We start from the raw sequence: 57,671 nt of genomic DNA, 5'->3' as shown, positions 1-57,671 counted from the left end.
AAATCTTTACCCGCTTCTTCACGACCAAGAGTGCCACTGGCGGTACTGGTCTAGGACTCTTTACTGTCTCTTCGATCGTGGAAAAAAACGACTGGTTGATCGATGTTACAAGTACACCTAAAGGAACCACCTTTTATATTGGTATTCCTCTAACTGATCCCGAAAAAGCCACTGAACCCAACTGATCCGACGGGCTAGTTTCAGTGGTCTTTTTCTTGGGCATGCTGGAAGGCATTGATTTTTTGCAGGACTAGCAAGACCAGTACCAAGACAAAAATCGCTAGAGCAAAAAATAGGGCATCGTTCGCCATGCCTTGCGTCAACAATAGCTCGCGCAAAATCGCAGTAATACTGATCAAAATCAAGTAACGGACGGGAATATGGTGTCCGTCCTTCATATACCGCAGCAACATCAAAATGATTTCTAACAAAATGAATAACGTGGCAATTTCTTCAATCAAAAAGGACAGGTGGGGCGCTTCACTTAAAGGAAAGAGCGTCGTGCTGATCATAAAAATCGCTTTTCCCATAAAAATCAAGACGACAACGACTAAGATCGCTAACATGCTATCAATACAGATACTGATCACTCGCTCGAACATCCGGGTCAATTTTTCCATTTGCCACTCCATTTCTGCTTTTTCTTTTATTATACAAAAGAAGGCGCAGGACAAAGGGAAAAGAACAGTGAAAGAACAATCGCGACAATATCTTTTTGACCGCGAACTTAACGGTCATTCTATGAGCGGGACCTTTGTGGCAGCTTTGAATAGCAGAAAGTAGTGAGGAAAATATAATATCTTTTTTCGAAAAAATTAGGAAATAATGAGAATCAATAGTTAAAATATACACAAATTATTACGAGACACTTAGTTTCTTTTTTTGTTACAATGGTTAAATAAAATAGAACGCTGTTGAAATGTTGCTTAAACAATGTTTTTATAGCTATCGAATAGAAAAATAGTCCGATCGCAAGATGTTTACTATTGTTAATAAAGTAACAAGTTAAGCAGGGTTCGCAAGAAAAATGCTTCTTTTCTCATCATATATGACGGGGATCAGTGAGGAGAAAAGAGCAAGAAAAACGGAGGGAAACAAATGAAAAAAAGTGGATGGTCAAAATGGGTGATTGGGGCAGCCTCATTATTGTTGCTTAGTGCATGTGGTGCCGATGGCGGAACAAAAGCCAGCAGTAGTGCGGCAAGCTCTTCTTCAGAAAGTGAAGTCACTTCAGGTGCTTCCCAACAAGAGTATACCGATCCAGCAGAGTTAAAAGATCAATATGATATCGTCATCGTTGGTGCTGGCGGTGCAGGGATGGCAGCAGCCTTGTCGGCTAAAGATGCTGGAATGAATCCAGTCATTTTAGAAAAAATGCCGATCGCAGGCGGAAATACCTTGAAATCTTCTGGCGGAATGAACGCATCAGAAACCAAATTCCAAGAAGCACAAGGCATTGAAGATTCGAATGAACAATTTTTTGAAGATACCCTTAAAGGTGGTAAAGGAACCAACGATCAAGAATTGCTACATTATTTAGTAGACAACTCTGCTTCAGCGATTGATTGGTTGGATTCAATGGGGATCACTTTAGACAATATCAGCTATAGCGGTGGTGCCAGTGTAAAACGGATCCATCGTCCTCACGACGGTTCAGCAGTCGGTACGTATTTGGTGGATGGCCTGTTGAGAAACATTCATGAGCAAGAAATTCCTTTGTTTGTAAATGCTGATGTGACAAAAATCAATGAAACAGACGGCAAAGTCACTGGCGTCAACGTGAAAATCAATGGCGAAGAAAAAGAAATCGCTGGTGATGCAGTGGTTGTTACTACTGGTGGTTTTGGCTCCAACAAAGAACTGATCGAAAAATATCGTCCAGATCTGAAAGGCTATGTCAGCACGACTTCTGAAGGAAGTACAGGCGATGGCATCAAGATGATCGAAGAATTAGGCGGCGCAACGGTTGATATGGATCAAATCCAAGTCCATCCAACAGTGGTTCAAGATACAGGTATGTTGATCAGTGAAACCGTTCGTGGAGAAGGCGCCATTTTGGTGAACCAACAAGGGGAACGTTTCTACAATGAATTAGAAACCCGCGACAATGTTTCAGCTGCTATCACGGATCTGCCAGAAAGCTATGCCTACTTGATTTTTGACAATGCGTTAGCAGGTAGAGCCAAACAAGTCGATTACTACAAAGAACAAGGTGTAGTGGTAGAAGCTGACACCATCGAAGCGTTAGCTGAAAAAATTGATGTCGATCCAGCAACCTTGAAGAAAACTTTAGATACATGGAACCAAGCAGTGGCAGACAAAGCCGACAAAGATTTCGGTCGTGAAACTGCGATGGACTATGATTTGACGGAAGGACCATTCTATGCGATTCAAATCGCACCTGGGATCCACCACACAATGGGCGGTGTCAAGATCAATACGAAGACCCAAGTGTTGAAAGAAGATGGCACACCAATCACTGGCTTGTATGCAGCAGGTGAAGTGACCGGCGGTATCCACGGACAAAATCGAATCGGCGGCAATGCTGTAGCCGACATTATGGTCTTTGGTCGCCAAGCAGGCGCGCAATCCTCTGATTATGTGAAAGAAAACGGGAAATAAGCGGCTGTTTTTTCCTAAAAAAGATCGTCTATAAAGAAAGAAACTTGGAACGAATCCTCTTAAGTGATTAGGAGGAGAATAGTTTCAAGTTTTTTTGTATTTCTAACTGAAAGGACGGAAAACTAGTCATTATAATCTTATAATGATTAAGTCGTTTATCATATATATATAAATAAACTATTTATAAATGTAGGGTTTGCTTTTCAATGAATCGGAATCAAGGAATAAACGGATAGGATTGGTTTATTCGATGATAAAAAATTTTAGGAGGCAGAGTATGAAAAACGCATTGGTAAAATGGTCGGTCGGGGTGGCAATCTTACTTGGAGGGACCTTGTTCTTCACGGGGAAACAAGTATTTGCTCATGGTTATGTGGAATCACCGGTCAGTCGGGGCTATCAAGGGTCTTTGGATCGCAATACGTTAGGGTGGAGCGCTGCGTTTGAGAAATATGGCAATGTCATTTCAAACCCACAATCATTGGAAACTAAAAAAGGCTTTCCAGAAGCAGGACCAGTAGATGGTCGCATCGCTTCGGCAGATGGTGGACTCGGACAAATCGGGGACTTTGTTCTTGATGAACAAGGAACCAATCGTTGGACCAAACAAGACATCAATCAAGGACCATTGCGGGTCAATTGGCATTATACAGCGCCTCACAAGACCACAAAATGGCATTACTATATCACGAAACCAGGTTGGGATCAAAATGCGCCACTTTCAAGAGATAGCTTGGAATTGATCGCTACTGTGAATCACGATGGTTCGGCTGCCAGCAATAGCCCAAGCCATACCATTACCATTCCAGAAAATCGTCTCGGTTACCATGTCATTTTAGCGGTCTGGGATGTTGCAGATACGCCAAATGCCTTTTATAACGTGATCGACGTCAACGTTTCCGGCTCAACGGTCATTCCCGAAAAACCAGCAGCACCAGCAAATGTCCGCTCAGAACGAGTGACTAGCAGCACGGTGGCTTTAGCATGGAACGGTCAAACCGATGCGAAAGAATACAACGTGTATCGCGATGGTGCCTTAGTGGCAACGACTACTGAGCCAACTTTTACCGACACACAATTAAAAGCCAATACAACCTATAGCTATCAAGTAGAAGCAGTCGGCTTTACTGCGTTAGTTTCAGAAAAAAGTGCTGCAGTGAAAGTGACTACCTCAGCAGACAATCAAGTCGAAACACCTTCGACACCAGGCAACCTGCATCAAATGAGCGTGACAGACAGCAGCGTTTCCTTAATGTGGCAAGCATCGACTCATACAAATGGGATCGCTGGATATGATGTTTACCGCAATGGCGTCAAAATTGCTACGGCCACAGGAACAACCTATGAAGACACGAATCTAGCAGCGGATACAACCTACAATTACCAAATCAAAGCAATCAGCAAAACGGGCGAACAATCCGCTTTCAGTAACCAGCTGAGCGTGAAAACCAATGCCAAAGAAGAAACTGAAACACCTGGAGGCGGGGAGTCAGAATACCGTGTGTGGAAACTAGGTACTTTCTCTGCACCAGAAGTGTATACAAGTGGTGAAATCGTGAGCCATAAAGGCAGCAATTATGTCGTGATTAACACCCACTCAAATTACGGGGACACCACTTGGTCTCCAGATCAAGCACCAACCTTGTTTAAGAAGCTGTAACCCTTGAATGAATCAGTAAAGCAAGAGCAGTGCGGTGGCACTGCTCTTTTTGGCTCTTTTATGAGTGAATGGCTGAATCTTTGTTCGATTCGTGCAACCAATTGGACGAATTCGTTTGAGGAATGCAAAAACAGGTGCTGCTATGCATCATGCGTAGCAGCACCTGTTTTTTGTTTTAGATCAAGAATAGAAGAAACGGATCAAGATTCCACCTAGAATCAGCACGATCGCACCGCATAAACGGTTGGCCATTTGGGCAAAAGCAATCATTTCCATTCTATCAGAGGCAGACAACACAGCGATATTGCCTGTTCCCCCCATGGAGTTGTTGATCATACCGGCGCCAATTGCGGTTTCAACGGGGTACATCCCCAATACCATCCCGAAGAACCAGCTGGCAGCCCCCATAGATACGACACTGGTTAGGCAAAGCACGACAAATTGCCAAGTAAAGGCAGAAGCCAATGTTGACAGATCGATCAATGCTAAACCAATCCCCGCCAAGACTGCGTGGGTCAAATTCGTCATCACAACATTGTTGAACATCACCACAGAATCTTCGAGTTTCTTAGGGACAATGTTCAAGGCTTTTAGAATAAAGACAATCACGATCATAAAGGCATACTCGTGAATTTTAGGGAAAAAGTCGCTTAAAATCGCACCAACGACCAACAGTGAGAAGGAAAACAGCATCCCGACCCCGATTTGTTGGGCATCAAGCGTTATTTTTGGTTTTTCTAATTCTTCTTTTGTGGCATTGATCAGTGTACCATGGCCATTGTATTTGGTTTTAGCAAAGGCCTTTGCGATAAATAAAGCACCAATAATGGCAAGAATATTCCCGAAAGTAACTGCTGGCGCTAATTGAGAAAAGATGGCGGCTTGATTGCCGTTTGCCAAGCCATCAGCATAAATTTGTGAAAGTGGGGTGATTCCCGCCCCCATCCCGCCAGACATCATTGGTAGAGACACATACATCACCGAATCAGCAAAGCCATTGCCTAGCAGCATACCGACAAGGCCGACGGAGAAAAAGCCTACTACCATGGTGATCAAAGCAACAGGAATGAATTTCGTAGAAGCCTTCACCAACAAATTGCGGTTCATACCTAAAATCGAGCCGCAAATCAAAGCAGCAATATAGAAATCAAGAAAACCAAAACCGCCCCCCATGAAGTCACTGACCGCGTCAATGACTTTCGTGGGAACGAGATGGAAGGAGGCCAAAAGGGTGGCACCAAGCAGGGTAAAAACTGACCCACCGCCAAGATAAGAATTCATGATCGGGAGTTTTTCCCCAATGAAATACAGCAGGTGTCCTAAGGCAACCAGTAAAATGGTGATCCCGACCATATTTAATGGCAACTTGTCTAAGGCAATCGCACTGAATATGACAACCATGAAAAAGAGATACAAGGGAAGACTAATTCCCGAAATCGTCATCGTTTTTAATTTATTCATTTTTCAGACCTTCCTAGTATGTTGGATACCATTTAAGATTTTGGACAGCTTTTGCCATATCGGTTTCTTGCGCTTGGGCTAGTCCTTGTTCTTTGGCTTTATTGGCAACTGCTTCAGCCACTTTGATAGAAACGTCCGCAACGTATTCAAATGGTGGAAGAACAGGTGCACCAGGTTGGCTCAAATCAACCAAACCACTTAATGAGTGAGCAGCGGCACCAATCATTTCGTCGGTCAAGAGAGAGGCTTCTGAAGCCAACATACCTAACCCTAGACCAGGATAGATCAAGGCGTTGTTTGCTTGACCGATTTGGTAGTCGACCCCTTTGTATTGGATCGTTCCTGAAGGGACACCGGTTGCCACAAAGGCTTTTCCATCAGACCATTCGATTACTTGTTCAGCCGTTGCTTCTAATTTTTTGGTTGGATTCGAGATAGGGAAAATCACTGGACGAGCAGTGTTTTCACACATCGCTTCCACAACTTCTTTGGTAAAGGCACCCGCATTGGTTGAAGTACCGACCAAAATCGTTGGTTTTGCGACTTTAATGACATTGATCAATTGCGTCATATCGCCAGCATTGGCAAAGTCAGCCCGTTTTTTGGCAAATGGTTTTTGTGCAGGAGTCAAATCGGACATATCATCGAACAAAAGCCCTTGTTTGTCAACCATAAAGAAATGATTGTAGGCTTCTTCTTCTGAAAGACCTTCGCTGACCATTTCCGAATGGACTCGACTGGCAATCCCGGCACCAGCGGAACCACCGCCATAACATAAGTAGACTTGATCCGTTAATTTTTCACCTGTAATATCCAGTGCACCGAAGATACCGCCCAGCACAACGATTCCCGTTCCTTGGATGTCATCGTTAAAAGTTGGAATTGTTTGTTTGTATTTGTCCAGAATCGTTGCAGCATTTGAACGGCCAAAGTCTTCCCAATGCAAGTAAAGTTTAGGGAACAATGATTCTGCCGTTTGAACAAATTGATCGATGAATTGGTAGTAGGCATCACCGTAGACACGTTCTTGACGATTGCCTAGATACAAATGATCCTCTAACAATTCTTTACGGTTGGTACCGGCATCGATCACGATTGGTAAAACAGAAGCAGGGTCGATCCCAGCAGCTGCTGTATAAATCATCAATTTACCGACAGAAATATCGACACCTTGGACACCCCAGTCACCAATCCCAAGAATCCCTTCAGCATCTGTGGCTACGATCAAGCGAATGTCTCGATCGCCAGCGGCATTTTTCAACGTTTCTTCGATATTCTCTGGATGATTGATATCTAAGTACGCTGCATATTGAGGATCCACAAATAGGCGGCTGTAATTTTCAATGGTATCGGCAATCGTTGGATCGTAGACGATCGGATTGAATTCAACGATATGTTGGTTGAACAAATAGTAGAACAATGTCCGATTGGTATTAAAGATCTCCATTAAAAAGTGACGTTTTTCAATGTCTGATTCTTTGGTGACATATTGCAAATAGGCTTGTTCTGCTTGTTCTTCGATCGTTTGCACGTGTGGGGGCAATAAACCGATCAACCCTAGTTCTTTTCGTTCTTCTTGTGTAAACGCAGTTCCTTTGTTTAAAAATGGGTTATTTAAAATGTCATGTGCTTTCATTATGTTCCTCCAATGGATATATTTTGAGTACTCGTTCATTTCCATTAGCTACTTTAATCCTCGGACAGAATTATAGTCAACTATCGGTGGTATAATAAAAATTATTTATAACAAAACCGCTGCTAGTTTAAACCGGTTAAGGGAGGAATTAGACGATGAACATACGAGATTTAGAATACTTTAACGCTTTGGCAGAGATGCTTTCTTTTACCCAAGTGGCGCATAAATTTACGGTCAGTCAACCAACCGTCAGCTACGCTGTCAAACGCTTGGAAGAGCATTATGGCTGTGATTTGATCGTGCGAGAAGCCTCGCATCGCTCCATCTCATTGACCACGGAGGGGGAAATTTTGAAGGCTCATGCGCAATATATCTTAGATGAATTTGTGACCTTGGACCGAGCCATCGATCATGCCAAAAACAACCGCACCCATATCGGTCTGCCACCGATCATTCGTTCCAAAGTTTTTTCAAAACTCTTAGATGAAAAAGAGATCATCCGCTTTATTTCGAAATTTCACTTGGTATCTGGGGGATCCAATGAATTGCTTTCAAAACTATTGTCAGGAAAAATCGATTTTAGCTTGCTGGGCAGTGTCAATCCCCTCGTCCACCCGAATCTGCAGGTGAAGTTGCTGCACCAGCAAGAGTTTTTTATCTTTGTGTCAAAAGAAAACCCATTGGCAGGAAAAAAGGAAATCTCATTTGAAGAAGCTGCCGAATATCCCTTTATCCTGCTGGAAAAAGGCTATACCCACATGCGCGCCTTTCAGAATTTAAGTGAGAAATCAAAGAAGAAGCCGGAAGTCCCCTTTTATTTTTCAGACGTCCAGACGATTGGTCAGCTGGTCAGTTCCAATATCGGCATTACCTTGATGACGGAATTTCCCGTGTTTCAAGAAATGGAAGGCTTAGTGAAAATACCACTAGTCCCTGAAGATAAGGAAATTTTTTATATTCAATATGCCTATTTAAAGAGTGCGATGTTGAATCAAGAAGTTCAGAAGTTGATTAGGATCTTGGATGAGCTGTCTTGGGAGGATGAAGGGTGAGGAATGGGGATTTCTTGAGGTAAGGTCAGAGAAAAATGGTGTAGGTATGTGTGCTTGATCTACTGAAATAAAAGGGATCTTTCAACGTGGAAAAAACAAAGGGATGGTTCCTTTAAACGATGAAACGAGAAAAAAACCCCTTTACTTAGACCGTTCTTACCGCATGGAAAAACGCTAAAAACCTTGATAAATATCAGTTTTTAGCGTGTGTTTTTGGTATAATAGTAGTACAGTAAAGTTTGTGACGGTGGCTATCTTTTGAAAGGTGGTGGTGCTTATGAAAGTAAGTGCTAACTCTTTAGAAAGGAGAAGCCTTTTGTCTGTAGCTGAAGCATTAGGGCTAATGATTAGTTTCGGTTCTTTAATCGCAACGATTATCTTTGGCATCCTAACTGCAGCAAAAAACGACAAAAAAAAGTAACCAGTCACTAAACTTTGGCGAGTTGACTGATTACTAAAATAATATAAAACTTGCCACCGTCTTAAACGGTGCTGTAGGGGAGTTGTTGACGCAACTCCTCTTTACACAGTAATTATAGCAAGATTTCAGTAAGATATCAATCATTGACGCTACAGACGTGCTTTGCACGTCTATTTTTTGTCCTCCTAAGTGGTGGGGAGCAGCTGGAAGGTGGAGGGCAAAAAAGATCGCTTTTCTTTCTTTAAAAAGGTCTAAGTACCACCATTTTTCCGCAATTTAACCATCCATTTTCTCGGTATTCTTAATCCATCAGGTACTTGAAATACCTTTCATGCGCATGAAGAAACTGAGTGAACAATGGAAAATGGTACAACAGAAAATAAAGGCACCTTTTTAGATCTTTTTCAGGAATCGAAGGATTTCGTTTAGGGATGGAACAAGCTGGCTACCGATGTGTTGGGTATTGTGAGATCGATGGCCATGCCAGAAAAAGTTATCAATCAATTCCTGACACAAAACAGGAGGTAGAAATGTATGATATCACAAAATTTTCAGATGAATTTATTCGAGGAATCGGACGTGTGAACATTATCGCGGGAGGATTTCCGTGCCAAGCTTTCAGCCTTGCTGGAAAAAGAAAGGGTTTTTCAGATACTAGAGCAACTCTCTTTTTTGATAATGCACGCTTAGCATCTACCTTGCGACCTAAGCTTTTATACCTTGAAAACGTCAAAGGACTTCTCAACCATGAACGAGGGGCTACGTTTGAGACAATCCTCCGAACCTTGGATGAATTGGGGTATGACGTGGAATGGCAACTGTTTAAAAGCAAAGAGTTTGTCGCCCAAAACAGAGAGCGTTTATTTATTATCGGACATCTTAGAGGAGCAGGTACCAAAAAGATTTTCCTATCACAAGAGAAGAAGGATCAGTTGATCAAAAATCAGGAAGGATCCATTTAGCTGGCGTCACATGCAGCGAATGATTTAAGTCGATTTACACGAGAAAGAACGTAATATACAGATGGTCTGATGGGGACTTTGACCGCAACGGACTACAAAACACCGAAACAAATCGTTGTTGGCAACGTCAATCCAAGCGGTGGAGGAATGAATGGCCAAGTATATGATGCTTCAGGACTTAGTCCTACGATCACCACAAACAAAGGGGAAGGAAATAAAATTGCGATTCCGATCCTAATGCCAGATAAAGCCACTATTCGCCAAAACGGCCGTAGAATGAAGGAAAATGAAACACCGATGTTTATCTTAACCACACAAGATCGTCACGGAATTATCGTGGCAGGGTCGATCGATGGTTCCTATCGATCAGCTGCAGCGATCCATTCCGTAGATGGCTATGCCCTACACTTACCACCATGAGTGGTGGCGGCCACAAACCCAAAATACTGGTGAAAGCAGCCACGAAAAAAAGGCTATACTGCAGTACTACCAGCCGATAGTATCAATTTCGTTTATCCTAAATCTACAAAACGTTGGGGACGTGTGGGAAATCAGCAAGCAAATATACCCACGTTACAAGTGATCAGCAAGCCGTAGTAACCGATGTTTTTCAGATCCGGAAACTAACACCACTTGAATGTTGGCGACTGCAGTTGTTTCCTGATTGGACCTTTTTGTCAGCGAAATTCGGTAGTAGGCAGATTGCTGAAGAAATAATCAGTAACGGGCTTGATCACTATAACTGCAGATACGATCAAGAAACTTCGAACAGTCAGCTGTACAAACAAGCTGGAAATTCGGTTACTGTATCAGTCATTTATTTCATAGTAAAACACTTTCAAATTGACTAAAATCACCTTTTTTGACAATAAAGACTGATAATGGCCCAACAAATCAATCAGTAGAATAAACGTATCAAGACTTGAATAAAAGATTTAGGCCTGAATCGTTAGGATGAACCAAATGATTCAAAAAGATACGATTTATTTTGAAGATTTTTAGAACATTTATCTCCCGGAAATAGTATTTTTGTATAGTTGGTCATACCGTACCTAATAAGGCTTCTTGATCTGACCAACCTTGAGTGTAATTTGTACTGGTTAGTAGAAAGAGAGTAGGCGCTGATGGACGAAAAAGTCAACCTAAAAACCGTTAATATAATTGCCATAACGAACAATGCAAGTATTGAAAAACATTTTTTAGAGATCATACAGTCTAATCCTAAAAAAATGCTCGATATTCTATACCAAATTAATTTGTAGCAAAATTATAGTTTGAACTGACAAAAAGAACCTATTGGTTTAAAAATAATTCTAAGTCATCATTGTTGTACTTGGAGTACTCACTTGACACAAAATGTAATAAGCTAGGAACAGTGACGATTTCCAAATTGTCACGTAAATTTTTAATCTCACTATCGGTTTGAGTATTTTCAGTATCCAGATAATAAATAGTCATTCCGTTGTCTATTGCTAACGGTCCAAGTTCACTGACGAACTCTCTACAATATGGACATGTACTTCTACCAAAATACACAAAAAAGTTTTGTTTACTATCACTTATTTTTGCTTCAAGCTCCTTAGGGGTAATGACAATAAAATCAGCGACATCTTCATCATATTCTTTTTGCTGGGCTACTGTTACTTCAGGATTATTAGAAACTGCTTTGCTGGATATATTAGTATAAACAAATCCACCTACCACTGTTAATAAAACCAAAGTTAATACAACTAATTTATTTCTTTTAAACAAAAAAATACCTCCAATATAAATTTATTATTAAATAGTTATAGATATAACATTAAGTTTATTATATACTATAAACATATTTATATGAAGGAGTGTTTTTATGAAAAATTTTATTAAGTCAAAAGGGTTAAAAAAAGCAATGCTAGGTTTGTTAGTTGCTTCCTCTATAGCAGTAAGTGTCCCCCCACAAAATGCTTATGCACAGTCTGACGGATTCATTAATATTGGATTAACACCAGCGCAAGAAAAGAAAATATATGATAATTTAAAACCAGCAGAGAGAAAGAAATTAGATCAAGCCAAAAAGAAAAATGCAAAATGTGTAAGAACAATTATGCTATCTTTAGGAATTGCTGCTTTAGTGGGAACAAACCCTAAGGCTGCAGCTGGTTCATTAGTAATGGCTATCAATGGTTGCATTTAAAAATTTAAAATGAGTATTTGAAGCTGAAGTAACTTCTTCAGCTTTTTTATTTCAAACACAATAAATAGTTAGGTTTATTCTTTGTTTTCTAGTAAAATAATGTGTGAATACAATATATCTAAATAAATAAGGTGGTTAAAATATGGGAAAATGGTTATCAAATTTTTCATCTAAATTGACAAAAAACTGGGTTTTGCAACAGCTTATTGAGTGCATTGTTTTAATTCCTATATTCTTTTTAGGATTTATTATCATAAATATTGGTGAAGAAAATTCAATTATGAACTCATTTTTACTTTCTCTATTGGCAAGTATTTTTGCTTTCGTTGCTACACTAATCTATACTTTCTTTAAAAAAAAAAGAATAAAAATATAGATAGAGGTAATAATTTCCTTTTATTAATTCTAATTGTTTGTATCTTTTTATTGTCAATATTTTTATACAATACTTTTGCGTTTGGAAAATCCTCTGGAGGACTTACGGTTTTAAAATCGTACACTTATGACAGTAGTCTACATACCCAAGGACTAGAAATGGACAAAGAAAACAATCGAGTTGTTGTCAGCTCTGGGGAATATGGTGAATCAAAAATAGGTTTTCTTGACTTACAAACCGGAAAATTAAATTTCGAAGTTCCTCTAGAAGATGAATTTTTCGCTGAAGGGATAACAATTAGCGATGATGTAATATGGCAATTAACATGGGTAGAAAACACAGTATTTGTGAGAGATAGAAGCAATCTCGAAATTATAAACACTTATTCTTATGAAGATCAAGGATGGGGACTATGTTATACAGGGGACTATTTAATTATGTCTAACGGAACAGATGAACTAACTGTTCGTAATCCCAATAATTTTGAATTTATCAAAACAATAGAAATTACTGAAGACTCAGAATATTTGTATGGTATTAATGAACTGGAGTATGTCGATGGGTACATTTTTGCAAATGTAATGGACTCTGACCATATATATAAAATTGACTTACAAAGCGGCCATGTTATTAAAACGTACGATGCTTCTAATCTACTTACTGGTAGCGGTTCTTCAGAAAAGGAAATCAGTACCGTAGGAGATCTAAATGGAATAGCTCACGTAAAAGATAATATATTTCTAGTTACTGGGAAAAATTGGCCCAAAATATTTGAAGTAGAACTAAATTAAGATAAACCCAAAGAAGAGGAACCCTACATGATTAACTTTACTGACGATCAGAAAATAAAATATTTTGATGAAATTTGCGAGAAATTTTATAAAAGAAATTTTGGACTCGCTTCAAAATCTGAAATTGATTTACTTTTATTTAAGTTCTATTATGATACAATTTCAGATCAAAAAGAATCCTCAAAGCAGAAGATTTCTGACTATACAATTAGTAAAGAACTCGGTATAACACAATCTAGAGTTAGGAACATGAGAATAAAAAAGGAATTGGTTTATCCTCATGATGAGGTAAATTGGAAGGAAAAATTTTTAGAAATAGTCCCAACTGCACATTTTGACCGAAACACATACAAAGTTACGATTAATATAGGTGATCCAAATATATTTCTAGAATTAGAAAATTATATTGATGTCCATAATATGTATTTTGAAAAGCAATTGAATCAAAAGAATTTTACACTTAGGGTTGAGTATTTTATAGAACTGCTAATATCAATTGACGATAACGTTAATAAAGAGGACGTAACAAAGAGACTTAAAGAACAAATATTAGAAGATGATGAGTTAACTAAACCAATATATAAAGAAAGTTTAGGGAAGATAATGATTGAAAAATCTTTAAACGCTACTAGTTTATTAGCCAATATAGCTACTATTGTTCCTGCTTTATTAAATTTTGTGCAGTTTTTAAATTAGTCCTATTATATAAGAATTTTATACTTAATAGATTACAAAATAATTCTGTAGTCTATTTTTGTATTTCTTAGAAAATTGATTAAATATATTAGGGCAGTATTATGAATGGGGTCAGAAACTTAAAAGTTTTTGATACTTTTTTGATTTCTAATTTCATAGCTCTTTCAGCAGCTTAATTAATTAGGTAAGAAAGTATTTCATTTAGAGGTCAACAGAGTATACCTTGTTGATCTATTTGCCGATTGAATTATATAAATGTTTCTTGACGGCCAGATATGTTGAGCAAATTAGATTTCAAAGAAATAGAATGTGCATGATGAAAATGTTAAAAATAGTGTTCAGAAAATGACTAATTTCTATACATAATACAATGCAGCAAACAGCACGAAACCGATGAAATGAAAAGAATTTCATACTATCAGAAACAACTGTATGACTTAAAATTTCAATAGATTCACCTAAACACAACTATTGATCCAAGACGCTCAAATCACTTATTTGAGCGTCTTTTTTTTTTTGAAGTGATAGAGAATTTCAAAATATGTAGGGATCACGACATATCTTGATTTAACTCTTCTTTCTGAACTTGTTATAGTTTGAAATGTCGAAAGACAATATTCGTTTTCTTAAAAACCGTCGTTTTTGAGAATATATAAAAATAGACACCCGAAAAAATTCGAATGTCCTATAAAATCTATTAAATTAGGTTTTATCAAAATGCTGGTGAAATAAAATACTCTTATCTAGAAAACGACGAAATTTGAGACAAACATTCAGGAGGAGGGAAATGAGGAAGCGTGTAAAATTCGGGTTCTTGTTACCATTACTGGCCACATTCTTGTGTATTCTATCCCCCATAGATGCACAAGGAAAAGAAGTCCAAGAGATAGAAACGGAAAGTTCCGTGCAATTTACTGGAATTTATGAACCAATTGGAAAACCTGAACCCACACCGCCAGACGGGATTGAAAAACCGCCTAGTGGCGATACCAATAGACCTGATGGTGGCTCTTTACCGAAAACCAATATGATGAACGACAGTCATTTATATTGGGCTGGAATCGGTACATTATTCTTTTTGATCATTCTATGGAAACAAAAAAATCAAAAAGAAAACCAAAAGCAAACAAAAAACAAACAGAAAGTAGGAATTATTACATGAAATTTATTCGTTTAGCAACAGTCGCAGCGTTATCGACAACGATCTTAGCAGGAGGTGCAATTGGCGCTTTCGCTGATGAAGAAGGAAGAAATGAAGTCCGCGAAGTCGGTTCCAAAGGTGTAGTCGAGTTCACACCTGCTACAGATGAAGATTTAGTGGTTATCCCACCTGAACAAGGACCAGGAGGTGGCGGTCCAGATGTAGATATCGATACGGAATTACCAGGAACAACAGGACCGTTATCAATCGTTAAAGTTGCCCATATGAATTTTGGTGAACAAGTTATTTCCAACCAAGATAAAGACTACAACATGGTAGCAGAAATGCAACAATTGAGCGGTACTACAGGAGATGAAAATAAAGTCCCTTATGTCAGCTTTGCTCAGGTCCAGGATGTACGTGGATCAAACGAAGGCTGGAACCTACAAGTAAGTATGAGCGACTTCACTTCTCAATCACAAAATAATGTTTTGACTGGTGCTGAAATTACATTTAATACTTCTCGCATTCAATATGAAGGGAATGACCAAACGTTATCTCCTGATAGCCATGCAGATGGTCTGACTCTTTCACCTGGTACAGGTGCTGTTACCGTTATGAACGCGCCAACAGGAAAAGGAGCCGGTGTATCTTCTGTAGTTTGGGGAAATCAAGCAGACTTGAATGCTCAATTTGCAGATGAAGAAATTGAAGTAGTAGAAAATGATGCAATCAGCTTGTTTGTCCCAGGATCAACAGCGAAAGATGCTACTACTTATACTGCGCAATTGGATTGGGAATTATCTAATACCCCAGGGCCAGATGCTGGTGAATCAATCTAATTTTTAGAAAACAATCAATCGATCACAGCCTAATTTTATTTATTGGGCTGTTTTTAGAAAGGAACAACAAGTGAAAAAATCAATTTTGAGCAGGAAATATCGTGTCGTAACTCTCTTTTTAATGCTGCTGAGTGTGATTTTTACTTTCCCACTAAGAGGCTTTGCAGAAGAGGGAACCTTGAATTTTTATGTCACTCCTGAATTTCCAGATAGCCAAGTGGGAGGATCAGGCGGGTATTTTGATCTCAATCTGTCTCCTGGTACTTCAGAAAAGTTGACGCTGGAACTACAAAATGCAATCGATGAACCAATTGTAGTCGCAATAACCACGCATACCGCGTATACCAATGTGAATGGAGTGGTTGAGTATGGGAAAAATGCAGAAGAACCTGATTCCTCGTTAACCCATTCAATTGCAGAACTAATAGAAACACCAGAAACGATCGAGTTGGATGGGAACGAAACACGTAAAATAACCCTGACACTGAATATGCCAGAAGAAGAATTTGGTGGGTTTCTAGCAGGTGGTTTGAGGTTGTCAGAAGTGAAAGAGGAAGCGGATGAAGAAGAAAGTGAAGGAGAAGGTCTTGCGATCAAAAATGAATTTGCTTATGTCGTAGGTGTCGTTGCAAGCAATTCGAGAGACACGATTCAAGCAGATCTTGATTTGTTAGACGTATTTCCAGATCAGGTGAATTATCGAAACGTCATTAGTGCAACAATCCAAAACTTCACTTCAACATTTGTGAACTGGCTAGAAGTTGACGCCAGTGTTCAGCGTAAAGGAGAAGAGGAAATTCTGTATGAAACGAGCAAAGAACAAATGCAGATGGCTCCTAACTCTCATTTCAGTTTCCCCGTTTCTTTAAATGGTGATCGTTTCCAAAGTGGAGACTATGTGCTGAATCTAACAGCTCGTTCAGGAGAAGAGGAATGGAGTTGGACAGAAGAATTCACGATTGAAGCAGATGAGGCTCGTTCCCTAAACCGACAGGATGTCACGATAGATTCTAGCCCGAATTGGTTGCTGATTGGCAGTGTGATTTCTATTGTCTGTCTATTGGCTATAATCACTTATTTGGTTGTACAAAATAGAAAGAACAAACAAAGCCAAAGCAAAGAGGAGTGATACTTTGAACCGAAGGTTACAAAAAGGTTGGATTATCAGCATGATTGTCGTGTTGGGTCTAACAACTACTTTGCCTTCTGTTAATCTGGTTTTTGCGGAAACCGTTGATGAAACGCAAAATTCAGAAGCAGAAGCACTAAGCTTGCCCTATGATAATTTGTTGGAATCCGCCTCAAGGGTAGAATCCTCCGTAACACAAGAGCCTGTGACTGAAAACGAGGAGCCGATATTTTCTTTTAAACAAGAAGAGATGACTGGCGTTGTTGGAGAAAGCACCAATGCTGTAATCCTTGTTGGTCAACCGGTAGATCAAGTGCAAGTAACCATTCCCGAAGAGCTTGAAGTTTCGTTAGATGAGCTCCCTAAAGGGATGGAAGCAAAGCAAATGACGGACACATTATGGTGGTTTTCAGCAGAAGAAAGCAAGGAATTTTCGATTCCACTTGTTTCTCACTCAGCTGGCGAGTATGGACTTCAAATTGAGGACCAGATAGAAGGTACAATTACTTTTGAGGAGTCAGAAAATCGTGATTCAACCATAACTAGCGAAGTGGCAGATACCGAAAATGAGCCGGTTACTTCTGAAGTACAAGAGGAAGAAGAAGCGGTAAAACAAGAAACTGAAGACATAACACCCGCAACCACATCAAATGTTAGTACGTGGGAACAGTTTCGAACAGCGATCAATACGAATAGTGTCACTGTAATCAATGTAAATGCGAACGTTTCTGGTAATACAAGTTTAAATAACATTGATCGTAACTTAACTATTAATGGTAATGGCTATACAATTTACCCACACGATCAGAACTTTAGAATTAATGCTGGCCGTCAAATTACAGTTCGCAATGCATCATTTCAAGCCAATGATATATTAATAGGTCGTTCTCTATTTCAAATTGAAGGAGCAAATGTAAACTTTGTATTAAGTGATATACGTTATTGGAATAGTGCTACTTTTATAGGAGGTACTGCGGATTTTCCATCAAATTTATCACTAGTATTTGATCGTGGGTCAAGCTCCTTTTGGGGAGGGCAATCATCGGCAATTGTGGGAAGTTTTGACCATGTCCGGATAGCAAATGGAGCAAGTGTAGATGTACAGGATAGAGTCTTTATGAGTTCGCAAAATTTTGACAGCAATCGTTCAAACAATAGTAGTCTTACTGTCGATAACGGTGGACAGTTTACAGGTAGGGGTTTTACAAGAGACGGCTCACTTGTTAATACAGCGAATTTGAATATACAAGGAGTCTTTGAAGCTGCAGGCTTAGCTACTCCGGTATTTCATAGTAGTCCTGCTACATTGCCAATGGTGATTACATTTGGTGCAAACAGCAGAGTGCGAATGAGTGGCACTAGGGCCAATGATTATAACAGCGCATTGCCTATTACGAGTCGTGGAATCGTACTAAATATAGCAAGAGGTGCAGATTATGATCTGATAAGCCAAAACGGATCAGTTATTGGGAACAATGTAGTTGCAACTAGTATAATAAACACTGCGAACTTAGCCGTTTGGAATCTTGGACAGTCAAGCAATACATTACCTAATCTAAACTTTCAAAATCTTGAAGCACAACTGTCAGGAACAAATTCTGCGACAATCACAAGCACAAATCACACTGCGTTTCGCAATCATTACTCCCAACAAGGTTTAGCGGGCTACTCTCGTATCAGTTCTACAGGTATTGCTGAGCAAACGTTAAGTCTAGAGGCTAGTCCATCAGCTGGAGGGAGACCTTCTGCAGATAGGACAAGTATGGTTCCAACAGCGTCGACAAATATACGTGCGAATCCAAACGCAGGTTACAATTTTGTACGATGGGAAGTCGTTTCAGGAGCTGGAACGATCGCAAATTCTAACTCAGAAAATACAACATTTACAATGGGTTCTTCTACTTCGACGATTAATGCAACCATTCGTGCAGTATATGAACCGATTCCGGTGACATACACGTTACAATTACAAGCTAGCCCAACAGCTGGAGGAAGTCCTCAGGCAACAAGTACAACATTAGAACAAGGGGCGTCAACAGCAATTTCGGCTAATCCGAGTAGCGGTTATCGCTTTCTGCGGTGGGAAACCGTATCAGGAGGCGGAAGTATCGCGAATACAACAGCTGAGAATACAACATTCGTCATGGGGTCAGCCAATGCCACAATCCGGGCAGTGTATGAAGAGATTCCGGTAACGTACACGTTACAATTACAAGCAAGTCCAACAGCTGGAGGAAGTCCCCAGGCAACAAGTACAACACTAGTACAAGGGGCGTCCACGGCAATTTCAGCCAATCCGAATAGCGGTTATCGCTTTCTACGGTGGGAAACCGTGTCAGGAGGCGGAAGTATCGCGAATACAACAGCTGAGAATACAACCTTCGTCATGGGCTCAGCGAATGCTACAATCCGGGCAGTCTACGAACAGATTCCAGCAAGCTACACATTGCAACTACAAGCCAGCCCAACAACTGGAGGAAGTCCTCAGGCAAGCAGCACCACGCTAATACAAGGGGCATCCACAACAATCTCGGCAAACGCAAATAGCGGTTATCGCTTTGTTCGCTGGGAAATCGTATCCGGTGGAGGAAGTATCACGAATACACTAGAGGCGAATACGACATTTGTCATGGGCTCAGCGAATGCGACCATTCGAGCGGTGTATGAAGAAATTCCAGTAACGTACACATTACAATTAGAAGCAAGTCCAGTGGTCGGAGGAAGTCCTCAGGCAACAAGTACGACTCTTCTACAAGGAACGTCAACGACAATCTCGGCAAGACCAAACAATGGTTATCAGTTTGTTCGCTGGGAAATCGTGTCGGGCGGTGGAAGTATCGCCAATACCACGGCAGAAAATACAACCTTCACAATGGGCTCAGCCAATGCCACGATCCGAGCAGTCTACGAACAGATTCCAGCGAAAAACACCCTCTTTCTTACAGCAGTTCCAACAGAAGGTGGGAATCCAGAAGCTGCGAATATTACTTTAGCAGAAGGTGAGACCACGACAATCTCTGCAAAACCAAGTAGTGGCTATCGCTTTGTTCGATGGATGCAACTTTTGGGTACGGGCTCGTTTGAAAACGAAGAAGCTGAAAATACTACCTTTACAATGGGCACAGGTGTGAATTCTGTTGCAAGTATAGCTGCAGTATATGAACTGATCCCAGTAACCTATACACTGCAACTACAAGCAAGCCCAGCTGAAGGCGGTAGTCCTGAAGCTGATACGACGAATTTAGCACAGGGAGCCTCAACAGTAATCACGGCAAACCCAAATAGCAGATATCGTTTTGTTCGTTGGGAAAGCGTGTCAGGTGGCGGAAGTATTGCTAATACATTGGCAGAGAATTCGACGTTTGTCATGGGCTCAGCGAATGCGACCATTCGAGCAGTGTATGAAGAGATTCCAGTAACATACTCATTGCAGTTACAAGCAAGTCCAGCTGAAGGTGGAAGTCCTGAAGCAGCAAATACCAATCTCTTACAAGGTGAAACAACGACCATTTTGGCGAACCCAAATAGCGGGTATCGTTTTATTCGCTGGGAAACCGTATCAGGTGGCGGAAGTATCACGAATACAACAGCTGAAGAATCAACATTCATGATGGACTCGGCCAATGCAATTATCCGAGCCGTTTATGAGCAAATCCCAGCGACGTATACCTTACAGTTGGAAGCAAGCCCAGCGGAAGGTGGGAATCCAGAAGCAATCAGTACCACTCTCGTGCAAGGTGAAACAACAGCCATTTCCGCAAAACCAAATACCGGCTACCGCTTTGTTCGCTGGGAAATCGTATCAGGTGGCGGAAGTATTACGAATACTCTGAATGAGAATACAACATTTGTTATGGGTTCGGCTAATGCCACGATTCGAGCAGTATATGAGGCATACAGTACCAATTATGATGTTGTTTTGACACCATTTCCTACTATAGCTGGGAACCCAACAGCCAGCAGCTATACTATGTCTCCTGGTGAAACAATAAACCTTTCAGCCAACCCAAACAGTGGGTATCGTCTAGCATCTTGGATAGTTGTAGCTAATGACTCGACGGAGGTATTGGGAACTGGAACTATTGCGGATCCTCAGGCAGAAAACACTACTTTTACTATGGATAGTGATAGTGAAGGTAAGGTAGGGATTTTTGTCTATTATCAACAGATCCAGAGCTATTCATTGAAGTTGGAAGCAAATCCAGCTGAAGGAGGAAATCCTGAAGCAGACACTGTTGATTTAATTCAGGGAGAGAAGACAGCTATTTCTGCGAATCCAAACAGTGGGTTTCGCTTTGTGGAGTGGAAGATCCTTTCTGGAGGAGGACAAATCAGCGATAAGGATGCAGAAAATACGGAGTTCACGATGGGCTCAGCGAATACAGTTTTACAAGCAGTATTTGAATCTGAGCAACCTTCAGTCGTAAATCCATTGGATCCTCTTGATCCAGAAATTGAAGTGAATCCTGAAAATAGACCAGAGCTTCCAGAAAACCAAGGACTCTTGAGTGTCGACTTTATTTCTCAGTTTGATTTTGGCAAGCATACGATTTCAGTTCAAGAACAAACCTATTATGCGAAGCCACAAAGATTATTAGATGGTAATGGAACATTGATGGAAGGGGAAGAACGGCCAAATTATGTGCAAGTAAGCGACCGTCGTTCTCCTACAGATCGTATTGGATGGCAATTGTCAGTCACTCAAGATAAGCAATTTGAGAATGAACAGGGCAATGAGCTGACTGGTGCTGAGATACAGTTTAAAAATCAGCAATTAGTGAGTCCTCAAAATGGCAAAGCGCCTGGCTTGGAGCAACCGAATATGGTTTCTTTAGTCCCTGGGGAAAAACAAGCGCTGATCACCGCACAAGAAGATAGCGGAACAGGTACATGGATCTATCGTTTTGGTGATGCAGATAGTGCAAGTGAGAGTGTTTCACTGACGATACCAAGTGGTACAGTCCCTCAAGCAAGTGCCTATAACACAACATTTGTATGGGAACTGAGTAGTGTTCCTGAAAATAGTGGTCATTGATCATTTTTTTCTACTAAGTTGAACCAGTAAGACGATTCATGTAGATACAAGGGATATGTAAATGCATGAGTCGTCTTTGGTTTATTCTTTCCTACATAACACACCAGCGCGTAATGTACCAGTATATAAAAGGAGAGCGATTATTTGAAACGTACAAAAAAATGGATGGCAATAAGTGTCATCTGCAGCCAGTTCTTGACTGCTTTACCAGTCTCTGCAGCTGGAATGAGTGCAACGGATCATAGCGAGAGTGGGACCCAGCACACACCGTCAAGCAAAACTAGCATTGAAGAAGCTCAAGACCAAGAAACAACGCCAGACTCAAACACTTCAGAAGATAAAGAAGACCTCTTGATACCTGAGCCAACGCCAGATCTAGACGTAAAAGAACAGCCAGAGTTACCGCCTGAGCAGCCAATCGAGGAAGAAATTGATCAGCCTGAAAAGACTCCAGAAGATACACAATCGGAACCTGATCTTGATGAGCCCACTTTACCGAATCCACCAAAAGAAGAAGTGAAACCTGCACCAACACCAAATCCGGATCAATCAACGAATCAGGAATCAACGCCGGAGTCAGTGCAGCCAGCACCCGTTGAAAACCAACGACCGACCTTACCAGAGCTAGCAGAAAGCACGCCAGCTGAATCCGATCAATCGATGGCTATTGAAATCACTCCTGTCAAGGAAACCTGGGATTTCATCAAAGAAATTGGCGAAGATGCACGGGCAATCGGTTTAGAAGAAGACCTCTACGGGTCTGTTATGATTGCACAGGCGATTCTTGAATCCGCCAGCGGTCAAAGTAAGCTGAGTCAGGCGCCTTACCATAATCTCTTTGGAATCAAAGGGACCTATGAAGGAAAGGGCGTTACCTTTAAGACACAAGAAGATGACGGAACAGGCAATCTGTATACGATCGATGCGACATTCCGTCAGTATGAAGATTACGAAGCAACCTTCAAAGATTATGCGAAGCTGTTAAAAGAGGGCTTAACGTATGATAGCGACTTTTATAAAGGAGCTTGGAAATCAGAAACGGCATCCTATAAAGACGCAACGGACTATTTAACTGGACGATATGCGACGGACACGCAATATGGCGAGAAGTTGAACGCACTTATTGAAGCCTACGCACTGACTAGCTATGACAAGGAAAAAGTGGAATTTCCAGAAGGTAATGACGAAATGATCGTCCCTGTCATGAATCCAACCGTCTCTTCGTCCTTTGGCCCGCGAGGGGATGGCTTTCATCGAGGTGTCGATTTTGCTGCACCATCAGGAACGCCAATCTTCGCAAGCCTAGCAGGCACCGTCATTCGATCTGAGTACCACGTATCATGGGGCAATTATGTAGCTATTGGACATGAGAATGGGTTAACAACCCTTTATGCCCATAACAATCAAAACCTAGTGACCGTCGGTCAAACCGTCGCCCAAGGAGAAATCATTGCGTCGATGGGCAGCACAGGAAACAGTACCGGTCCTCATTTGCATTTTGAAGTGTGTTTATCTCCAAGTTTGTCGCAAGATCAATTGATCGACCCTATGACTGTTTTACCAAAAAATGAATGATTGTAATGAAGAGACAAAATACAAGAAAGAGGTGAGACAATGCTAGCAGAGACCATTCAAAATCCAGAAGACTATTTATCCTATTCCAAACAAATTATATATGATGCTGGAATTCGAGAAGATTACCCAAAGATTAGTACGTATTACGAAGAACTTTGTTTGCAGTTTGAGACAGTTTATAATAATCAACAAGAAAATCCATTCCGAAAATGGGGCGAATTACTGAGAATCGATGCACAAATACAGATTTTGCTAGAACTAACTGGATTAAGGCAGCAAGATTGGATGAGTGAATTTGGTATGACTGAAGAGGAGATTATCCAAATGATTCGTCATGACAAAGATTCTTTCTACCGAGAATTGACAGGTGGGAATTTACATGAGAAACCCAAATGGGGATTGATCTATTTAGGTGAAGAATAAGAAAAAGAGTCTCTGCATAAAGTGCAGGGACTCTTTCATTTTCTTAATAAAAATATTTTAATCGCTTGACAATGAGAAATCTTTCAGAATTTGAGGATTGATTCGTTCAAGCAGATGATTCCAGTCGTCGATCGTCGGAATGGATTGGAACAAAATATACTCCATGTCTTTTTCTAAGTAGGATACATAGTCTGCATAGTTGGTCACGAAAATATCAATCTGGTTCTGGTAAAAAAAGTGGTTGTCCATTTGTTCGATCGTTGGAAAAAATATCTGATGGTACCCACGAAAGTAGCGAAGGGCTTTTGCTTTAACACTACGGCAGACGAAGGAGGAGCCCTCCAGTAGGAAAGCAATACGTTTGGGATTTTGAACATAGCTGTCACGAATTGCTTCAATTGTTAAGAGAAGACTCGCAGTAATATCCTCGATGTATGTATCTTCTACTTTTAAATCCCTCAGATTGGCTTCTAGAAAAGAGTGAATACGCGTATAACAATCTGGATATGAGTGACGAGCAAATGCATTTACTTCAGTAATATTTTTATTCATGATCGGTGTGAGTTGATCAAGATATTTTACCGAAGTGAAAAATGATTCAATGAATATTGTCGTTGGAAAACTAGGTTCAGCTAAGATCGGATCATAATACGCTACGAACTTTCTGGCTAGCTCAGTTATAATTGGCCAATGATTAAACTGTTGGCAAAAGAGTTCTTCCTTAGCTGGGGCGTCGATCGTTCTCTTACAAATGGCAAAGAGATAAAAAGCTAGTAGCTCGCTATCAGGTATGACAAAGCCATATCTCTTTTGGATTTTAGGCTTAAGTGATAAAAGAAACTGGTAAGTGTCGTCTTTTTCCCAATCCATGCCTTCAATATTAGGGACGGGCATATACTTTCTCTGAGAACTTCGGTAAATCATGATATAGAATTGATAATAGAAATCCGTAGGCAAAATATCTGTTCCCATAGATGGCTGATAACGATTTTCTTCTAAATAATGCATGAGTTCATTGACTTCTACAGACGGTTTTAGGGTGAAGGGGGAAATTTCGTCGGCTTCATAATAAAAATCTTTGAGAAACTTTCGAATATTTCCTTCTTCCCCAATCAGATCGACTGGATTTATTGAAAATTGTAGCTGGTACGGTTCCAGTGCTTCAGATACGCGCAGAAGATGTCTGCGCATGGAGCTTTCAGAAAGAAAAAAGTGGTCGGCCCATTCTTCATAAGAAAGCAGTTTTCCGCTCAGTATGCTCTCTATCACAACGAAAAGCGGTTCTTGAGAAATGAGTTCTCGCTTAGCTTCTGCATAGCCAGTTGGATCAAGTAATTGAAACTGATAACCCGTATGGGTACTCTCTATCTCTAAACACCCGTCAAAATGTAGGCGTATATTCTTGATATCGACCAAAAGTGTTCGCTCATTTATTTCAGTTGCTTCTGACAGATCTCGTAATAAATAATCCGATTTTCCTTCAAATACGGACAAAATTTTAAGGAAGCGGATGGTTCGTTTGTCCAATATAAAATTCAAGTGTAAAGCTCTCATAGTTCTTCTCCTTGGTAAGTGTCTAGCGATAGTTTCTATTTATTCAAATGGTAACACAATTAATGAAAAACATTTACATTCAGCTTCTGAAATGGGGAAGAAAGATACAGTAGCGCTAGTTCTAACGGTTTAATAGGAATTTTTGAAACTTACGATTTTAAATTGCAAGAGCTGATGCAATTCACATGTTTGTTTTTATGGAGCTAAGAGAGGTTCGCACTCTGAAAGTTTTGAATGGTCTTCAACGATTTAGAGGAAAGAGTGTCGTCTCTAATAGAAAGTTTTTAGAGCAGGCGTACAAGATTTAGTGATTCTTTTTAAAAAGATTCAAAATGAGCACCCTATAACCAGCTAAATGCTTTAGAGGTTGCTAAAATGTTTAAAAAGGAGGGAGAAGATGCATGCATGGGAAGCAATCGATCAATCATTAAACTACATTGACGCGCATCTTTCAGAGGAATTGAACACAAAGCAGTTAGCAGAACAGGTGTATCTTTCACCCTTTTACTTTCAAAGATTATTTAAGCGCTTGGTTCGTAAGTCGGTACAGGAGTATATTAAGTTGCGACGATTAGCGATTGCCGTTGATTTACTTAAGAACACAGACTGGAAAATCATAGAAATCGCTAACCATTTAGGCGTTTCGGATCATTCAAATTTCACTCGCATGTTCAAGGAGACCTATCACTTGACTCCTGAAGAATACCGAGAAAAAAGGCCGCGAATGAATGTGATCCGACAGCCGTATCTTGCCTTAAGCTATCTTTTGGCTGATGAGAAGGTGCCACTGATCGTAAACGGAATCGTCTTGGAGATTGAAAAAAGACAACTCACGGAAGAACGGTATGTGGGAATCGAGGGGATGGTCTCAGTCGATCAGCAACTGCCTATCGGGCAACAAACCGGCATTGATCAACCAGGTGAGCTATGGCAGAGATTTTATCAAGAAAAACCGCTACTTAAGGGAAATGTGGATGAGGCAGTGGAAGCTGGTATTTCTTTTGCAGCAAGTCAATCTCAAACGCATTTTGGTTATTTTGTCGGCGGAAAAGAATTTGACCGGACAATAGTCCCGCCGACAAGTAGGGTCATAAAACGTGTCCCTTCTGGCTATTATCTGGTGTGCAAAATCGAGGCCGAGACGAAAGAAATGCTAGTAACGAATGCTTTGAATGAAGCATATAGGTATTTGTTTGATGTCTGGCTTCCAAAACATGAAATAAAGGTGGAGGCTTTTTCAGTCGAAAGATACCAGGAAACAGCATCCATCCCTACAATGGAATTGTGCTTAAAAATAGAAAACTAGCAAGTGTGGACAATAAGAAAGGATCGGGAGGAAACGATGAATACATATACTAGTGAGCGGTTGATCTATCGGCCCTATGAGAAGAAAGATCTGGAGGAATTAATCAAGTTGTGCAATGAGAAAACCTATCGCAGATGGTTTTATTTCCTGCCAAAACTGAATGAAAAAAGAGCAAAAGCACAAATCGAGAAAAATAGAGACCTATGGCAGAATACAATTGATATGACAAAAGCTCAATATGCTTTTGCGATAGAAGAAAAGTGCTCAGGCGATCTAATAGGGTCTGTGGAAGTTTCCAAATACCATGGTAAAAAAAGGTTGAAGCATTTTGAAGTCGGCTATTACATTGGCGAAGCCTATCAAAAGAAGGGCTACGCCTCAGAAGCAGTGAATCACGTCATAAAATGGGTGGAACCATATCTAAAAGAAAAGCAAGAAGAGTTGCGCATTTTTGGAAAAGTTGAGCATAAAAATATGGCTTCTTTAAGAGTGCTAGAAAAAGCCGGTTTTAAACTGGTGCGAAAAACAATATTGTGTCGAATTTATGAAAGATGGATAGAATGATCTGGTTTTTCTTCTGGAAACGGATCTGTAAAATGGAAAAAACTTCAGAAAAGATTGCTTTGGTCCTTTTCTAGCCGCTATTTGAATTAAACATTCACTCGTGTTAAGGTATATTCAAATGAACATTTGAATGTTTAAGGAGCGTCTATATGGATAACGAAGTTTGTGAAATGACATGTATACATGAAGATAAAGTATTGCGAGGAAAAACGAAGTTACAAAATGAAGATATCTTGAAGGTGAAAAACTTCTTCAAAATAATAGCAGAAGAGAATCGCCTAAAAATTCTTTATGCCTTGAGTTATGAGGATGAATTGTGTGTCTGCGACATTGCGGCAATCATCGAAGCAACAGTGGCAACGACGTCACATCATTTATTATCCTTGAAAAGAAAAGGACTCATTGTCAGTCGGAAAAAAGGGAAGTTCGTTTATTATTCTATTAAAAATGAGAAAGTTGTTCAGCTCCTAAATGCTAAGCTATCTTTAGAAGATGGGGTTTTGATATGAGTAAAAATAAACAACAGGTTTATCGAGTGGCAGGTTTGAGTTGTACAAATTGTGCAGCTAAATTCGAAAAAAACGTTTCTCAACTGCCAAATGTGAAAACTGCTAAAGTAAACTTTGGGGCTAGTAAACTCTCTATTGAAGGTGAAGCGACGATTGCAGAAATTGAAGCAGCAGGTGCTTTCGAAAACTTAAGGATCCAATCCGAACATGATCCAGTCTCTCAAGTGGCAGTAAAAGCGCCTTTTGTGAACAGAAATTGGCATTTATTGCTCTCACTTTTTTTGATCATTCTGGCATTCATTGCTCAAATAATCAATGGAGAAGAGGCGCTTTTAACGGAAGGATTATTTGTATCAGCGATTATTATCGGCGGTTTTCGTTTGTTTAAAGAAGGAGTTTCGGATCTTTTAAAACTGGATTTTACAATGGAAACACTTATGACGATTGCGATCATTGGTGCCGCCCTTATTGGTGAATGGACGGAAGGTTCGATTGTGGTCATCTTATTTGCAATCAGCGAAGCGTTAGAACGCTTCTCATTGGATAAAGCCCGACAATCGATACGGGACTTGATGGATATTGCTCCGAAAGAAGCATTGATTAGAAGAAATAACATTGAGCACTGGATTGATGTTTCAAAAATCGAAGTGGGCGATACTATGATCATTAAACCTGGTCAAAAAATTGCTATGGATGGTCGAGTGATCAAAGGATATTCCTCAGTAAATCAAGCGGCCATTACCGGTGAATCTGTCTCTATTGAAAAGAACATTGGTGATGAAATCTTTGCAGGAACTGTCAACGAAGAAGGTGCGCTAGAAGTCAGAGTGACAAAACAGGTAAATGATACGACGATTGCAAAGATTATTCACTTGGTTGAAGAGGCCCAAGGTGAGCGTGCACCTGCTCAAGCATTCGTCGATAAGTTTGCGAAGTTCTATACGCCAGCTATCATGATAATCGCTGCACTGACCGTCATTATTCCACCTTTGTTTTTTCAGGGAGCTTGGCATACGTGGGTGTATCAAGGGCTCTCGTTATTAGTTGTAGGTTGCCCGTGTTCCTTAGTTATCTCGACCCCTGTATCGATTGTTTCAGCGATTGGTAACTCTGCCAAAAATGGTGTTTTAGTTAAAGGCGGTATCTATCTTGAAGAAATTGGCGGACTGAAAGCGATCGCCTTTGATAAAACTGGAACATTGACGGAAGGAACGCCTGTCGTAACAGATTTCATTTCAGTTGATCCAACGAATGAAGAAAAATATTTTTCGATCATTGCGGCAATAGAATCCTACTCTCAACACCCCCTCGCATCTGCTATCGTAAAAGAAGCTGACAAACGAACACTGCCATATCGATCAGTCGTTGTTGACGGATTTACTTCACTTACGGGAAAAGGGATACAGGGAAATGTTGCAGGCAGCACCTATTTTGTGGGAAGTCCAAAGCTTTTTGAAGCTAAGGTCATCGCTGACTCGAAGATGATTGAACCGTATCAAACACTTAAGCAGCAAGGAAAAACAGCGATGCTTTTAGGAACAGAGCACCAAATTTTGGCAGTCGTTGCAGTAGCGGATGAGGTCAGAGCAACAAGTAAATCAGTCATTAAAAAACTACATGATTTAGGAATCGAACATACGATAATGTTGACGGGAGACAATGCTACAACAGCTCAGTCCATTGGAAAACAAACTGGCCTAACTGAAATAAAAGGTGATTTGATGCCCCAAGACAAATTAGATTATATAAAGGCACTCAAGCAAACTTATGGGAAAGTGGCTATGATTGGGGATGGGATGAATGATGCCCCAGCTTTAGCTGCCTCAACAGTTGGTATTGCCATGGGAAGCATTGGCACTGATGCAGCGCTAGAAACCGCAGATGTTGCTTTAATGGGAGACGATTTACAAAAACTGCCGTTTATTATTAAACTGAGTAGAGAAACATTGAAGATCATTAAGCAAAACATCACATTTTCACTAGGGATCAAACTACTAGCATTATTACTAGTCGTTCCTGGTTGGTTGACCTTATGGATTGCCATTCTAGCTGATATGGGAGCCACTTTGCTGGTCACTTTGAATGGATTGAGATTGATGAAAAGTAAGCCTAAGTGAAGGGGAACAAAAATCAGTTTGGTTTCGCTCTGAAATTTTATCAGGTACCAAACGATCCATTCGTTTCGGTGAAAAGAAAAATAGCCCATTCTTAGCGGTCAAATTGTCGAAGGAAGTCAAATCGTCAGTAAGAAACGATAACGGATGGTCTAGTTGAATGAGGGTTCAGAAATGATGAATTTCTGGACGCTCTCTTTTTGTGTTCAGGCGGAGAAATAGTTTTTTTAACTAGCAGCTTAGCAAGTAGAGGCCAGCATAATAGCTTATTTTACCAGTCTAAGATCATGCTTATAAGCTTTTTGTCTTGGTCCTAGACAGATTTTTTCCGTCAGTATGCTAACAAATTGAACGGTGGGGCCAACAAGTTTGGCTATCTACTTAAGATATAGTAAATATGCCCAAAATACTTAGTCTCAAATATAAGACCTAATGCAAATTTTATTTAAAGGAGACTATAATGAAAACTGCAAGATTAGTTTCAGAAAATTAGGAATGAATTTAAAAATGTTTTCGGTTGTGTTTTTTATCACAATGATGCTCAGCTGAAACATTTATTTAGAAATTTATAGGAGAGTAAATAATGAAAAAGAGAGTTATAACTACTACTTTAGCTGCGGGATTTATTCTAGTGTTTGCAGCGGAAGCTCATGCGGATACAATCAATGGTCATCATGTTACACGTTTAAGTGAAAGCCGAGCAGTTGATGATAAGGGAGATAGATGGTCTAAGGACGGCAATGTCTGGTTCAATGATGAAACAAGAGAATACGGCAAGATCGTCTCCGATTCATTAGAATCAATACAAGGCTCATCATATTACCCTGAACTAAAGGAACCTGACTCAGACAAACCGAACGAATTAGTTCAAATACAAGTGCAAGATGAAGGAACATCGGTACACCAACAAATGTTAACAACAGCAGGTACCACAGAATCTAAATCAAACCAAACAAATGAATCAACAGTAGAAAGTCAAACGGGAATGACTGTTGGAGCAACTGTAGAACAACCAACAACAACAGATCCGACCTTAGGAACGACAACGATTAAAAAAGGAGCCGTACCAACCACAACAGAAGCAACACAGCCCGAAGAAGATACAAGAATGGCTGGTACCACAAAGACAAGATCAAACCAAACAAATGAATCAACAATAGAAAGTCAAACGGGAATGACTGTTGGAGCAACTGTAGAACAACCAACAACAACAGATCCGACCTTAGGAACGACAACGATCACAAAAGAGGCTGTACCAACCACAACAGAAGCAACACAGCCCGAAGAAGATACAAGAATGGCTGGTACCACAAAGACAAGATCAAACCAAACAAATGAATCAACAATAGAAAGTCAAACGGGAATGACTGTTGGAGCAACTGTAGAACAACCAACAACAACAGATCCGACCTTAGGAACGACAACGATTAAAAAAGGAGCCGTACCAACCACAACAGAAGCAACACAGCTCGAAGAAGATACAAGAATGGCTGGTACCACAAAGACAAGATCAAACCAAACAAATGAATCAACAATAGAAAGTCAAACGGGAATGACCGTTGAAGCAACTGTAGAACAACCAACAACAACAGATCCGACATTAGGAACGACAACGATCACAAAAGAAGCTGTACCAAGCAAAACAGAAGCAACACAGCTCGAAGAAGATACAAGAATGGCTGGTACCACAGAGACAAGATCAAACCAAACAAATGAATCAACAATAGAAAGTCAAACGGGAATGACCGTTGAAGCAACTGTAGAACAACCAACAACAACAGATCCGACATTAGGAACGACAACGATCACAAAAGAAGCTGTACCAAGCAAAACAGAAGCAACAAAGTCCGAAGAAGATACAAGGATAGCCGAAACTAGTGGAAAAGGATCGAACCGAACAAATGGATCAACATCAAAAGAAAAGACAAAAACGGATGTTGTAGCGAAACCTGTTAGGTTTTTAAGTTCAGCTAAAAAAAGCGTTCCCATGAGAGCTATCAAAAAAGACACTGCTTTTTCTAATATTTTATCTAAAAACAACGGTCATACTTTCCCAAAGACTGGTGAAAGTACGCTATTTTCCAATATTTTACAAGCTGTAGGTTTTTTAGTTATAAGTGTCCTAGGTGTAGTTAGCATAAGAGTGAAGAAAACAAAGAACTAATCAATTTAATTAATTGATTTGGATAATAATTTTCTCCAAACGTCATCTGCCGGGTACGCAGAAACTGTATAGAAATCAAAATAGGCAAAGACTGAAGCTATTGTGATCAGTCTTTGTCTAGATTCTCAGTGAAAGCATAATCTTTAGGTGCCATAGAACATCAAAAATAGAAAAGGAGAATAATTTATGAAATGGTTTTTTATGATATGCACTTTAGTATTACTCAGTTTTATTTAGAAATGTATCACGTTTTTAGAGAGGGATAATGCATGTTTGGAGAAACGATTAGAGAAATACGGCTAAAAAAAGGATTTAGTCAAAAAGAAGTCTATAGAAATATTATCTCAAAATCATATGCGATTGAATTTGAGAAAGGGAAACATAATATATCTTCTGATGTCCTTATTAAGATATTAGAAAACTTGTCTATGGATATTAGCGAGTTCTTGTTTATTGCCAATGGCTATAAATTAAATGAACAAAATCATTACACTTATCATTACGCCAACCTATCTAATAAGCAAGACATAAAAGGATTAGCGTTACTTTTAAAAGAACTAGAAAGAAAATCAGGACAAATAAATGCGATCAGAGTGGCTGAGGTACGCTCGAGAATAAGAATTTTACAGCATTTAGAAGTTTATGGAGTATACAATACCGCTGTCGTTTTAGAAGAAGATAAGCAACTGATTTTGTCCTATTTAATGGGGATTGAAAGCTGGACGCTTCAAGAAATACATTTATTTGCCAATACACTAGATTTTTTAGATCACGAATTTATATTTATCTTTTTTAAAAGAGTTTCTAAACTGCTGGAGTATTATATTCAATTTGAGAAAGGCAGAGAAGTATATTGTGGTCTCCTGATTAATATTATTGAATATACATTTGTAAAAAATCAGTATGAGTTTGCAGAAGTTTTACTTACCCAATTGGGGTTGTTATCCACCAGTTTCCAAGACTTTTTTTCGAGAACGCTGTACAAATTTTTTGAAGGATTACTGATTATGAGGACAGTCAATGAGGAGCAGGGAAGAACAATGGCAACAAGAATGCTAGACATCATGGTTGAACTTGATCAAGCACCTTTATCAAAAATGTTCTCGTTATTGTTGGAGTAACATGCTGATTCCAGTGTATTAAATCTATGTTGAAGTTAGAAGCTACTAAATATAATTTTTAAGACAGCGCCATGCAAGGTGACTCATAGATAGGCGCTTTGTGTAAATATAGTTCAAAAAGTATAGGGGATTACAGAAGCAAAGGTTCAAAAAACTAAAACGTTTTTGAACTCTTTTTTTTATTGCTTATTTTCATAGGTTTATAAAAGGAAAGTGGAATTCAGCAAATCTGGAAAGTCCGAAATACCAGACCAAAATGATTCGAACAAACGAGGTTTGATAAACTATACATTGTGCTTAATGTCACAATAGTGTTCCGGCAGAACTGGTTTTCTGATGATTTACTTTGTAATCAAATCTAGGACATTGACATTGGCCATTTTTCAATTATGGATGGTATGGAGTCGATTTGTAACTGAGTTTATTTTCGTTGCTTTTCAACAAAGGGTAATGAGAGAGTGAGTAGCGACTATCATCGTCTAAGTTAGCAAACAATATAAAAAAACTATCGAAAGATAGAAGTATAAATAATTAAAATGAGAGAGGGAAGAAGTGTATGAGAGAAAGAAGGAAACAAACAAGAATCGGAAGGTATATTGAAGAGCATAAGAAAGGGTGTGTCCTAGCTCTTGCTGCACTGGGAATGATCTTTTCATTTAGTGTGGGCGCCTATGCAGCGATTGCAACGACGTTTCATTTTTTGGGGACAAAAGACGATTCCATAAGAATTGCACAAGTTTTAAGCGCTTTGGGGATAGAGATTAAAGGTCAAAAAGCCCAAATAGCACAACTAGTCCAAGAAAAAGCGGAAGCTGAAGCAGCAAAAGCAAAAGCGGAAAGTGATTTACAAGCGGCCAATGAAACAATCGAAAACGTGCAAGCCCAAAATAGTGAAGCTTCTGCTGCTGTAAGTGGTGCGAACGCCAATGTTAATAAGGTAGCGCAATATGCAAAAGATTTAGAATCTGCAAATACGAAGCTAAAGGATTATGCGAACGCAGTTGCTGCGGACGCCGGTTTAAGCGATAGCTCCATAGACGTCGATAATACCAATGATGCGTTGAGTCAAGTGGACAGTGAACTGCAAGCCGCAATTAGTAAAGCTAATGACAGCAATGGAAGTAAGGAAAAAGCGCAACAAGCTGTCGATGAAGCAAACAAAGCAAAATAGCATAGAATCTCTAAGATAGATTCGGTTTTCCCTGCAATAGTCGTGCTGCTTGAATAATTTTTTGAGTGTATAATAGAAAAACGAGTGAACATACGCTTATATTTTAGGAGCAATGTTTCCTTTCGCTGGGAACTATTTATAAAGAAAGGTATCTAGAAAATGAATCCTCTCTAGATACCTTTTTTATGTACTTAAGTAGGAAGATCGTTTTTTATGGTAGATTCAATCAAAATTGTTAAGGAAATTCTCTTGTATCAATAATCATTTTTTACAAAATTAAAGAATTTACACCTTAGAGATTTTGGCAGTTCAAGGCTACTCGTTTATTTTCTGAACGAGTAGCTTATTTTTGTATCTATAGAATCAGATACAACTCATTGTTCACTTAAAAATCAGATTTGTGAGTATTAGAACAGCTCATCAAAAGTGAACAGAAACTTAAAAGGTTTTGATCCTTTTTAGTTACTTATTTCATAACTCCTTAAGTAATTCAATAACTAGATCAAAAAGGTATTATTTCAGAGAACAGTAGAGTATACTCCATGGATTTTTTGCCGAATGAAATATACAAATCATTATTGGCAGCTAAATATGTTGCGCAAAAATAAATTTCGGATAATGGAATGTGCATTATGAAACTATTAAAAGAGTGTTCAGAAAATGACTAGTTTCTGGACCCTCTTTTTTTATGACAATTGAAGCACGTAGCTTTCGTTTTGTGTCTATTGATATACAAAATATTGTTCATTTAAAAAGAAAGTTTATAGAAATAGAGACACTTTAATTGTTGCGGAAAGAACATATGTAACAATACGTAACTACCGTTGCGTATTTTGTATTGTTTTTTGAACAAAATTCAACAAACGTAATGAAAGATGGGATTATCATTCAACCTATCGGTAAATCAAAAAGCTCCTCTAGAAAAAAAGTGGCGAGCGCTCAGATTATTTTTGACGGATTGCTAGAAGTTGATATTGAAAGCAATCAGAAAGTACATTGTACGTGTTAAGAGAGAAGGATTCTATAGAGCTGAGTTTATTAAATCAATTGTTCAATATATTTCAAGTGGGAAAGGAAATAATAAGACTGTTGATTATTATAAATGCTAATTTATAAAAATTAAGAAAGATCATTTTAATTTATTTTCCGGAAAACGCCTAATAAATCAGCATTTACAAGTCTGTTTTTGAATTTTTTTTTATTTTGTAGTTTTTTTTTGAAAAAAAGGCATTGACCTTAAACCTGGTTTAACCCGTATATTAATTTGTGAATTAAATATTTAATAATGAACTATCTCACTTTTATGAAATGAGGAAATTATATTGAAAACAAAGAAAGAACGAAAGAAACACGCAATCCGATGGATTCTATTTACGGTAATCCTAAGTCTTGGTTTTTTTTATCAAACAGGCTATGCAGATGAGGTGAATAATTTTTCGATTCAAACGTTAGATGAGGATGGAAATGTAAATGCGCAAGGCTATTACCATTTCGACGGTCAGCCGGGAGAAAAACGTGAAGTTTCTATTAGGATTTATAATGCGTCTGATGTAGCAATTACGGTAAAAGCTGCGGTGAATCCCGCTTCCACCAATGAAAATGGTATCCCTGGTTATTTGGCAGAAGACACGTACGATGATTCATTAACGCATCGAATGGATCAATTGGTCAAGATTGACGAAGCAAAACGTACGATTCCAGCGTTAGGTTTTGTCACCATGAAAGTAGTAGTTTTATTCCCAGAAGAAGACTGGGCGGGAGACATTCTCGGAGGGATTCGGTTTATGGAAGAAGTTAAAAATATAAGCGAACAAACAGTAGTTCATGAAGTTGCGTACACCGTTGGTATTTTGTTAAACAAAAAAGACGGGGAAACAGTTGAAAATGACTTGCATTTAAAAGACATTACAACAGGACAAAGAAATTATCGAAACTTTATTGAAGCTAACATTCAAAATAGTGCAGCATCGATTGTTCGCAATATGAGTGTTGAATCTACTGTGACTGAAAAAGGGGGGAAAGCAGCGATTTATACGTACGATGTCTACGATCTTCGCATGGCGCCCAATTCTAATTTTAATTTTGGTATACCAACGGGGGAACGACCCATAAAGGCTGGGGACTATGTTCTTAAAATGAGGGTAAAAGCAGATGGGAAGGAGTATCATTTTGAAGAAAATTTCACGATTGCCGCGTCAGAAGCCCGCCAGTTAAACCAAAGTGCAGTGAATATTGATGAGAGGACGCCTTATCTATCTTATCTGATTTTAGGGGGAATTGGACTTCTTATTCTCCTGATTATTGGCAGATGGATTAGAATTAATGGGAGAAAGAAGGCTGAATCGCTCTAAAAAAATGCTGGTTTATAGTGTTCATCCAGCTGAAACCGGAAGGGGAAAAATACTAAATCAATTGAGAATAAAGGAGAATAAGAAAGCAACACGTACGAACAAAACAAAGAAAAAACAAAAAAATTGGAGGATGAACAATGAAGAAAACAACAATCACAATAGCAGCAGCACTTTTAGCGGGAAGTATGGGACTAGGTACATTAATTAGTCAGGCAGCAGAAGTAGAGTATGAGGATGCGACGAACGCAAGGACAGAGGGAACGGTGATTATTTTAGAAAATGATTCATCTAATCCGGTGATTCCAGATCCAGAAAATCCAGGAGAAGAAGTAGATCCTGAAGTACCAGTTAACCCCCACCCAGGCCGACTAAGAATCAATTATGTTTCAAACTTTGATTTTGGTAAGATTCCGAATATTTCAAGTGAAATCGTTCAAGAGGCACGATTGGACCATATATTTTCTGGTACATCAGAAGAAGGACGGGTACCATTTGTCGCAACAGAAGATCGTCGTGGGAGTGATCGATTAGGCTGGGAGCTGCAAGTTTCACAGCCTAAACAATTGAGTGATGCAAGCGGACATGAGCTGCAAGGAGCAACGATCACCTTGAGTGGTCTGCGTTATGTGAATCCCACATCAGCTACGCCCATTGCGAATCAAAACGAGATTGTATTAGGAGAAGCCGCACAAACTTTGGCAACCGCCAATGCTTCACAGGGTGCCGGTGCATGGACACTAGCTCTGGGGAATGCGAATGCAGAAGGACAGACTGATGGCGTTGTCTTACGTATTCCAGCCAATACCACAAAAAATGATACGGCTTACTCAACTGCACTAGTTTGGGAGTTGGTCGCGGATCCAACAAACGCATCTGGAGAATAAGGGGATGTCCCCTATTCTCCAGTACAGAAACCAAAGAGAAAGGGATAGTCCAATGAAAAAAGTCTTACTTGTTTTTGTGTTGAGCCTAGTTCTATCAACTCATTTTTTATTTCCCGCGATCGTTGTGGCCACTGTGATCGAAGAGTCTACGAGTGAATCTGATTACGAAGAAGAGATCCAAGAAACTAGTAATAATCAGGAGCAGCAGGGAGAAGAATCGGAGACAGAATCAGATGGATCCTCTGATCAAACAAGTGCAAAAAATCTGGAAGAGTCATCAATTGAAGATACTGTCGAGGGAGTTATTGAAGATCAATTGCAAAGAAATCAAAGATTAACTAGCATTGTCACTAGCACAATAAGTGATTGGCACATAGATGAACCAATTCTAATCGCTACTATTAATATGGAACTTACGACTGCGTTTAACGGAGTGAATCCCGGAGCGTACAATGTGGCACGTGTTTATGGAATCAGTAATCAGTTTTCAAGATTTAGTGTTCGAGCGGTTGATGCGCATGGAAATGATATCAGTGCTGCCTTTTTTACGGACATTAGGTCTGATTATGTAGATTTTCGAACGAGAGCAGATAGTTCTCCAGGAAATGGTTGGATTACTCTTGAAATTTTTGGTTTTGTTAATAAACATGCGCCTGTAGATATTATCTTTGACGGTTTAGGAGGATATTTCGATTTTGGGGAACTTACTTTCGGAATATTTGTCGTAAATATGCGTGGCGATACGGTTAGAAGAGAACCGGATGTGACATCCAGTACACGTTTAATGGCCTTGGGGGGAATACTCAATGTAACTCATATTGATGAGTCTGGAAAGGAGATAGGTGATGCTGAGTCAAATCTTGGGATGCCAGGGGCGGAATATACAACAGAGGCTTTAAATTTGGACGAATTTTATCTTCTAGAAATCAGAGGTGAAGCTTCTGGAAACTATATTTTAGGAAGAGTCATCGAAGTGACCTATGTTTATGCGAAGAGTGCATTGACAGCAGAAGTTGTGCCTCAAACAATTGATTTAGGTGGTCGATTGACGGAAAGTCAGCTTACCCAGGCCATAACCAATGTTTCGCTTAATGGAGGCTTGTTATCAAGTGATGAGTATACCCTTAATATAAATAAATCTCCAGATACGAGTATTGTCGGAACAACAACCAGTGCTTCTGTAGTATTAAACCATAACAGAACTAGTCAACAATTAATACTCGAGATACCAATTACAGTTACTTTCGGAAACGCCATAAGATTCAGTGGGTTTAATGACTATAGTGCTGGGATCTACACTTGGCATTCCGACATTGGAATTATCACTGCTCGAAGAGGAACGACAAGCACGACAGGAAATGTACACAACAATTTTTCTGGTATTTATTATAACTTTAGCATACATGATTTAGGTGATAACACGCGGCGTGTCATAGGCACTGATACGTTGACCTATTCGTATGATGTAAGAGGAACTCAAACGATTGCTTCAGCTGTTTCTGACTTTGGGAACGGTTTTGGGGAGACAAATGCTAAAGTTGGCGATATTGTCGAAGTCTATCATCGTGAACCTACACGACTCAGAAAATATGACGCCCCCCATTCTGAATCTGAAAGAGTAAATAGCTTGAATAATCGTGCATATTTTGAATTGACAAGTAATGGATACAGCCTATTGACATTTGATCGAGCACACCCAAATCCTACCACTATTCAGTTAGGAATGTCTGAAAAAGAATTGGAGGCAAACATATCAAAATATTTAGATCTTTCTGACACCAGTCATGTCTCGATTAGCGGTTTTCAAGAATATCCCGATACATCCAAAATCGGACAAGTAGTCGGAATTATTCGTGTTGAAGAACGTTTGAGTACTGGGAAATTTATTCTACGTGATTATGAAGTGCCTTTTACGGTTGAACCAGGTCGGTTGGAGCTGGCTAATGTAACGAATGGAAATTTTAATTTTGGAATCATTGAGCAATCAAGCCGCCATCAAGAGGTAGCGGCCAAGGGTGAACACGCACCAACCATTACGATTGATGATTACAGCAATACTACGCAATGGTCCATTTTTGTTTCTGCTAGTCCATTTGTGAATTCAGAAAAGCAAGTGTTGACTGGGGCAACGATGATACTCAAAGATTTAAGTGTCCAAGAAACGGTCCATACGGGGTTAACGGTTCCGTCAAAAGACATTGTATTGAGCCACACTCCGAAGTTAGTTGGGGCAATGAGCAATCCCAATGAATTATATGAAGGAGAACACGGTACAACAGAGATTCAAATTGGGGAAGTAATGAATGGATCTTTGACAGGCGTTCAATTGAGATTGCCGGCGAATACGCCAGTGGATGATGGGACGTATCGCTCAGTGATCACTTGGGAACTAGTGGGTGATCCTACGTTGGGAGGAAGCGAATGAAGAAAATACTAATCGTACTCTTTTTCAGTATAATTTCTCTTTATATGAATTATTCAAATTCTTTGCCAAGCGTAGAAGCATCTACTTATGAGAATCAAGCGGGGGTACAATTTTATCAGAGAGAAGAGACAGTAAGTTCTGAACAAAATGAATTAGATAGTCAACCATCAGAAATAGATATTCAGAAGAGTCTGCCACAAACAGGAGGAGTAATTTCTTCAATGAGCTTTTTGGGAGGCAGCGTAATCTTAATAGTTTGGTTAATAAAAAAGAAAGAAAAGACAAGTTGATTTTTTTCGGTACTATATGTTTTGGTGTTTAACAATATGAAAAAATATAATAGAAACATATAGTACCTTAATATCTTAATAATAAGCAATTAAAGTAACGTAGTAGTTTTAACATCATTTTATAAAGGAATATCTTGATAATCGAGAAATAATAGATTGCAAAAGTGTAGTGTTTAGGAAATCATTCCTACGATAAATAATACTACATACATGATGAAACTTTGGGAATGATTACTTAGAAAATGTTCATTTTAATCCCTCTGTTTTGATTGTTTTCATAGATAATGATCAGTTACAGAAGCCAAAAAAAGTAGTAGTCAATAGGCCGATTATTTTCTAAACCTCCGACGATGTACTGTGCGACTACACTGGAGTAATCGGCAGAATCTTGTATATCATCCAATAACTGATTCAAGTTATTTTCACTATAGTCGTATCTATCAACAGTTAACGCCCCACCAAAGTATATTTCACTTGATTCCGCAAGGAGATCTTTAGGAATAGTGTTATTGGGAATGTCTATAATGCCAATTTCTTCTGTTATGGTATCAAAATGATCTCCAGTAAATAATAATAAAAAATTTGTTGGATTATTTAATAAAGAAGAAATGTGTTCTTTTTTGTAAAGATCAAGAGGTTCAAATTTCGAAAAAGGAAACTCTAGATTTAGGTTTTTCTCTCCGTTTAAACAATGATTGATATGAGCAATATCCTTTATTCTTGTATTAAGTACTTTTGATACAGCATTTAATTGTTTGATCCAGTTGTCAACGGTAATAAGAGTATTGTTTAATATTTGGTTTCTTTGATCCAAATCACCATTTAAATGAAGGGTTAGATCGGTAATGGGAATTTCTAAGTTTCTAAAAAAAGTAATATCAACTAACTGTAATATAGAATGAGCATCAAAATATCTGTAGTTATTCTCTTCGTCTCTACTCAACGAAATTAGTTGTTTTTTTTCCCAAAACCGTATAGTTGAAGGTTCAATATTGAATAGATTAGCAATTTCCGTTATCGTTCTTTTTTTATTTGAGATAACAATTCCTCCTCTTTTTTGTAACTTATAGAGATATATAAGTAGTAGAACACATCATCTTCGACTTTGAAATTTGATTAAAGTAATCTTAACTTTCTAAAATACTATAAACAAATAGACCATATTCTTCAACTCTATTTAAAAGAATAGTAATGCATTATTTTAATTCTATCAACTAATCAGTCAGGACATTATGAAAGTAAAAACGCAATTCTTCTATTTTGTATAAATCACCAACTGTTGATTTTGAAGGTTTAAAAAATCAACAAATTCGTATTTTGAAATAAAGCGAAGGGTAGTATTAATGAGGTATAGATTCAAGGGGAATTAATAAGCTGTAGTAGGAAATGAATAAAGAAACTCATTTTCTATAAAAAAAGCATTGTCATTGAATTGAGCTTTCTTACCTAAGGATAAATAAAAATTTACAAATACTTAAAGGTTCTTCCAATCCACTTAGATTATAGATCTTATAGTACTTGGCATTTGGATAACGAGTGAAATATCAGTTATTTATTAAGAGGACGATTGCTTTTTAAAAACTAGACCTCAAACCAACTTTAATGTGTATAGTTCAGCGCAACAAACAACTTGCGTTTTTCTTTTAATTTTCAAATAGGTCATTGTTCACCTGTAAAGGAAGCATCTTCTTTCAGAGGCTTTCATCTAGGGAAAAACAATAAATGAAACCGGCTTATAGTATTGATTTCATTTTGGAAAGGACGAAAATTATGATCGAAATCAGTAATCTATCTGAATATATCAAAGAATTTCAATTTGAAGAAAAGCAGTTAAAAGCACATCCGTTGATAAAAAATTATATTGAAAATCAAGTTCAAAAATTAAAAGAATTGATAGAAGCATTAACGTCCGCGAATTTTTGGATTGATATTCCAATAATTATGGGAATAGATTCTAAGTTAGTATTATTACGAGAACTCATTATCACTATTGAAGATTTTGATTTTTCAGACGAAGAAGTGTTAAAAATAGTAGAACAAGATTATCCATACTACAATAAAGAATTATGTGGATATAAATTGAATGATGTAACTAGCCATTCACTAATTTTTAAAATAAAGTGATCTGGAAAAAGAATCAAGGAAAAGTAGTCTTTTATAATATATTTTGAAGTCAGGTATGGAATCCTATGAAGACGTAATAAAATTTCTAACCGAACGATAGAGGACAGACGTGAAAAATTGCGAGAAGCTAAACGTGCTTATTGAATCCTATGCACTTACCAACTATGACACGGGAAAAGCAGAATTGGTCAAAGGTAATGCAGAAATGATCTATCTTATCATGAATCTGGGCATCTCTTCGACGTTTGGTCCACATCGGGAAGACTTTCACTAACTATCATTTAACAAAGATAGAAACTTTCATTCTTTAAATTTTGTTCTGGGGTTGTTAAAAAACAAAGAGGAACTATTATTACATAATACCAAGTATCTTATAAAAATAATGATTATTTTTGGTTGAAGGAACTCTGTCCTTGCTTGAAAAGTATTTACTATAGAATACATTATTACTACAATAGATGAGATATAAAAATAGGTGGTTAAAAAAATACCACGATGGAGTTGGCAGATGAAAAAGAAAATTTTTTCCTACATATCTTTGGCAAGTTTAATAGTACCTTCTTTTTTTGTTCCCATTGTGAATGTTCGATCAGATGAGCAACAAGAAAGTGTAGCACAAGCAACTAATGAAGAATCTGAAAATATGAGTAATTCGATTACAACGCTGGATTCTTCAACAACGCAAAGTGAATCTTCTGATACTTCGACAGAAGATAATAATGAATCCACGGAAGAAACAACAACGCAAAGCTCTTCTAACAACGCAAAATATTCTGGCGAAGATCAGGGGAATAGCCAAGTTGAAAATGAGACGACAAGTCAAAGTTCTGCAAATCCATCTGAGGTCGCAGTAAATAATGATCAAGAAGATTTTGCAGCTTGGCTTCCGGATCCAGCACTACAATCCGTAGTTGCTAAATCTTTAGGTATAGATGTGTCCGAAATCACGAAGGAACAGATGAGCAAACTTCAGACTCTCTATATCTACGCTGCAGATTCCGCTATTGCTGATTTGACAGGCTTGGAATATGCAACAAATCTATCATCATTTTATATGAGCGGCCAAAATCAGGTTACTGACTTTTCCGTTCTCACTTCGTTAAATAACTTAGTTTATGTATATTTGATGGGTGCTAATGTAACGGATGATAATGTACCAAACTTTGGTGCCAATTTAACTAGATTAAATCTTAGTTCCGCAAATGTAACCGATGCTGTATTTTCAAAAATAGTTAATATGAAAGGACTAGAGTCGCTAAGTTTCGAGTCCAATATGAATATTACGACAATTGCACCTCTGGTTGCATTACCAAATCTAACAGAATTAAGAATACAGTTCTGTGGCGTGACAGATTTTACTGTGATAAATGAGTTTCCCAAATTATCAAACTTAGCTGCTTATGGCCAAAACACAGGAAGAAATGATGCGATTACTTCATTATCTGCAAAAGAGTTAAATTACGATCCCGATAATCAATCATTTTTTGTTCCATTTTCCATTATGCCTAATCGTTTAACAAATTTTGATGGATATCAGCCTCCTTTTACAAAATCGAATAGTACTAGTCAGACGTACTTTGATTTGAATGGTGTACAGGTACCCTCCTCAAGATTAAGTATTACAGAAGATGGGATTACTGTATCTGGGGTTACTCAAAGTGAATTTGAAAGTATCGAAACAATGGAGTATAACGCACGACTGAATAATCCTGCCGGATCCTATGCTCAACCAGATGGATATAGTTTTTACGCCATTTCTTCAGGAACCTATTTGCACCAATTTTCGATCAATCATCAAGAAGCCGCTGCAGATGTTACGGTGAGTTATATTGATACTGAAGGGAATGAATTGAAGCCTTCTCAAAAAATTAGCGGTAATATTGGTGAATCTTTTGATGCAACAACGCCAGAGTATAAGTTAGAAATAGACGGGTATACTATAAAAGAAGTTCAAGGTAATCCGACGGGAACCTTCAGTGATACAGCGCAAGAAGTGGTGTACGTATATGAACGCAGCGATGCAGCACCAGTCACGGTGAAATATCAAGATTCCGAAGGGAATCAGTTGGCAGACCCAACGGTATTAAGCGGAAAAGTAGGGTTACCATATACAATCGAAGCCAAAGAGATCCCAGGGTGGTATGTAGTAGAAACCCCAGATAATGCTTCAGGCACCTTCAGTGACACAGCGCAAGAAGTGGTGTACGTATATGAACGCAGCGATGCAGCACCAGTCACAGTGAAATATCAAGATTCCGAAGGGAATCAGTTGGCAGACCCAACGGTATTAAGCGGAAAAGTAGGGTTACCATATACAAGCGAAGCCAAAGAAATCCCAGGGTGGTATGTAGTAGAAACCCCAGATAATGCTTCCGGCACCTTCAGTGATACAGCGCAAGAAGTGGTGTACGTATATGAACGCAGCGATGCAGCACCAGTCACAGTGAAATATCAAGATTCCGAAGGGAATCAGTTGGCAGACCCAACGGTATTAAGCGGAAAAGTAGGGTTACCATACACAAGTGAAGCCAAAGAGATCCCTAGTTGGTACGTGGTAGAAACCCCAGATAATGCTTCAGGCACCTTCAGTGATACAGGGCAAGAAGTGGTGTACGTATATGAACGCAGCGATGCAGCACCAGTCACGGTGAAATATCAAGATTCCGAAGGGAATCAGTTGGCAGATCCAACGGTATTAAGCGGAAAAGTAGGGTTACCATACACAAGTGAAGCCAAAGAGATCCCTAGTTGGTACGTGGTAGAAACCCCAGATAATGCTTCAGGCACCTTCAGTGATACAGGGCAAGAAGTGGTGTACGTATATGAACGCAGCGATGCAGCACCAGTCACGGTGAAATATCAAGATTCCGAAGGGAATCAGTTGGCAGATCCAACGGTATTAAGCGGAAAAGTAGGGTTACCATATACAAGCGAAGCCAAAGAGATCCCAGGGTGGTATGTAGTAGAAACCCCAGATAATGCTTCCGGCACCTTCAGTGACACAGCGCAAGAAGTGGTGTACGTATATGAACGCAGCGATGCAGCACCAGTCACAGTGAAATATCAAGATTCCGAAGGAAATCAGTTGGCAGACCCAACGGTATTAAGCGGAAAAGTAGGGTTACCATATACAAGCGAAGCCAAAGAGATCTCAGGGTGGTATGTAGCACAAACACCGACAAATACTTCAGGCACGTTTAGCGACACAGCGCAAGAAGTGGTGTACGTATATGAACGCAGCGATGCAGCACCAGTCACGGTGAAATATCAAGATTCCGAAGGGAATCAGTTGGCAGACCCAACGGTATTAAGCGGAAAAGTAGGGTTACCATATACAAGCGAAGCCAAAGAGATCCCAGGGTGGTATGTAGCACAAACACCGACAAATACTTCAGGCACCTTCAGTGACACAGCGCAAGAAGTGGTGTACGTATATGAACGCAGCGATGCAGCACCAGTCACGGTGAAATATCAAGATTCCGAAGGGAATCAGTTGGCAGACCCAACGGTATTAAGCGGAAAAGTAGGGTTACCATATACAAGCGAAGCCAAAGAAATCCCAGGGTGGTATGTAGTAGAAACCCCAGATAATGCTTCCGGCACCTTCAGTGATACAGGGCAAGAAGTGGTGTACGTGTACGAACGCAGCGATGCAGCACCAGTCACGGTGAAATATCAAGATTCCGAAGGGAATCAGTTGGCAGACCCAACGGTATTAAGCGGAAAAGTAGGGTTACCATATACAAGCGAAGCCAAAGAGATCCCAGGGTGGTATGTAGTAGAAACCCCAGATAATGCTTCAGGCACCTTCAGTGATACAGGACAAGAAGTGGTGTACGTATATAACACTAAAGCGCATAATCCTAAGAACAATGGTAATTCAAATAATCATTTACCAAAAACTGGACAACAGATTAAAGGACAACTGATTTTAAGTAGTGTCGGAGCTTTGTTAGTCACACTCGTATTTGTAGCAATTAAAAAACGTAAAAGAAGTAATCGATAAGAGGAAGAAAGAGTGTTCAGAAAATGATCGTTTCTGGACACTCTTTTTGAATCAAATTTCTAATAATACTATTCGATATTGTGTATAGAAACCTACAATGAAATCTATGTCTAGATAAAATAGGAGTCGCTAAATATAAGAATAATTCATTTAAGGAATTGCAAACTTTAAAGTTCTTGATTCATTAATGTTTCACCTGTTTTTCATTTTTGATTAGGCTCTTTTTATTATGTTCATTTAAGCTAACGGTATAATTTTTTTGGAGGCTGATTTTTCATTGATAATTAAAATTTATTTATTGTGAATGATTATAAAAAGTTCTGAAAATACTAAAATAATAAAGGGAGTTTGTCAAATAATATAGAGAAGATAGCTCATTAATCAATCTGAAAAACACCTCTAGGCTAGAGATATAGCTTAGAGGTATTTTTATGACTAATTATGGTAAGATTATTAAATAAAAGTTGTCTTCATTTCAAATCGCATCGAATCCTCAAGTGGGGGAGATTAGTGAATGAAAAGGTCCATTTGGGGTGAGCTAATCTTTACAAGAAAAGAAGATTGATTTAGATAATGAAAGAACGGGGAGAAGAAATGAAAAAGAAACATAAAGTGATACAAATGTTGGGTGGGGCTACACTCTTATACATCTTAGCGGTCCTGTTTATAGGTGGCGCAACACTATTGCTGTTCAAAAATCTTACCTTTTTGATTGAGCCAGTAGTTAAAGTATTTCAGGTGGTTCTTCCTCCGTTAACTATGACGCTCGTTTTATATTTTGTACTTAAACCAGTTGTAAAGTTTTTGGTAGGGCTAGGACTTTCAAAAGTACTGAGTATTATTATTACATTATGCACACTTACTGCTGCCTTCATCTTGTCAACTGCCCTCGCACTGCCGTTACTTATCCAACAATTTGAACGATTGATCGAAAACTTCCCAAATTATTTGATTGAAGCTGAACGAGTAATAGAAACTTTTATACAAAATACTAGATATGAACAAGCATATCATGAGGGACTCGAGGTTCTGGCGAATTGGATAAATCAAGTTTCTAATAATGTGGGCGTATATCTGGGCAATATTATTTTCGGTGCTTCACAAGTGTTTTCAACGATTACCCATGTCCTATTGTTGTTATTGACAGTGCCGATCATCACGTTCTTTTTATTGAAAAATGACCGTCAATTTGTAGAGTATTCTTTAGGTATCTTCCCCCCTAGATTACGTCATGAAGTCAAAGAAATCATTCGGACAATGGAAAATCAGGTGGGCGCCTATCTAAAGGGCCAACTAGTCGTTTGTGTGATCATAGGAACATTGACTTTTATTGGCTTCTTAATTATCGACATGCCTTTTTCTGGAAGCTTAGCATTTCTTGTTGGCGCAACAGCTATCGTTCCTTATATCGGACCGGTTGTCGCCTTTTTCCCTTGTGCAATCATTGCAATCATGACGTCTCCTACGATGTTCATTCAGTTGTGCATTGTCTGGATCGTTGTTCAATTATTAAATGGGGAGCTGATCGAACCTCAGGTCATGGGAAAACATATGGTGATCCATCCAGTAACAATTATTTTTGTGCTATGGATAATGGGTGAACTTTTCGGCATGTTTGGGTTGATTTTCGGTATACCACTTTATGCAATCGTGAAAGTGTTAGTGGTGTTTGGGTTTCGAAAATTTAAGCAGCGATACAATCGCATATATGCGGAAGATGTTCCTTATGAAGAAACTGAATTTAGTTTAGAATCATACACTAAGAAAAGCAGCCATGGTTAACGAGGGAAACCTGTTGAACAAATGAATTCAAGTACGCATGTCCTGCTCAAATTGATCGTTTGAGTTAAATCATTTGCTTTGATAGTGAAAGAAAGAATTTTAATACATAGAGTGCTTGGAAATATCTATTTTCTGAGTACTCTATTTTTAGTTTGGGCCGATGAATTTCCGATAATTAAGTTTTCCAGTGTCAGAAATTCATTGGATCATGACTCCTTTTTAGCCATTCCAATAACTTGTCGTTTTTCTACGAAAGAGGCTGCTTGACTAAGCAGGAATCAACGCACAACAATGATAAGCGCCAGATGGATAGACTACCTATTTGACATCTGATTTCCCAAATGATATAGTTTCCAAATAGAAATCAATTTGAGGGGAAGTTTTCAATGAATAATTTAGAAGAGGTATTAGTAAACTTACAATGTGAATTGGTGGCGGAAAGAACCAGACTAAATCCTAAAACAATTAGTTGGCTTCAATATGATATTTTAAATATTCTAAATTCTGAAACTGAGATGCGCCCGTCAAAAATGAGTGTTTTGCTAGGAATTAGTAGGACAAAACTTTCAAAGGCGTTAAAAGAGCTAAAATTAATGAATTATATTCAACAGAAACCCAATGATGCAGATGGTCGAGAACTACTCACTTTTTTGACAATAGAGGGAAGTCATTTATTAACAACTATTGATAATGGACATACGCACTTATCTGAAATCGCAAATGCAGTTTTTAATCGGAAGGAAAAAGAGCAGTTCGCTGAACTAGCAAAGAAATATTTAGAAGCGCTTAAAACGGAAAGGCTGAGGTATGATGAATGATCTCATTTCTATCGAAGGAGCTAAAACAAACAATTTAAAAAATCTTTCTTTGAAACTTTCTAAGTATCAAGTAACTGTCGTAACAGGTGTTTCAGGCTCGGGAAAATCTTCTTTGGTATTTGATACCTTAGCAGCTGAATCCCAACGATTACTAAACGAGACCTATTCGAGTTATATCCAACAGCTACTACCTCACTATTCTCAACCAATCGTTGATAAAATAGAAAATCTACCAGTGTCTATTGTGATTAATCAGAAGAAACTAGGAGGAAATGCACGTTCCACAGTTGGAACTGTAACAGATATATATTCAAGTTTAAGGCTGCTATTCTCGAGGGTTGCAACCCCTTTTATTGGATATTCTATGAATTATTCGTTTAATAATCCCAAGGGCATGTGTGAAGTTTGTAAGGGATTAGGTGAGGTCAAAGAGATTGATGTCGATAAGTTAATCGATTTTGACAAATCTTTATCAGAGGGAGCTATTCAATTTCCTACTTTTCAACCGGGAGGATGGCGCCTGTCTAGGTATACAGAATCTGGTAATTTCGATAACAATAAAAAAATTAAAGATTACCTAGCAGAAGAATTGGACCGTTTACTAAATGATCTCGGCAGCACTCCAAGTAATCCTACGAATAAATGGCCAAAAACTGCACGTTATGAAGGGATCATTCCCAGAATTACCAAAAATTTTATCGAAAAAGAAAGCACGCAATATAGTGCACCATTAAATCACATTCTGCAAGTGAAAGAATGTCCCAATTGTCAAGGCACTAGAGTAAGTAAACTCGTTCGCTCTGCAAAGATAAATGGAAAATCGATCGCAGACTGTGTGAGGATGCCTATTCCTGAACTAAACAAATTTATTAAAGAGATTCATTCTTCTGCTGTTCAGGTGATTTTGAAAGATTTAAGTAAGAAACTACAGAGTTTGGAGGAGGTTGGCCTAGGCTATTTGTTTCTTAACCGTCCAACAGCAACATTATCTGGTGGAGAATCTCAAAGAATAAAAATGGTTAAACATCTTAACAGTGCACTTAGTGATATTCTATACATTTTTGATGAGCCTAGTATTGGACTCCATCCAGAAGATATTCAAAAAATAGCAAAGATAATTAGGGGGTTAAAAGATAAAGGAAATACTGTTGTTCTTGTTGACCATGATCCGGATATTATACAAATTGCAGACCATATCATTGAGATCGGTCCAGGATCCGGGGATAGCGGTGGAAAAATCACCTTTGAAGGAACCTATGATGAACTACTGAAGTCGAACACCATCACTGGAAGAGCGTTGGCAGATCAGTTGAACGTTAATACCCAAAGACAACAATTTTCTTCCTATTACGAATTAAATGAGGTTAGTTTGCACAATGTTGTAAACGCTTCTGTGGTGTTGCCAAAACAAGCATTAACGGTTGTAACCGGAGTCGCTGGTTCTGGGAAGAGCACACTCATTCGCTATCTTTTTAAAAAAAAATATCCTGAAGCAAGTATATTAGACCAGAGTCAGATAAATGGCAACATTCGCTCAAATGTTCTCACGTATCTAAATGTCTTTGATAAAATTCGGAGCATCTACGCGCAATGTTCTGGTAAAAGTGCCTCTCTTTTCAGCTATAACGGTAAAGGAGCATGTCCTCTGTGCAAAGGCAAAGGAGTGATAAAAATGGATTTGGCTTTTATGGGGGATGCAGAGCAAGTTTGTGAGAAATGCCGAGGAAAAAGATATAACGATGAAGCCTTATCTATTTTATGGCATGGTTTCACTATTTACGATATTTTACAATTATCAGTTCGAAAAGCAGTAGATTTGTTTGATGATCGCTTATTGATCAGAACGATGCAAATTCTCATGGATGTTCATCTAGAGTATATGAAGTTGGGGCAGTCGCTAGATACATTTTCTGGTGGAGAACTTCAGCGTTTAAAGATAGCAAAAATAATTGCTCAAGATACTTCTAACTGTCTAATATTAGATGAACCATCTACCGGCCTTCATGAGGCGGATATTGACAAGTTGTTATTATTGTTAAATAAACTTTTGCAAAAAGGAAATACATTGATTGTTCTAGAGCACAATCTCAAAATAATTAGTCAGGCTCAATGGCTTATCGAAATGGGACCTGGCGGGGGGAACTTTGGAGGTAAAGTATTGTTTCAAGGGTACCCAATAGACTTATTAACGTTAGAAGATTCATACACAGCAAAACATCTGAAAAGATATACAAAAAACAACAATTAAAAAAGGTGTTTATAAGAATTTCAGTTCATGATTTTTTTAACAGCTATGTGATGGGCAGAAATTTAATAGCTTTTGATCTTCTTAATTTTTCGACAAAGAGTGTTAAGAAAGTGACGAATTTCTGGACACTCTTTTTAGATACAATAATTTATATGTGTCACTCTATTTTTGTGTTCATAAACTCGTAACTAAATCATTGTTCAATGAAAATTTAGATTTATGAGTATTTGGACAAACCTTGGATGTGGTCAGATACTTAATAGTATTTGATACCTTGCTCATAGTGATGGTTATTTTTTATTGTAAGTAACTATACAGATATAGTTTGAAAATAGAATTTCTTATTTTCCATACTCACAAAAAATGCTTTTAATTCAGTGATTGAATTAAAAGCATTCTCATTTTACCAATTATATTTTGTTGTTAATGTTACAGTGTTGTAGCCTGATTTTTTAAACTGATGATACCCTAAAGATTTAGGGCTAGTGTGCAGTATACCAAACGTTGCTTGTGCGCTTCCATATTTGCTATTTTTTACTGTATTCTGATCGCTGTTTATGAGTTTTTTTCCAGATGTATAAGACTCACATTTCGACCAGATAGAATCTTGTGTTTGACTAGCAGTTGAAGTAGCCACAAAAACTAGATTAGATTTTGATAGATTTCCTTTTACTGAAATAGAAGAGCGTGTGAGTGCATTCGACATTGTTGCTTCGTTTGAGTCAACAACTTCAAGTAGATTTCCTTGTTCGCTTGCAAGGGCTGTCGTCGAGACATTGAATCCTAAGATGCTTAGCAAGAATGTAAAAAGTATAATTTTTCTTTTCATTATTGATTCTCCTTTACTGATTCGCTCTAACTTCATGAGTGACCGTTGAATAACCTGATTTCTTAAATGTTGAATTTGCATAGGTATAGTTTTTTGACACACTTACTGGGGCATGATTTGTTTTAACAGAATTATACGCTGTTTTTGTTTTAGTAGAAGACTTATCATTTTTCAGTACACCGTTTGAATTGTAGAGCCGTGATCGTACAAAGATACTGTCCATCATTTTAGCCGCTTCTCCAGTTGCAGAGGACGCTGCACTTATTGGAGCGAGTGTGTAATGGATTGTAGCAGTCGTAGTACATTTGATGGAAGACCGTGAAACCCCATCTGTCATGGAGCTAGAATCACTATTCGAGATGACTATTTCTTCTAAAATTGGATCTTCTTGAATATTTCCACCTTCTTCAGAGGCGTATGCAAAACCTGGTAGTGTTGTAAGTGGTAAGAGACCCAGTACCCCCATTTTATATAGTGCTTTTTTCATTGTGATGACCTTCTTTCTTTTTATTTTCAAAGTTACCCTTCAAGATGAAAACAATAAATAATACTGCTTTCACGAAAGAGAAACTGTGATTTACTGTATCCAGAGGAACCTCTTTTGCTAACAATAACTGGAAAATAAACGGAACAACTATTGGCGAGATTATGACGTATATACAATATACGAAATATGCGAAAATTAAGTTATTTACGAGATTTGCTGTTTTTTTCATATTTTTCCACCTACTTACTATTTTTTATGAGTACAGGATTTGAGAAATCAATTTCAGTAATAGAATATATCCCATCGTCCATTTGATATGGCGACAGAACATCAACTAATTGAAAAATACTGTTTTCTTTTTTTGTGACGGGAATTTTAATCGGAATCCTATACAATTTATTATCAGAGATTTCATACACGGTGTTTGGAGGCAGTTCATTTTTTTCTATGAGAGAGCCATTTATAAAGGGAAGAATTGAGTGTCTGCTGTTCTCATTACTAGTTTGTCCCAAAAGAAGCTCCACACTGTCATTAGATCTTTTTTCAAGTTCGAGGATCGCTTCATTTGAAGATTGAACATTTACCATTGAAATTCTGGCGTTGTAATCGTTCGTATCATTATCATTAAGAAATTTAATGGACTGAGGATAGGTACTGTTGTTAGTCAAATTGAATCTTAGTCCCATAACTGAGTATTCTAAACTTCTTTCTAAGGTCATCGAGTCGTTCGATTTCGGATATTTAAAAAGTAAAATCATTAGTTCGTTTCCCTCAGAAATATTGTCTATTGAAAGGTCTATATTTATTTTCTGTTTATTGGTCAATGAAAATATGTTTGCCGAAGTAACTTCTTCTCCATTAACTTCATAGGGAATTTCATGCAAGTCCTTTAATATGTTTAAGTAATAAAGGTATTGTCCCTCCATATCTTGGATAATTTCAAGATCCCCTGAAAATGAAGATGAGCCACTTTGGTTTATTTGTGTACCTACATCAACTATCTGACCATTACTATCACGTAATCCATAACTTATGGTGTTTTCGAAAACAATAGTTTGAGTTTCTTCGGACTTAGGATTAGTTAATAAGAGGCCGGGCAAAACTAAAAAAATAATTATGGATAATGCAACTGTTGAAAGTATGGCAAATAATAATGGTGTTTTTTTATTTTTAAATATTCTCTTTCTCATCATTCACACTCCTTTTCCATTTACATTTTCATAATGACACATATCTATTTACTTTAAAGGACTAATCTGTTTACATTTCAGGTTTACGAAGGGATGTAAACCTGAAGTTTACGTAGTGTAAATAGAACGATACTTATAAATACCATTATTACAATGTATACTAAGAGAAAAATTTAGAATAGGAGAACGAAATGAAAAAAATATTTACGTTATTTATATTAGGAGTAGGTATTCTTTTTTTTCCAGCAACGGGACTTGCGCACGAAAATGAGGAGTTAGTATTTGACCTTGATTCAACAACTATTAGAAGCGAGTCATCGTATATAGATGACTCGGGAGAAACTATTGAACTAATGATTGAAAATATTTCATCCGGTACTAGGGTAGGTAAAGGGACATACAAAGTCTCGAAAAAAAGCACGGGTAATTGGTTAGTATCGTACAATGTGACTGTCAACTCGAACAAACAATTTACAGCTGCAACTAATTTAAATATGACCACTTATCAAGGGAGTATTACTTCAAGTTCTTTGAGTAGCAATTCATCAAGAGCTATCTGTAACTTCAAACACAAGATTGGAACAATGACTTCTAATGCGAGCGTGACGACGACTATTTCAAATGGTAAACTGGTTGTAAAATAATAAGTAGGTGTATTTAATGATGGAACTCGGGGAAAAACTTAAGTCACATCGGGAAAACAAAGGATTCTCACAAGTGTTTGTAGCTGAAAAGCTTAATGTTTCAAGACAATCTATTTCAAAATGGGAAAATGACCGAGGCTACCCTGACTACGACAACTTAATTCTACTGAGCCAACTTTATGAAGTTTCTATTGGAGAGCTACTCGATGAGAATGAAAAGTTGAAGAAAAAAATTGAACATAATAATGAAGATATTGCCAGCAAGAAACAGAAGCTCCAACTTTTACGAAATACGCTGGGAAAAGATGAAAGTCTGGTTTTAATTGGTCTTTCAGCGCTAGCATCGTTCATATTTCCAGTGGGCATTATTGTGTGTATGTTCGTATTTGTCAGAAATAAGCGCTGTAATTCATACTATAAATTAATTTGGCTTATCAGCATTTTAGCACTGGCGTTAAATTTATATGCTGGATACGGACACTTAGCAAATTATATGGGGTGGGGATCAGTTTCGATCGAACAGATTGAATAACGTCAAAATCAGTAGGAGTAAGAATGAAAAAACGAAATTTACTTACTGTTTGTAATGAAAGAAGAAGCGTCAATCAGCAAAAATTAAACTATGCGGAAGAATTTCTGCTATTTAGGGGTAAAATTCAGGAAGAACTGTATTCTGATAAAATATTTCTGACACTGATTGATAAAGAAAAGGGATTAGTTCAAGAAAGAGATAAACTATTAAATGAGTAGTACCATTCTATGGTGAAGACAATTTTAATTCTGAAGGTGTAATAGTAACTACTAAAAGTAAACTTTTCGTTTACCTTTAGTAGTAAACCGATGATGTAAACTTCTCGTTTCTTTCATTTTTTTCATATTTCAAGGATACTTAGTGTATAAAAAATGAAAGAGGGATCAAAATGAAAAAATCTATCGTAACAACTATGTTAACAGCAATAGTTGCAACCACTGTATTTACAGCTTTTGGTGGTGCAGTAACTTATGCTAAAGCAGAAACAATGGAAGAAACTAATGAACTTATTCTTCCTGACGAAAATGCACCAATTTTTTCGGACGAAGGAGCAGAGTACTTAAACGTTCCTGAAATTAATCTTGATAATGATACAAACTTGTACTCGGAAGGCATACAAGTAAATACTAGAGTAGCTCAATATAGAATGTGGAGAATTGAATCGAAAACATCAGCTGGTACATCTTATGGCGCATGGAGAAATGGACCATCTGGAAAGGGAAAAGCAACATTGTCAGCCACTAACTCAAATACTTCTAGTAGATCTGTTTCGTCTTCGATTTCAGGTAGTTATCCAATTGGTGCCGATAAAATCGGAGCATCGTTGGGAATTACAATTGGGCAATCAAAGACTTACGGAGTATCTTATTCTATAAATATCCCCGCAGGTAAAAGACAACAAATAATTTTTAGACCAGTGTACAAATCTACAAAAGTAGTACAGCGTGAGTATATAAGTGGAGTCAAAACAAAGACAGCTAGAACCGCTACTGTAAAAACCTTTAGTCATTGGGATTACTCATTTAAAAACCTATAAGGAGAAAAAGATGGAGAAACAATACATTTATAGTTTATTTATCGGATTCATTTTATTATTTCAATTACAATTGATCAGTTACTGTAACTATCTTTTGGTTAAACAAGGTACAATCAATGGTGTTTTAGATCCTTATTTATTACTAAAAACGCCATTAGTCGTTATCCCCGTCTTGTTTATTTTATATTGTGCATACGGCATTTATAAAACGATTAAGAAACGATAAAAAATTAGTGCGCGTGTTAATTCTTCCCCAAATTAACATAATCTCGATATGGATTTCTAAATTAAGAAAAAACTATAAAAATGTGGTCACCATTAAAATCACTCAAAAATGATTGAGTGATTTTTTCAGTTTTCATTATATGGAGTGTTCAGAAAATGACGATTTCCTGAACACTCTTTTTAAATGCCATAATTGAAATTTATTGCTCTATTCTTGTGTACATAAACTCGTAACTAAATCATTGTTCAATTAAAAATTAGATTTATGATTATTAGGACAATTAATATAAAGGGACAGAAACATTAAAAATCAGTAATCAAATGGAATGAGATATGAGTGAAACAAGAGGACACTTTCTACAGTTTTAATAGTCAGACTACTCATTAGTATCAAAAGAAAAAACGTTGATTCTCTCTCATTTTCGCATCAAAATTCTTCAGTAATTGACCTGAAGGAAAAACACTTTATTCTTGTACAATTTGCTTAAAGCAGTTAGACTTATCCGGCCCTGAAATTTAGAAGCTTCGTTCTAACTCTCTGAGCCCGATCATTCGTAATCGGGTATTTTTGTTCTGCAAATATTATTAATAAATATAAAACTGATTTATAGGAAAGCCGAAGACATTTTAAAAGTTTATTATCTTTATAATAACAATTCGGAGCGTAAGGTAATGCCTCGCTAAAAAATAACTTATAATTCTTGAGAAGGAAAAACCAAAGAAATAAGCTAAACGAAAAAAAAAATTTAGACATATATTAATTTTTGTATAAATAAAACACTTAATAACGTGGATTATTAAGTGTTCTCATTTTTTGTTTAAAAAACTATTCTCCTAACAAATGAATAGATTACTTACGTGGAAGGAGGCCTAAAGGGAAAAAATGGCTATTTGTCAATAAGGACTGATGAGTTGTGCAAAATCAAATCTGGGTCAGAATGAACCTCATTCTGGCTCAGATTTTTTGTTATCTCACTTTGATTAATTGACTGATCAAAAAGATTCTAATTCTCATGTTCTCGAATGATTTAAATCTGTAGGATACTCGTTTCATTGTCTTTATGTGGGTATTCTTCGCTTCTATTTTTCCATTGGAATAAGGATAGATCATTGCGTTGGTGATGCCTTCTTCATAGGTCAGAAGGTTTTGAAGCTTCTCCCGAAAGCTGTCATCTAACGTTTCGGGAAGTTCTGTCAATAAGGAGAAAAATAAGTCAGGGTCTTTGTCTCGAAAGGCTTCAACTAATTCATGAAAAAAGGGATACGCCTCCTTCAGGGGCGTAGAAAACTCAAGCAATCGAT

Annotated in this window: 48 protein-coding genes and 1 pseudogene (2 of these 49 cut by a window edge); 39 read left to right on the top strand and 10 right to left on the bottom strand. The window is 38.2% G+C overall.

The features are described 5' to 3' along the window. Nucleotides 1-185: the end of a sensor histidine kinase gene (locus IGI86_RS16550; RefSeq protein WP_016613728.1), read on the top strand. The gene continues 1,621 nt to the left of window position 1, outside the view; only the last 185 of its 1,806 coding nucleotides appear in the window; its start codon lies off the left edge, out of view; it ends in the stop codon at nt 183-185. Nucleotides 186-200: 15 nt separating this feature from the next. On the opposite strand, the gene IGI86_RS16545 is transcribed toward IGI86_RS16550, so the two are convergent. Beyond that, entirely contained in the window at nt 201-620 is a 420-nt protein-coding gene (locus IGI86_RS16545; RefSeq protein ID WP_008381850.1) for a phosphate-starvation-inducible PsiE family protein, read from the bottom strand. Between the two features lie 478 nt (nt 621-1,098). Between IGI86_RS16545 and IGI86_RS16540 the strand changes: the two genes are divergently transcribed. Together IGI86_RS16540 and IGI86_RS16535 are read left to right on the top strand one after the other, a co-directional pair. Beyond that, the gene (locus IGI86_RS16540; protein WP_005233089.1) at nt 1,099-2,622 is read left to right on the top strand and encodes a flavocytochrome c; all 1,524 of its coding nucleotides are present in this window, start codon (nt 1,099-1,101) and stop codon (nt 2,620-2,622) included. Nucleotides 2,623-2,899: 277 nt separating this feature from the next. Continuing rightward, nucleotides 2,900-4,282 carry a lytic polysaccharide monooxygenase gene (locus IGI86_RS16535; RefSeq protein ID WP_176257016.1) on the top strand — a complete coding sequence of 461 codons (1,383 nt, stop codon included), beginning with the start codon at nt 2,900-2,902 and terminating at the stop codon, nt 4,280-4,282. A 180-nt stretch (nt 4,283-4,462) separates the two neighbouring features. Here the strand turns inward: IGI86_RS16535 and IGI86_RS16530 are convergent, their stop codons facing one another. Then, on the bottom strand, nt 4,463-5,743 hold the full coding sequence (locus tag IGI86_RS16530; RefSeq protein WP_005230514.1) for a 2-hydroxycarboxylate transporter family protein: 1,281 nt from the start codon (nt 5,741-5,743) through the stop codon (nt 4,463-4,465). A 13-nt stretch (nt 5,744-5,756) separates the two neighbouring features. Next, nucleotides 5,757-7,418 carry a malolactic enzyme gene (locus IGI86_RS16525; protein ID WP_430617566.1) on the bottom strand — a complete coding sequence of 554 codons (1,662 nt, stop codon included), beginning with the start codon at nt 7,416-7,418 and terminating at the stop codon, nt 5,757-5,759. Between the two features lie 116 nt (nt 7,419-7,534). Here IGI86_RS16525 and IGI86_RS16520 point away from each other — a divergent pair, with 116 nt between their 5' ends. From IGI86_RS16520 to IGI86_RS16500, 5 genes and pseudogenes are all read left to right on the top strand, one after another. Next, the gene (locus tag IGI86_RS16520) at nt 7,535-8,431 is read left to right on the top strand and encodes a LysR family transcriptional regulator (protein ID WP_430617565.1); all 897 of its coding nucleotides are present in this window, start codon (nt 7,535-7,537) and stop codon (nt 8,429-8,431) included. 277 nt (nt 8,432-8,708) lie between these two features. After that, nucleotides 8,709-8,852, top strand: coding sequence for a putative holin-like toxin (locus tag IGI86_RS16515; protein ID WP_086298857.1), 144 nt, complete (start codon nt 8,709-8,711; stop codon nt 8,850-8,852). A gap of 431 nt (nt 8,853-9,283) precedes the next feature. Next, nucleotides 9,284-9,761: pseudogene (locus tag IGI86_RS16510) on the top strand (DNA cytosine methyltransferase); the annotation flags it as partial. Nucleotides 9,762-9,883: 122 nt separating this feature from the next. Further along, a complete protein-coding gene (locus IGI86_RS16505) occupies nt 9,884-10,234 on the top strand; it encodes a hypothetical protein (RefSeq protein WP_005233100.1) in 351 nt (116 codons plus the stop codon). Nucleotides 10,235-10,347: 113 nt separating this feature from the next. Next, complete coding sequence (locus IGI86_RS16500; RefSeq protein ID WP_399551103.1) at nt 10,348-10,665, top strand: DNA cytosine methyltransferase; 318 nt, start codon at nt 10,348-10,350, stop codon at nt 10,663-10,665. Nucleotides 10,666-11,107: 442 nt separating this feature from the next. On the opposite strand, the gene traF is transcribed toward IGI86_RS16500, so the two are convergent. After that, entirely contained in the window at nt 11,108-11,566 is a 459-nt protein-coding gene (gene traF / locus IGI86_RS16495; protein WP_430617564.1) for a conjugal transfer protein TraF, read from the bottom strand. Between the two features lie 97 nt (nt 11,567-11,663). Here traF and IGI86_RS16490 point away from each other — a divergent pair, with 97 nt between their 5' ends. The 10 genes from IGI86_RS16490 to IGI86_RS16445 all read left to right on the top strand — a co-directional run bounded on the left by IGI86_RS16490 (nt 11,664) and on the right by IGI86_RS16445 (nt 23,995). After that, entirely contained in the window at nt 11,664-11,987 is a 324-nt protein-coding gene (locus IGI86_RS16490; RefSeq protein WP_077454191.1) for a hypothetical protein, read from the top strand. 142 nt (nt 11,988-12,129) lie between these two features. Further along, entirely contained in the window at nt 12,130-12,363 is a 234-nt protein-coding gene (locus tag IGI86_RS16485; RefSeq protein WP_077454192.1) for a hypothetical protein, read from the top strand. A gap of 50 nt (nt 12,364-12,413) precedes the next feature. Further along, a complete protein-coding gene (locus IGI86_RS16480) occupies nt 12,414-13,154 on the top strand; it encodes a glutaminyl-peptide cyclotransferase (protein ID WP_430617563.1) in 741 nt (246 codons plus the stop codon). A gap of 27 nt (nt 13,155-13,181) precedes the next feature. After that, nucleotides 13,182-13,850: a hypothetical protein gene (locus IGI86_RS16475; RefSeq protein WP_077454194.1), complete on the top strand. Its 669-nt coding sequence runs from the start codon at nt 13,182-13,184 to the stop codon at nt 13,848-13,850. Nucleotides 13,851-14,637: 787 nt separating this feature from the next. Continuing rightward, the gene (locus IGI86_RS16470; RefSeq protein WP_430617562.1) at nt 14,638-15,012 is read left to right on the top strand and encodes an LPXTG cell wall anchor domain-containing protein; all 375 of its coding nucleotides are present in this window, start codon (nt 14,638-14,640) and stop codon (nt 15,010-15,012) included. Next, entirely contained in the window at nt 15,009-15,833 is an 825-nt protein-coding gene (locus tag IGI86_RS16465) for a WxL domain-containing protein (protein ID WP_430617561.1), read from the top strand. Before IGI86_RS16470 ends, IGI86_RS16465 begins: the two co-directional genes overlap by 4 nt. 70 nt (nt 15,834-15,903) lie before the next feature. Beyond that, nucleotides 15,904-16,962 (top strand): DUF916 and DUF3324 domain-containing protein, encoded by a 1,059-nt coding sequence (locus tag IGI86_RS16460; protein ID WP_430617560.1) that lies wholly within the window; start codon nt 15,904-15,906, stop codon nt 16,960-16,962. Between the two features lie 4 nt (nt 16,963-16,966). Further along, nucleotides 16,967-21,997: an InlB B-repeat-containing protein gene (locus tag IGI86_RS16455; RefSeq protein ID WP_430617559.1), complete on the top strand. Its 5,031-nt coding sequence runs from the start codon at nt 16,967-16,969 to the stop codon at nt 21,995-21,997. Nucleotides 21,998-22,141: 144 nt separating this feature from the next. Further along, nucleotides 22,142-23,572 (top strand): peptidoglycan DD-metalloendopeptidase family protein, encoded by a 1,431-nt coding sequence (locus IGI86_RS16450; protein WP_430617558.1) that lies wholly within the window; start codon nt 22,142-22,144, stop codon nt 23,570-23,572. A 39-nt stretch (nt 23,573-23,611) separates the two neighbouring features. After that, nucleotides 23,612-23,995, top strand: coding sequence for a DUF7006 family protein (locus tag IGI86_RS16445; protein WP_430617557.1), 384 nt, complete (start codon nt 23,612-23,614; stop codon nt 23,993-23,995). A 57-nt stretch (nt 23,996-24,052) separates the two neighbouring features. Here IGI86_RS16445 and IGI86_RS16440 read toward each other — a convergent pair whose 3' ends face one another. Further along, nucleotides 24,053-25,549, bottom strand: coding sequence for a helix-turn-helix domain-containing protein (locus IGI86_RS16440; protein ID WP_430617556.1), 1,497 nt, complete (start codon nt 25,547-25,549; stop codon nt 24,053-24,055). A 397-nt stretch (nt 25,550-25,946) separates the two neighbouring features. Between IGI86_RS16440 and IGI86_RS16435 the strand changes: the two genes are divergently transcribed. From IGI86_RS16435 to IGI86_RS16385, 11 genes are all read left to right on the top strand, one after another. Then, nucleotides 25,947-26,855 (top strand): AraC family transcriptional regulator, encoded by a 909-nt coding sequence (locus tag IGI86_RS16435; RefSeq protein ID WP_430617555.1) that lies wholly within the window; start codon nt 25,947-25,949, stop codon nt 26,853-26,855. 36 nt (nt 26,856-26,891) lie between these two features. Beyond that, on the top strand, nt 26,892-27,419 hold the full coding sequence (locus tag IGI86_RS16430) for a GNAT family N-acetyltransferase (protein ID WP_430617554.1): 528 nt from the start codon (nt 26,892-26,894) through the stop codon (nt 27,417-27,419). Between the two features lie 149 nt (nt 27,420-27,568). Further along, complete coding sequence (locus IGI86_RS16425; RefSeq protein ID WP_430617553.1) at nt 27,569-27,928, top strand: ArsR/SmtB family transcription factor; 360 nt, start codon at nt 27,569-27,571, stop codon at nt 27,926-27,928. Then, entirely contained in the window at nt 27,925-30,045 is a 2,121-nt protein-coding gene (locus tag IGI86_RS16420) for a heavy metal translocating P-type ATPase (protein ID WP_430617552.1), read from the top strand. The genes IGI86_RS16425 and IGI86_RS16420 overlap by 4 nt, the downstream gene beginning before the upstream one ends. A gap of 580 nt (nt 30,046-30,625) precedes the next feature. Beyond that, entirely contained in the window at nt 30,626-32,206 is a 1,581-nt protein-coding gene (locus IGI86_RS16415; protein WP_430617551.1) for a hypothetical protein, read from the top strand. Nucleotides 32,207-32,475: 269 nt separating this feature from the next. After that, a complete protein-coding gene (locus IGI86_RS16410) occupies nt 32,476-33,327 on the top strand; it encodes a helix-turn-helix domain-containing protein (RefSeq protein ID WP_016612623.1) in 852 nt (283 codons plus the stop codon). Nucleotides 33,328-33,883: 556 nt separating this feature from the next. Next, nucleotides 33,884-34,498 carry a hypothetical protein gene (locus IGI86_RS16405; RefSeq protein ID WP_008381639.1) on the top strand — a complete coding sequence of 205 codons (615 nt, stop codon included), beginning with the start codon at nt 33,884-33,886 and terminating at the stop codon, nt 34,496-34,498. Between the two features lie 1,322 nt (nt 34,499-35,820). Continuing rightward, nucleotides 35,821-36,849 carry a DUF916 and DUF3324 domain-containing protein gene (locus tag IGI86_RS16400; RefSeq protein WP_086298853.1) on the top strand — a complete coding sequence of 343 codons (1,029 nt, stop codon included), beginning with the start codon at nt 35,821-35,823 and terminating at the stop codon, nt 36,847-36,849. Between the two features lie 137 nt (nt 36,850-36,986). Continuing rightward, on the top strand, nt 36,987-37,733 hold the full coding sequence (locus tag IGI86_RS16395) for a WxL domain-containing protein (RefSeq protein ID WP_016612620.1): 747 nt from the start codon (nt 36,987-36,989) through the stop codon (nt 37,731-37,733). Between the two features lie 52 nt (nt 37,734-37,785). Continuing rightward, on the top strand, nt 37,786-40,158 hold the full coding sequence (locus IGI86_RS16390) for a WxL domain-containing protein (protein WP_223347137.1): 2,373 nt from the start codon (nt 37,786-37,788) through the stop codon (nt 40,156-40,158). Next, on the top strand, nt 40,155-40,448 hold the full coding sequence (locus IGI86_RS16385) for an LPXTG cell wall anchor domain-containing protein (RefSeq protein ID WP_016612618.1): 294 nt from the start codon (nt 40,155-40,157) through the stop codon (nt 40,446-40,448). Before IGI86_RS16390 ends, IGI86_RS16385 begins: the two co-directional genes overlap by 4 nt. Before the next feature lie 292 nt (nt 40,449-40,740). On the opposite strand, the gene IGI86_RS16380 is transcribed toward IGI86_RS16385, so the two are convergent. Continuing rightward, entirely contained in the window at nt 40,741-41,457 is a 717-nt protein-coding gene (locus tag IGI86_RS16380) for a MerR family transcriptional regulator (protein WP_086372438.1), read from the bottom strand. Between the two features lie 761 nt (nt 41,458-42,218). Here IGI86_RS16380 and IGI86_RS16375 point away from each other — a divergent pair. From IGI86_RS16375 to IGI86_RS16350, 6 genes are all read left to right on the top strand, one after another. After that, on the top strand, nt 42,219-42,572 hold the full coding sequence (locus IGI86_RS16375) for a DUF7006 family protein (RefSeq protein ID WP_008381652.1): 354 nt from the start codon (nt 42,219-42,221) through the stop codon (nt 42,570-42,572). Nucleotides 42,573-42,681: 109 nt separating this feature from the next. Further along, nucleotides 42,682-42,846, top strand: a complete 165-nt coding sequence (locus tag IGI86_RS16370) for an N-acetylmuramoyl-L-alanine amidase (RefSeq protein WP_223347136.1) — start codon at nt 42,682-42,684, stop codon at nt 42,844-42,846. A gap of 234 nt (nt 42,847-43,080) precedes the next feature. Further along, on the top strand, nt 43,081-46,578 hold the full coding sequence (locus IGI86_RS16365) for a MucBP domain-containing protein (RefSeq protein ID WP_430617550.1): 3,498 nt from the start codon (nt 43,081-43,083) through the stop codon (nt 46,576-46,578). A 573-nt stretch (nt 46,579-47,151) separates the two neighbouring features. Then, complete coding sequence (locus IGI86_RS16360) at nt 47,152-48,360, top strand: AI-2E family transporter (RefSeq protein WP_016612170.1); 1,209 nt, start codon at nt 47,152-47,154, stop codon at nt 48,358-48,360. Nucleotides 48,361-48,746: 386 nt separating this feature from the next. Further along, a complete protein-coding gene (locus IGI86_RS16355; protein WP_016612169.1) occupies nt 48,747-49,178 on the top strand; it encodes a MarR family winged helix-turn-helix transcriptional regulator in 432 nt (143 codons plus the stop codon). Continuing rightward, complete coding sequence (locus IGI86_RS16350; protein WP_086372947.1) at nt 49,171-51,426, top strand: ATP-binding cassette domain-containing protein; 2,256 nt, start codon at nt 49,171-49,173, stop codon at nt 51,424-51,426. Before IGI86_RS16355 ends, IGI86_RS16350 begins: the two co-directional genes overlap by 8 nt. 403 nt (nt 51,427-51,829) lie before the next feature. Here the strand turns inward: IGI86_RS16350 and IGI86_RS16345 are convergent, their stop codons facing one another. The 3 genes from IGI86_RS16345 to IGI86_RS16335 form a co-directional block, all read right to left on the bottom strand. Then, on the bottom strand, nt 51,830-52,255 hold the full coding sequence (locus IGI86_RS16345) for a hypothetical protein (protein WP_086372436.1): 426 nt from the start codon (nt 52,253-52,255) through the stop codon (nt 51,830-51,832). A 13-nt stretch (nt 52,256-52,268) separates the two neighbouring features. After that, on the bottom strand, nt 52,269-52,742 hold the full coding sequence (locus IGI86_RS16340; protein ID WP_086298851.1) for a hypothetical protein: 474 nt from the start codon (nt 52,740-52,742) through the stop codon (nt 52,269-52,271). A 239-nt stretch (nt 52,743-52,981) separates the two neighbouring features. Next, nucleotides 52,982-53,932 carry a hypothetical protein gene (locus IGI86_RS16335; protein WP_086332761.1) on the bottom strand — a complete coding sequence of 317 codons (951 nt, stop codon included), beginning with the start codon at nt 53,930-53,932 and terminating at the stop codon, nt 52,982-52,984. Nucleotides 53,933-54,123: 191 nt separating this feature from the next. Between IGI86_RS16335 and IGI86_RS16330 the strand changes: the two genes are divergently transcribed. The 4 genes from IGI86_RS16330 (at nt 54,124) to IGI86_RS16315 (ending at nt 56,144) form a co-directional block, all read left to right on the top strand. Continuing rightward, on the top strand, nt 54,124-54,576 hold the full coding sequence (locus tag IGI86_RS16330) for a DUF5626 family protein (RefSeq protein ID WP_086372435.1): 453 nt from the start codon (nt 54,124-54,126) through the stop codon (nt 54,574-54,576). 16 nt (nt 54,577-54,592) lie between these two features. Beyond that, entirely contained in the window at nt 54,593-55,108 is a 516-nt protein-coding gene (locus IGI86_RS16325) for a helix-turn-helix domain-containing protein (protein ID WP_218568917.1), read from the top strand. Nucleotides 55,109-55,131: 23 nt separating this feature from the next. Then, nucleotides 55,132-55,326 carry a hypothetical protein gene (locus tag IGI86_RS16320; RefSeq protein WP_086332758.1) on the top strand — a complete coding sequence of 65 codons (195 nt, stop codon included), beginning with the start codon at nt 55,132-55,134 and terminating at the stop codon, nt 55,324-55,326. A gap of 170 nt (nt 55,327-55,496) precedes the next feature. Further along, nucleotides 55,497-56,144 (top strand): hypothetical protein, encoded by a 648-nt coding sequence (locus IGI86_RS16315; RefSeq protein ID WP_086332757.1) that lies wholly within the window; start codon nt 55,497-55,499, stop codon nt 56,142-56,144. 1,192 nt (nt 56,145-57,336) lie between these two features. On the opposite strand, the gene IGI86_RS16310 is transcribed toward IGI86_RS16315, so the two are convergent. Further along, nucleotides 57,337-57,671, bottom strand: partial view of an ISL3-like element ISEfa11 family transposase gene (locus tag IGI86_RS16310; protein WP_086332755.1) — the final stretch only. 961 nt of this gene lie beyond the right edge of the window; the window shows 335 of its 1,296 coding nt (coding positions 962-1,296); its start codon lies off the right edge, out of view — the gene reads right to left on this strand; its stop codon occupies nt 57,337-57,339.

The organism is Enterococcus sp. AZ188 (assembly GCF_050544075.1).
GTDB classification, from domain to species: Bacteria; Bacillota; Bacilli; order Lactobacillales; family Enterococcaceae; genus Enterococcus_D; species Enterococcus_D entomosocium.
This window is presented reverse-complemented; position numbering and strand designations above follow the sequence as displayed.

Coding starts and splice junctions, on each gene's coding strand:
- IGI86_RS16545 (WP_008381850.1), bottom strand. CDS start 620: ATGGAAAAATTGACCCGGATGTTCGAGCGAGTGATCAGTATCTGTATT.
- IGI86_RS16540 (WP_005233089.1), top strand. CDS start 1,099: ATGAAAAAAAGTGGATGGTCAAAATGGGTGATTGGGGCAGCCTCATTA.
- IGI86_RS16535 (WP_176257016.1), top strand. CDS start 2,900: ATGAAAAACGCATTGGTAAAATGGTCGGTCGGGGTGGCAATCTTACTT.
- IGI86_RS16530 (WP_005230514.1), bottom strand. CDS start 5,743: ATGAATAAATTAAAAACGATGACGATTTCGGGAATTAGTCTTCCCTTG.
- IGI86_RS16525 (WP_430617566.1), bottom strand. CDS start 7,418: ATGAACGAGTACTCAAAATATATCCATTGGAGGAACATAATGAAAGCA.
- IGI86_RS16520 (WP_430617565.1), top strand. CDS start 7,535: ATGAACATACGAGATTTAGAATACTTTAACGCTTTGGCAGAGATGCTT.
- IGI86_RS16515 (WP_086298857.1), top strand. CDS start 8,709: ATGAAAGTAAGTGCTAACTCTTTAGAAAGGAGAAGCCTTTTGTCTGTA.
- IGI86_RS16505 (WP_005233100.1), top strand. CDS start 9,884: ATGGGGACTTTGACCGCAACGGACTACAAAACACCGAAACAAATCGTT.
- IGI86_RS16490 (WP_077454191.1), top strand. CDS start 11,664: ATGAAAAATTTTATTAAGTCAAAAGGGTTAAAAAAAGCAATGCTAGGT.
- IGI86_RS16485 (WP_077454192.1), top strand. CDS start 12,130: ATGGGAAAATGGTTATCAAATTTTTCATCTAAATTGACAAAAAACTGG.
- IGI86_RS16475 (WP_077454194.1), top strand. CDS start 13,182: ATGATTAACTTTACTGACGATCAGAAAATAAAATATTTTGATGAAATT.
- IGI86_RS16470 (WP_430617562.1), top strand. CDS start 14,638: ATGAGGAAGCGTGTAAAATTCGGGTTCTTGTTACCATTACTGGCCACA.
- IGI86_RS16465 (WP_430617561.1), top strand. CDS start 15,009: ATGAAATTTATTCGTTTAGCAACAGTCGCAGCGTTATCGACAACGATC.
- IGI86_RS16445 (WP_430617557.1), top strand. CDS start 23,612: ATGCTAGCAGAGACCATTCAAAATCCAGAAGACTATTTATCCTATTCC.
- IGI86_RS16440 (WP_430617556.1), bottom strand. CDS start 25,549: ATGAGAGCTTTACACTTGAATTTTATATTGGACAAACGAACCATCCGC.
- IGI86_RS16435 (WP_430617555.1), top strand. CDS start 25,947: ATGCATGCATGGGAAGCAATCGATCAATCATTAAACTACATTGACGCG.
- IGI86_RS16430 (WP_430617554.1), top strand. CDS start 26,892: ATGAATACATATACTAGTGAGCGGTTGATCTATCGGCCCTATGAGAAG.
- IGI86_RS16425 (WP_430617553.1), top strand. CDS start 27,569: ATGGATAACGAAGTTTGTGAAATGACATGTATACATGAAGATAAAGTA.
- IGI86_RS16420 (WP_430617552.1), top strand. CDS start 27,925: ATGAGTAAAAATAAACAACAGGTTTATCGAGTGGCAGGTTTGAGTTGT.
- IGI86_RS16415 (WP_430617551.1), top strand. CDS start 30,626: ATGAAAAAGAGAGTTATAACTACTACTTTAGCTGCGGGATTTATTCTA.
- IGI86_RS16410 (WP_016612623.1), top strand. CDS start 32,476: ATGTTTGGAGAAACGATTAGAGAAATACGGCTAAAAAAAGGATTTAGT.
- IGI86_RS16405 (WP_008381639.1), top strand. CDS start 33,884: ATGAGAGAAAGAAGGAAACAAACAAGAATCGGAAGGTATATTGAAGAG.
- IGI86_RS16395 (WP_016612620.1), top strand. CDS start 36,987: ATGAAGAAAACAACAATCACAATAGCAGCAGCACTTTTAGCGGGAAGT.
- IGI86_RS16390 (WP_223347137.1), top strand. CDS start 37,786: ATGAAAAAAGTCTTACTTGTTTTTGTGTTGAGCCTAGTTCTATCAACT.
- IGI86_RS16385 (WP_016612618.1), top strand. CDS start 40,155: ATGAAGAAAATACTAATCGTACTCTTTTTCAGTATAATTTCTCTTTAT.
- IGI86_RS16375 (WP_008381652.1), top strand. CDS start 42,219: ATGATCGAAATCAGTAATCTATCTGAATATATCAAAGAATTTCAATTT.
- IGI86_RS16365 (WP_430617550.1), top strand. CDS start 43,081: ATGAAAAAGAAAATTTTTTCCTACATATCTTTGGCAAGTTTAATAGTA.
- IGI86_RS16360 (WP_016612170.1), top strand. CDS start 47,152: ATGAAAGAACGGGGAGAAGAAATGAAAAAGAAACATAAAGTGATACAA.
- IGI86_RS16355 (WP_016612169.1), top strand. CDS start 48,747: ATGAATAATTTAGAAGAGGTATTAGTAAACTTACAATGTGAATTGGTG.
- IGI86_RS16350 (WP_086372947.1), top strand. CDS start 49,171: ATGAATGATCTCATTTCTATCGAAGGAGCTAAAACAAACAATTTAAAA.
- IGI86_RS16345 (WP_086372436.1), bottom strand. CDS start 52,255: ATGAAAAGAAAAATTATACTTTTTACATTCTTGCTAAGCATCTTAGGA.
- IGI86_RS16340 (WP_086298851.1), bottom strand. CDS start 52,742: ATGAAAAAAGCACTATATAAAATGGGGGTACTGGGTCTCTTACCACTT.
- IGI86_RS16335 (WP_086332761.1), bottom strand. CDS start 53,932: ATGAGAAAGAGAATATTTAAAAATAAAAAAACACCATTATTATTTGCC.
- IGI86_RS16330 (WP_086372435.1), top strand. CDS start 54,124: ATGAAAAAAATATTTACGTTATTTATATTAGGAGTAGGTATTCTTTTT.
- IGI86_RS16325 (WP_218568917.1), top strand. CDS start 54,593: ATGATGGAACTCGGGGAAAAACTTAAGTCACATCGGGAAAACAAAGGA.
- IGI86_RS16320 (WP_086332758.1), top strand. CDS start 55,132: ATGAAAAAACGAAATTTACTTACTGTTTGTAATGAAAGAAGAAGCGTC.
- IGI86_RS16315 (WP_086332757.1), top strand. CDS start 55,497: ATGAAAAAATCTATCGTAACAACTATGTTAACAGCAATAGTTGCAACC.